Source organism: Asanoa ishikariensis (assembly GCF_900107455.1).
GTDB classification, from domain to species: domain Bacteria; phylum Actinomycetota; class Actinomycetes; order Mycobacteriales; family Micromonosporaceae; genus Asanoa; species Asanoa ishikariensis.
The window spans coordinates 227,921-285,591 of record NZ_FNQB01000006.1 but is presented as its reverse complement, the minus strand read 5'-3'; the positions used below and the strand labels follow the sequence as shown (position 1 = coordinate 285,591).

At 70.1% G+C, this 57,671-nt stretch carries 52 protein-coding genes, 1 tRNA gene and 1 pseudogene (2 of these 54 running past the window's edge); 40 read left to right on the top strand and 14 right to left on the bottom strand.

Annotated features, from left to right (window positions below):
- From clpB to BLV39_RS40730, 7 genes are all read left to right on the top strand, one after another.
- A protein-coding gene (gene clpB, locus BLV39_RS40760; RefSeq protein WP_090804584.1) for an ATP-dependent chaperone ClpB crosses the window boundary here: on the top strand, positions 1–1,542 show its 3' portion. 1,056 nt of this gene lie to the left of the window's left edge; the window shows 1,542 of its 2,598 coding nt (coding positions 1,057–2,598); its start codon lies off the left edge, out of view; it ends in the stop codon at positions 1,540–1,542.
- 84 nt (positions 1,543–1,626) lie between these two features.
- Positions 1,627–2,346 (top strand): hypothetical protein, encoded by a 720-nt coding sequence (locus BLV39_RS40755; protein WP_090804582.1) that lies wholly within the window; start codon positions 1,627–1,629, stop codon positions 2,344–2,346.
- 85 nt (positions 2,347–2,431) lie between these two features.
- Positions 2,432–3,094, top strand: a complete 663-nt coding sequence (locus tag BLV39_RS40750) for a hypothetical protein (RefSeq protein WP_090804580.1) — start codon at positions 2,432–2,434, stop codon at positions 3,092–3,094.
- Between the two features lie 10 nt (positions 3,095–3,104).
- The gene (locus BLV39_RS40745) at positions 3,105–3,872 is read left to right on the top strand and encodes an SDR family NAD(P)-dependent oxidoreductase (protein WP_090804578.1); all 768 of its coding nucleotides are present in this window, start codon (positions 3,105–3,107) and stop codon (positions 3,870–3,872) included.
- Positions 3,873–3,984: 112 nt separating this feature from the next.
- Entirely contained in the window at positions 3,985–4,524 is a 540-nt protein-coding gene (gene pyrE, locus BLV39_RS40740) for an orotate phosphoribosyltransferase (RefSeq protein ID WP_090804576.1), read from the top strand.
- 57 nt (positions 4,525–4,581) lie between these two features.
- Entirely contained in the window at positions 4,582–4,962 is a 381-nt protein-coding gene (locus BLV39_RS40735) for an ArsR/SmtB family transcription factor (RefSeq protein ID WP_089254755.1), read from the top strand.
- A 4-nt stretch (positions 4,963–4,966) separates the two neighbouring features.
- Positions 4,967–5,719 carry a class II aldolase/adducin family protein gene (locus BLV39_RS40730; protein ID WP_090804574.1) on the top strand — a complete coding sequence of 251 codons (753 nt, stop codon included), beginning with the start codon at positions 4,967–4,969 and terminating at the stop codon, positions 5,717–5,719.
- A 4-nt stretch (positions 5,720–5,723) separates the two neighbouring features.
- On the opposite strand, the gene BLV39_RS40725 is transcribed toward BLV39_RS40730, so the two are convergent.
- Both BLV39_RS40725 and BLV39_RS40720 read right to left on the bottom strand, forming a co-directional pair.
- Positions 5,724–6,515 carry a DedA family protein gene (locus BLV39_RS40725; protein ID WP_176985343.1) on the bottom strand — a complete coding sequence of 264 codons (792 nt, stop codon included), beginning with the start codon at positions 6,513–6,515 and terminating at the stop codon, positions 5,724–5,726.
- 61 nt (positions 6,516–6,576) lie between these two features.
- Positions 6,577–8,052 (bottom strand): hypothetical protein, encoded by a 1,476-nt coding sequence (locus BLV39_RS40720; RefSeq protein ID WP_143050123.1) that lies wholly within the window; start codon positions 8,050–8,052, stop codon positions 6,577–6,579.
- A gap of 208 nt (positions 8,053–8,260) precedes the next feature.
- Here BLV39_RS40720 and BLV39_RS44680 point away from each other — a divergent pair, with 208 nt between their 5' ends.
- A complete protein-coding gene (locus BLV39_RS44680) occupies positions 8,261–8,710 on the top strand; it encodes a SigE family RNA polymerase sigma factor (RefSeq protein ID WP_239083674.1) in 450 nt (149 codons plus the stop codon).
- The gene (locus BLV39_RS40710) at positions 8,707–9,747 is read left to right on the top strand and encodes an LCP family protein (protein ID WP_090804568.1); all 1,041 of its coding nucleotides are present in this window, start codon (positions 8,707–8,709) and stop codon (positions 9,745–9,747) included. The genes BLV39_RS44680 and BLV39_RS40710 overlap by 4 nt, the downstream gene beginning before the upstream one ends.
- Here BLV39_RS40710 and BLV39_RS40705 read toward each other — a convergent pair.
- On the bottom strand, positions 9,744–9,935 hold the full coding sequence (locus BLV39_RS40705) for a hypothetical protein (protein WP_090804566.1): 192 nt from the start codon (positions 9,933–9,935) through the stop codon (positions 9,744–9,746). The two genes, BLV39_RS40710 and BLV39_RS40705, sit on opposite strands and share 4 nt — an antisense overlap.
- Positions 9,936–10,098: 163 nt before the next feature.
- Here BLV39_RS40705 and fbaA point away from each other — a divergent pair, with 163 nt between their 5' ends.
- The 16 genes from fbaA (at position 10,099) to BLV39_RS40630 (ending at position 35,214) form a co-directional block, all read left to right on the top strand.
- Positions 10,099–11,124 (top strand): class II fructose-bisphosphate aldolase, encoded by a 1,026-nt coding sequence (fbaA, locus tag BLV39_RS40700; protein WP_090804565.1) that lies wholly within the window; start codon positions 10,099–10,101, stop codon positions 11,122–11,124.
- Between the two features lie 77 nt (positions 11,125–11,201).
- Positions 11,202–11,729, top strand: coding sequence for a hypothetical protein (locus tag BLV39_RS40695; RefSeq protein WP_090804564.1), 528 nt, complete (start codon positions 11,202–11,204; stop codon positions 11,727–11,729).
- A gap of 64 nt (positions 11,730–11,793) precedes the next feature.
- Positions 11,794–15,924: a BREX system serine/threonine kinase PglW gene (gene pglW, locus BLV39_RS40690; RefSeq protein ID WP_090804562.1), complete on the top strand. Its 4,131-nt coding sequence runs from the start codon at positions 11,794–11,796 to the stop codon at positions 15,922–15,924.
- Between the two features lie 62 nt (positions 15,925–15,986).
- On the top strand, positions 15,987–17,249 hold the full coding sequence (locus tag BLV39_RS40685) for an AAA family ATPase (RefSeq protein ID WP_090804560.1): 1,263 nt from the start codon (positions 15,987–15,989) through the stop codon (positions 17,247–17,249).
- A complete protein-coding gene (locus tag BLV39_RS40680) occupies positions 17,239–18,078 on the top strand; it encodes a hypothetical protein (RefSeq protein WP_090804559.1) in 840 nt (279 codons plus the stop codon). Before BLV39_RS40685 ends, BLV39_RS40680 begins: the two co-directional genes overlap by 11 nt.
- A gap of 13 nt (positions 18,079–18,091) precedes the next feature.
- Positions 18,092–19,726, top strand: a complete 1,635-nt coding sequence (locus BLV39_RS40675; RefSeq protein ID WP_090804557.1) for a DUF262 domain-containing protein — start codon at positions 18,092–18,094, stop codon at positions 19,724–19,726.
- A 25-nt stretch (positions 19,727–19,751) separates the two neighbouring features.
- Entirely contained in the window at positions 19,752–23,252 is a 3,501-nt protein-coding gene (gene pglX / locus BLV39_RS40670) for a BREX-2 system adenine-specific DNA-methyltransferase PglX (protein ID WP_090804714.1), read from the top strand.
- Entirely contained in the window at positions 23,249–23,458 is a 210-nt protein-coding gene (locus BLV39_RS40665) for a hypothetical protein (RefSeq protein ID WP_090804555.1), read from the top strand. Before pglX ends, BLV39_RS40665 begins: the two co-directional genes overlap by 4 nt.
- Positions 23,443–23,718: a hypothetical protein gene (locus BLV39_RS40660; protein WP_143050122.1), complete on the top strand. Its 276-nt coding sequence runs from the start codon at positions 23,443–23,445 to the stop codon at positions 23,716–23,718. Before BLV39_RS40665 ends, BLV39_RS40660 begins: the two co-directional genes overlap by 16 nt.
- Positions 23,719–24,044: 326 nt before the next feature.
- Positions 24,045–24,200 (top strand): hypothetical protein, encoded by a 156-nt coding sequence (locus BLV39_RS44675; protein WP_239083669.1) that lies wholly within the window; start codon positions 24,045–24,047, stop codon positions 24,198–24,200.
- Complete coding sequence (locus BLV39_RS45310; protein WP_373315313.1) at positions 24,151–24,267, top strand: SEC-C metal-binding domain-containing protein; 117 nt, start codon at positions 24,151–24,153, stop codon at positions 24,265–24,267. Before BLV39_RS44675 ends, BLV39_RS45310 begins: the two co-directional genes overlap by 50 nt.
- Before the next feature lie 123 nt (positions 24,268–24,390).
- Positions 24,391–28,089 carry a BREX-2 system ATPase PglY family protein gene (locus tag BLV39_RS40650; RefSeq protein WP_090804547.1) on the top strand — a complete coding sequence of 1,233 codons (3,699 nt, stop codon included), beginning with the start codon at positions 24,391–24,393 and terminating at the stop codon, positions 28,087–28,089.
- Between the two features lie 22 nt (positions 28,090–28,111).
- Complete coding sequence (pglZ, locus tag BLV39_RS40645; RefSeq protein WP_090804545.1) at positions 28,112–30,787, top strand: BREX-2 system phosphatase PglZ; 2,676 nt, start codon at positions 28,112–28,114, stop codon at positions 30,785–30,787.
- Complete coding sequence (gene brxD / locus BLV39_RS40640; protein WP_090804543.1) at positions 30,784–32,091, top strand: BREX system ATP-binding protein BrxD; 1,308 nt, start codon at positions 30,784–30,786, stop codon at positions 32,089–32,091. Before pglZ ends, brxD begins: the two co-directional genes overlap by 4 nt.
- Complete coding sequence (locus tag BLV39_RS40635) at positions 32,088–34,178, top strand: DEAD/DEAH box helicase (RefSeq protein ID WP_090804541.1); 2,091 nt, start codon at positions 32,088–32,090, stop codon at positions 34,176–34,178. The genes brxD and BLV39_RS40635 overlap by 4 nt, the downstream gene beginning before the upstream one ends.
- Before the next feature lie 19 nt (positions 34,179–34,197).
- On the top strand, positions 34,198–35,214 hold the full coding sequence (locus BLV39_RS40630) for an SEC-C domain-containing protein (protein ID WP_090804539.1): 1,017 nt from the start codon (positions 34,198–34,200) through the stop codon (positions 35,212–35,214).
- On the opposite strand, the gene BLV39_RS40625 is transcribed toward BLV39_RS40630, so the two are convergent.
- Entirely contained in the window at positions 35,211–36,392 is a 1,182-nt protein-coding gene (locus BLV39_RS40625; RefSeq protein WP_090804537.1) for an LOG family protein, read from the bottom strand. The genes BLV39_RS40630 and BLV39_RS40625 overlap by 4 nt on opposite strands.
- 175 nt (positions 36,393–36,567) lie before the next feature.
- On the opposite strand from BLV39_RS40625, the gene BLV39_RS40620 reads away from it, so the two are divergent.
- The gene (locus tag BLV39_RS40620) at positions 36,568–36,993 is read left to right on the top strand and encodes a DUF3151 domain-containing protein (protein ID WP_090804713.1); all 426 of its coding nucleotides are present in this window, start codon (positions 36,568–36,570) and stop codon (positions 36,991–36,993) included.
- Between the two features lie 3 nt (positions 36,994–36,996).
- On the opposite strand, the pseudogene BLV39_RS45305 reads toward BLV39_RS40620, so the two are convergent.
- Positions 36,997–37,938, bottom strand: a pseudogene (locus tag BLV39_RS45305) (MinD/ParA family ATP-binding protein); the annotation flags it as partial.
- A gap of 300 nt (positions 37,939–38,238) precedes the next feature.
- On the opposite strand from BLV39_RS45305, the gene BLV39_RS45300 reads away from it, so the two are divergent.
- On the top strand, positions 38,239–38,496 hold the full coding sequence (locus tag BLV39_RS45300; RefSeq protein ID WP_090804535.1) for a hypothetical protein: 258 nt from the start codon (positions 38,239–38,241) through the stop codon (positions 38,494–38,496).
- Between the two features lie 18 nt (positions 38,497–38,514).
- Positions 38,515–38,736: a hypothetical protein gene (locus BLV39_RS45295; protein WP_090804532.1), complete on the top strand. Its 222-nt coding sequence runs from the start codon at positions 38,515–38,517 to the stop codon at positions 38,734–38,736.
- Positions 38,737–39,834: 1,098 nt separating this feature from the next.
- On the opposite strand, the gene BLV39_RS40600 is transcribed toward BLV39_RS45295, so the two are convergent.
- Positions 39,835–40,764, bottom strand: coding sequence for a diacylglycerol kinase family protein (locus tag BLV39_RS40600; protein ID WP_090804530.1), 930 nt, complete (start codon positions 40,762–40,764; stop codon positions 39,835–39,837).
- Between the two features lie 117 nt (positions 40,765–40,881).
- Between BLV39_RS40600 and BLV39_RS40595 the strand changes: the two genes are divergently transcribed.
- From BLV39_RS40595 to BLV39_RS40580, 4 genes are all read left to right on the top strand, one after another.
- Positions 40,882–42,177 carry an adenylosuccinate synthase gene (locus tag BLV39_RS40595; protein ID WP_090804528.1) on the top strand — a complete coding sequence of 432 codons (1,296 nt, stop codon included), beginning with the start codon at positions 40,882–40,884 and terminating at the stop codon, positions 42,175–42,177.
- A gap of 11 nt (positions 42,178–42,188) precedes the next feature.
- Positions 42,189–43,433, top strand: a complete 1,245-nt coding sequence (gene purD / locus BLV39_RS40590; RefSeq protein ID WP_090804525.1) for a phosphoribosylamine--glycine ligase — start codon at positions 42,189–42,191, stop codon at positions 43,431–43,433.
- Positions 43,434–43,520: 87 nt separating this feature from the next.
- On the top strand, positions 43,521–44,108 hold the full coding sequence (locus tag BLV39_RS40585; protein ID WP_090804523.1) for a hypothetical protein: 588 nt from the start codon (positions 43,521–43,523) through the stop codon (positions 44,106–44,108).
- A 7-nt stretch (positions 44,109–44,115) separates the two neighbouring features.
- Complete coding sequence (locus BLV39_RS40580; RefSeq protein ID WP_090804521.1) at positions 44,116–44,925, top strand: Fpg/Nei family DNA glycosylase; 810 nt, start codon at positions 44,116–44,118, stop codon at positions 44,923–44,925.
- Positions 44,926–45,160: 235 nt separating this feature from the next.
- Here BLV39_RS40580 and BLV39_RS40570 read toward each other — a convergent pair whose 3' ends face one another.
- Both BLV39_RS40570 and BLV39_RS40565 read right to left on the bottom strand, forming a co-directional pair.
- Positions 45,161–46,366: an MATE family efflux transporter gene (locus BLV39_RS40570; protein ID WP_090804519.1), complete on the bottom strand. Its 1,206-nt coding sequence runs from the start codon at positions 46,364–46,366 to the stop codon at positions 45,161–45,163.
- Between the two features lie 79 nt (positions 46,367–46,445).
- On the bottom strand, positions 46,446–48,116 hold the full coding sequence (locus BLV39_RS40565; RefSeq protein ID WP_090804517.1) for a DUF885 domain-containing protein: 1,671 nt from the start codon (positions 48,114–48,116) through the stop codon (positions 46,446–46,448).
- Between the two features lie 123 nt (positions 48,117–48,239).
- Between BLV39_RS40565 and BLV39_RS40560 the strand changes: the two genes are divergently transcribed.
- Positions 48,240–49,214: a DMT family transporter gene (locus tag BLV39_RS40560; protein WP_090804515.1), complete on the top strand. Its 975-nt coding sequence runs from the start codon at positions 48,240–48,242 to the stop codon at positions 49,212–49,214.
- A gap of 3 nt (positions 49,215–49,217) precedes the next feature.
- Here the strand turns inward: BLV39_RS40560 and BLV39_RS40555 are convergent, their stop codons facing one another.
- Complete coding sequence (locus BLV39_RS40555) at positions 49,218–50,294, bottom strand: PHP domain-containing protein (protein WP_090804513.1); 1,077 nt, start codon at positions 50,292–50,294, stop codon at positions 49,218–49,220.
- A gap of 56 nt (positions 50,295–50,350) precedes the next feature.
- Here BLV39_RS40555 and mtnA point away from each other — a divergent pair, with 56 nt between their 5' ends.
- Complete coding sequence (gene mtnA, locus BLV39_RS40550; RefSeq protein WP_090804511.1) at positions 50,351–51,313, top strand: S-methyl-5-thioribose-1-phosphate isomerase; 963 nt, start codon at positions 50,351–50,353, stop codon at positions 51,311–51,313.
- Here the strand turns inward: mtnA and BLV39_RS40545 are convergent.
- Complete coding sequence (locus BLV39_RS40545) at positions 51,267–52,286, bottom strand: prephenate dehydrogenase/arogenate dehydrogenase family protein (RefSeq protein WP_090804509.1); 1,020 nt, start codon at positions 52,284–52,286, stop codon at positions 51,267–51,269. The genes mtnA and BLV39_RS40545 overlap by 47 nt on opposite strands.
- Before the next feature lie 110 nt (positions 52,287–52,396).
- On the opposite strand from BLV39_RS40545, the gene BLV39_RS40540 reads away from it, so the two are divergent.
- The 5 genes from BLV39_RS40540 to BLV39_RS40525 all read left to right on the top strand — a co-directional run bounded on the left by BLV39_RS40540 (position 52,397) and on the right by BLV39_RS40525 (position 55,346).
- Positions 52,397–53,545 carry a hypothetical protein gene (locus tag BLV39_RS40540; RefSeq protein WP_239083668.1) on the top strand — a complete coding sequence of 383 codons (1,149 nt, stop codon included), beginning with the start codon at positions 52,397–52,399 and terminating at the stop codon, positions 53,543–53,545.
- A 167-nt stretch (positions 53,546–53,712) separates the two neighbouring features.
- Positions 53,713–53,964 (top strand): hypothetical protein, encoded by a 252-nt coding sequence (locus BLV39_RS40535; protein ID WP_239083667.1) that lies wholly within the window; start codon positions 53,713–53,715, stop codon positions 53,962–53,964.
- 115 nt (positions 53,965–54,079) lie between these two features.
- Positions 54,080–54,247 (top strand): hypothetical protein, encoded by a 168-nt coding sequence (locus BLV39_RS43470; RefSeq protein ID WP_176985342.1) that lies wholly within the window; start codon positions 54,080–54,082, stop codon positions 54,245–54,247.
- Positions 54,248–54,369: 122 nt separating this feature from the next.
- Positions 54,370–54,879, top strand: coding sequence for a tRNA adenosine deaminase-associated protein (locus BLV39_RS40530; RefSeq protein WP_090804507.1), 510 nt, complete (start codon positions 54,370–54,372; stop codon positions 54,877–54,879).
- Positions 54,828–55,346, top strand: a complete 519-nt coding sequence (locus BLV39_RS40525) for a nucleoside deaminase (RefSeq protein ID WP_373315309.1) — start codon at positions 54,828–54,830, stop codon at positions 55,344–55,346. Before BLV39_RS40530 ends, BLV39_RS40525 begins: the two co-directional genes overlap by 52 nt.
- On the opposite strand, the gene BLV39_RS40520 is transcribed toward BLV39_RS40525, so the two are convergent.
- From BLV39_RS40520 to deoD, 3 genes are read right to left on the bottom strand one after another with little or no spacing between them, the layout of a single operon-like run.
- Positions 55,320–55,781 carry an acyl-CoA thioesterase gene (locus BLV39_RS40520; protein ID WP_090804505.1) on the bottom strand — a complete coding sequence of 154 codons (462 nt, stop codon included), beginning with the start codon at positions 55,779–55,781 and terminating at the stop codon, positions 55,320–55,322. The two genes, BLV39_RS40525 and BLV39_RS40520, sit on opposite strands and share 27 nt — an antisense overlap.
- Positions 55,778–56,416, bottom strand: a complete 639-nt coding sequence (locus BLV39_RS40515) for a TetR/AcrR family transcriptional regulator (protein WP_090804503.1) — start codon at positions 56,414–56,416, stop codon at positions 55,778–55,780. Before BLV39_RS40515 ends, BLV39_RS40520 begins: the two co-directional genes overlap by 4 nt.
- Positions 56,417–56,473: 57 nt before the next feature.
- Positions 56,474–57,181, bottom strand: a complete 708-nt coding sequence (gene deoD, locus BLV39_RS40510; RefSeq protein WP_090804501.1) for a purine-nucleoside phosphorylase — start codon at positions 57,179–57,181, stop codon at positions 56,474–56,476.
- A 93-nt stretch (positions 57,182–57,274) separates the two neighbouring features.
- Between deoD and BLV39_RS40505 the strand changes: the two genes are divergently transcribed.
- Positions 57,275–57,361, top strand: a tRNA-Ser gene (locus tag BLV39_RS40505).
- 42 nt (positions 57,362–57,403) lie between these two features.
- On the opposite strand, the gene BLV39_RS40500 is transcribed toward BLV39_RS40505, so the two are convergent.
- On the bottom strand, positions 57,404–57,671 hold the 3' portion of the coding sequence (locus BLV39_RS40500) for a VOC family protein (RefSeq protein ID WP_090804499.1). It continues 197 nt past the right edge of the window; 268 of the gene's 465 nt are visible here — the last part of the coding sequence; its start codon lies beyond the right edge, outside the window; it ends in the stop codon at positions 57,404–57,406.

Genomic DNA, 57,671 nt, shown 5'->3' with positions numbered 1-57,671 from the left:
CGCGGGCTCAAGGAGCGCTACGAGGTGCACCACGGCGTGCGGATCACCGACGCCGCACTGGTCAGCGCCGCCGCCCTGGCCGACCGCTACATCACCGACCGGTTCCTGCCCGACAAGGCGATCGACCTGGTCGACGAGGCCGGCTCTCGGCTGCGCATGGAGATCGACTCGCGGCCGGTCGAGGTCGACGAGGTCGAGCGGGCCGTGCGCCGGCTCGAGATCGAGGAGATGGCGCTGGCGAAGGAGCCCGACGTGGCCTCCGCCGAGCGCCTGGCGCGGCTGCGCAAGGAGCTGGCCGACAAGCGCGAGCAGTTGACCGCGCTGTCCGACCGGTGGCGCCTGGAGAAGGAGCACATCACCAAGATCTCCACTGCCAAGGAGGAGCTGGAGCGGCTGCGCGGCGACGAGAGCCACGCCGAGCGCGACGGCGACTTCGCCCGCGCCTCCGAGCTGCGTTACGGCCGCATCCCCGAGCTCGAGGCGGAGCTCACCGCCGCCGAGGCCGAGCTGGTCTCGTTGCAGGCCAGCGGCGCGATGCTGAAGGAAGAGGTCGGCGCCGACGACATCGCCACCGTCGTGGCGTCGTGGACCGGCATCCCCGCCGGTCGGCTGCTGGAGGGTGAGACCGTCAAGCTCCTCCGGATGGAGGAGTCGCTCTCGTCCCGGGTGGTCGGGCAGCCCGAAGCGGTCGGCGCGGTCGCCGACGCGGTCCGCCGGGCCCGGGCCGGCATCGCCGACCCTGACCGGCCGACCGGCAGCTTCCTGTTCCTCGGCCCGACCGGTGTCGGCAAGACCGAGTTGGCCAAGGCGCTCGCCGGGTTCCTGTTCGACGACGAGCGGGCGATGGTACGCATCGACATGAGCGAGTACGGCGAGAAGCACAGCGTCGCCCGGCTCGTCGGTGCGCCTCCCGGCTACATCGGCTACGAGGAGGGCGGGCAGCTCACCGAGGCGGTGCGCCGCCGGCCGTACTCGGTGATCCTGCTCGACGAGGTCGAGAAGGCCCATCCGGACGTGTTCGACGTGCTGCTCCAGGTGCTCGACGACGGCCGGCTGACCGACGGCCAGGGCCGCACGGTCGACTTCCGCAACGCGATCCTGATCCTCACGTCCAACCTGGGCTCGACGCTGATCGCCGACCCCACCCTGGGCGAGGAGCAGCGCCGCGAGGCCGTGCTCGCGGTGGTCCGCGCGCACTTCAAGCCGGAGTTCCTCAACCGGCTCGACGACATCGTGGTGTTCTCCGCGCTGTCCGGGCCGCAGTTGCGGGCGATCGTCGACATCCAGTTGGACCTGCTGCGCAAGCGGCTGGCCGAGCGGCGGCTCACCCTCGACGTCACCGAAGCCGGCAAGGTCTGGCTGGCCGAGCACGGCTACGACCCGATCTACGGTGCCCGCCCGCTGCGCCGGCTCGTGCAGTCGGCGATCGGCGACAGCCTGGCCAAGGCGCTGTTGGCCGGCGAGATCCGCGACGGTGACACCGTCTCGGTCGACCTCGCAGACACCAAGGACGGGCTGACCGTGATGGCTCTCGTCAACTGATCGATGGATGTCTCGGGGCGACAGACTGGCGCGCTACTAGTACCTTGATCTTCACTCATTGTGATGTTTCGAGGAAGGAGTGCCGTGTCGGAGCTCGCCCCCGGTTCGGACCGTGCCCGGCCGCCGGGCACTGTCCGGATTTCCAGCTATCTCCTTTACGCCGTAGCCGCCATCGAGGTCGTCAGTCTCCTCGTGACGCTCGCGACGCTCAGCAGCCTGCGCCAGGCGTTGACCGACGCGTACGCGGGCACGGAGCTCGCCGAGTCCGGTGACACCGTTGCCATCGTCGTGGCGGTCGGAGGCTCGATCTTCGCCCTGCTCGTCGCGATCGGCCTGGTCGTTCTCGGCTTCCTCAACCTGCGGGGCAAGAAAGCGGCCCGCATCGTCACCTGGGTCGTCGGTGGCCTGTTCCTTCTCTGCTGCGGCGCCGGCCAGGTGCTCAACTCCGTCGGCGGCTCGATGGGCGCGGACACCGGCGGCGCCAACGTCCCGGACCAGGCGGCCGTGCAGGCGAAGATCGACGCCGCCATGCCCGGCTGGTACAACCCGGTCAACGCGGTGCTCGGCATCATTCCGATCCTGTTGGTGCTGGTCGCGCTGATCCTGCTGGCGCTGCCCGCGTCCAACGAGTGGTTCAAGCCGCGGGCCGCGACCTGGGAGCCGCCGACACCCGGTTACCCGGTGATGCCGGGCTCGAGCTACCCCACCCCGCAGTTCCCGCAGCAGGCCGGCGAGCCGCCATTGCCGCCGGCCCCGCCGGTGGCGGGCAGCGAGCCGCCGGAAACGCCGGCTCCGCCGCGCTGACGCCACAGCCAGCACACTCGGGGCCTTCCGAGTAGGTTCGTCTACAACGGATCTACCGGAGGGCCCCGTGTCGTACCCAGCGCAAGTGCTCCCGCAACAGCCGGTCACCGATCCCCGCCGGCCGCCGGGCCCGGTGCGCATCTCGGCCGGTGTCCTGGTGCTGATGGCAGTCGGCGGCCTGGTCTACGGCGGCATCGGTCTCGTGCTCATGCCCGGCATCGTCGAGCGGTTCCAGGACAGCGCCGCCGGTGTCGGAGTCTCCGTCGACGACATCAACGGCGGCACGCAGCTCCTGCGCGGCGTGCCGATCGCGGCGGCCTTCGTCGGTGTGGTCTCGGCGGTGGTGCTGGCCGGGCTCGTGGTCGGCCTGCTGCGCGGCGTCCGCGCCGTCCGGGTCGCGACTCTGGTCGTGTCCGGCCTCGGCCTGCTCGGCGGCATCCTCACGGCCGTGTTCGGCTTCCTGCAGCGGGTCAACTCGTTCGCCGACGACACCTTGCTGTGGGCGCTCAACGACGCCCACCCGGGCTGGTGGCCCTGGACGAGCGCGGTCCTTTCGCTCCTTCAGGTGGTGGGCTACTTTGTGGTCACGTTGCTGCTGATCTCCCCACCGGCCAACGAGTACTTCCGGCGCGCGCCGTCGCTACCCCCAGGCCCCACCGGCGCGCCGCCGATCCCACCCCCGCCCCCGGTCGACCCGACGGACTGGCAACGCCCGGCTCCGCCGACGACCACCCCCGCCGCCATGTGAGGGACCCCCAGTGCCGACCGCACTCGTCACCGGCGCCACCGCGGGCATCGGTGCGGCGTTCGCCCGCCGCCTCGCCGCCGACGGCTACGACCTCGTGCTCGTCGCCCGCGATGCCGGCCGGCTCGCCGCCATCGCCGAGCAGACCGGCGGCACCGCCGAGGTGTTGCCGGCGGACCTCTCGACCGAGTCGGGTGTGACCGCGGTCGCGCAGCGATTGGCGGGCCATGTCGATTTATTGGTTAACAACGCCGGCTCGACCCTCAACCGGTCCTTTCTCAAGTCGACTGCCGCCGACGAGACATCGTTGCTGCGCCTCAACATCGACGCCGTAATGCGGCTCACCCATGCGGCTCTGCCGGCTATGACCAGCCGTGGCAATGGGTCTGTGATCAACGTCTCGTCAGCCTCGTCGTTCGCGCCGGTGATGCCCGGCTCGACCTATCCGGCTAGCAAGGCGTGGGTCACCCATTTCAGTGAGTCGATCGGTCACGCGGTCGCTGGGCTAGGCGTTCGCGTCATGGCGCTGTGCCCCGGATACACGCGCACCGAATTCCATGATCGCGCGGGCATCGACATGTCGAAAACCCCGTCCTGGTTGTGGCTGAAGGCGGACGATGTGGTCGCCGACGCGCTCCGCGACCTTGAGCGCGGGCGGCTGGTCAGCGTGCCCGACTGGAAGTACAAAGTGGCCGTGTTCGGCATGCGCCACGCGCCGCGCAGTGTCTTCGCCCGGGTCGCCCGGGACACCCGCGGCCGGATCGGCCGCGACAACCTGTGACGGTCGCCTCGGTTGGCCGGTCCCGCGCCACCGTTCGCTATCGGGCGAAATTTCCTGATCGCTGGTGGGGCGCCCAGCAGGTTCACAGAATCGACCAGTACGCTTCTCCCCCATGGGGGACCACGACGACCTGCGTAAATTCATCACTGAGCTAGCCGTTGTGCACGGCAAGGTGGTGCTTTCCTCGGGACGTGAAGCCGACTGGTATGTCGACCTTCGTCGCGTGGCCCTTCACTATGCGTCCGCACCGTTGGTCGGACGTGTGATGCTCGACCTGACTTCCGACTGGGACTTCGACGCGGTGGGTGGACTCACCCTCGGCGCCGACCCGGTGGCGACCGCCATGCTCCATGCGGCGGCGTCGACCGGGCGACCGCTCGACGCGTTCGTGGTCCGCAAGACGGCCAAGGCGCACGGTCTCCAGCGCCGGATCGAGGGTCCTGATGTTGTCGGACGACGGGTGCTGGTCGTGGAAGACGCCTCCACGACCGGGGGAAGCCCGTTGACCGCCGTCGAGGCGCTCCGGGAAGCCGGGGCTGAGGTGGTAGGCGTAGCGGTTATCGTCGATCGGGGAGCGAGCGACGCCATTGCGGCGGCGGGACTCCCTTACAAGGCGGCCTACTCGATGGCTGACCTCGGCCTAGTGGCGTAAAAGTTTGCCGATTCGGACCTGCTCATATGCAGGCGGGTCGATGCTGTAAGTGGAAGGATGGAATACGTGGGAACTGCGTTGGCTGAAATGACCATGCCTCAGATCTCGCCGCTCGCCGGCGAGCCAATCGAACGTGCAGATGCCGAGCGCCTCGCTGGGGTGCTCAAGGCTCTTGCCGACCCGGCCCGACTGCGGCTGCTTAGCCTCATCCAGTCGGCACCGGAAGGTGAGGCCTGCGTCTGCGACCTGACCGCTCCGCTCGGGCTCTCCCAGCCGACCGTGAGCCACCACCTGCGGATCCTGACCGAGGCTGGACTGCTCGAGCGGGAGAAGCGCGGCGTGTGGGCCTACTACCGGCTCGTGCCGTCGGCTATCGCGACGATCGCCGACCTGCTCACCCCGCCGCGTAAGCGCGCCACCAAGAAGGCCGCGCGCTGAAGCGGTGACATCAACTGGCCCGGCGTCGCCTCCCAGACTCGACGCCGGGTCCGAAGATGAGCCCGACCTACGCGACGAACTCGCGGAGGTCGGCGCCGCGGTAGTTCGTGCCGGCCTCGTGGTCGGCTCCGGCGGCAACCTGTCAGCCCGGCTCCCGGGCGCCGACACCTGTTGGGTGACCGGTGCCGGCACCTGGCTCGACCGGCTGTCCCGCCCGTCGTTCGTCCGCGTGCGGATCAGCGACGGCACGATCGCACCGTCCGGCGACGCTGACACTGAGCTGCCTGGCGCGATCGAACGGCCCGGCGACGGGCTGACCGCCGCCGTGCCCGCGATGCGCCGCACCGGCGTGCCGCCGAGCTCCGAGGCCGCGCTGCACCTCGCCATCTATCGCGTGCGCCCCGATGTGACCGCGATCATTCATCTGCATCCGCAGACGGCCCTGCTGTTGGACGCCCTGGGCGAACGCATCCGTCTGCTGACCACCGACCACGCCTTCTACGTGCGTCGGGTCGGTGTCGTGCCGTTCCATCCGCCCGGCACCAGCGAGCTGGCCGAGGCTGCCGCGCTGGCCGCGCGTGACGGCACCAACTGCTTCGTACTGAGCCGCCACGGCTGTTCGGTCCTGGCCGACAGCATCGAGCTCGCGCACAAGCGCGCCCACAACTTCGAAGAAGCGGCGCAGCTCACCTACCGTGCCCTGGCCCTGGGCCGCCTCACGGACCTGACCGACCAGCCGCCGCCGGCGGGCGCCTGAGCCCTCAGTTGGCCCGGTGCGAGCCGCGGTGCGAGCGGTGGTCGTCGTCGTCGCCCGTGATGGCGTCGGCGATGCCGGCGACCGGTGAGACGCCGATGACCGCCATCTCCTTGGCCCGCTTGCTGGCGCGCCGGTCGCGGACGACCTCGATGATGATCGGAAGAATCGAGATGAGCACGATCAGCGCGACGAACGGCAGGATGTAGCGGTCGATGTGGGTGCCGATGGCGTCGTAGATCTTGCCCGCCAACAGGTAGCCGATCAGGATGATGCCGTCGGTCCAGAGGATCGCGCCGACCACGTTCCACACGAAGAACTGCTTGGCGGGCATGCCGAGCACGCCGGCCACCGGGTTGAGGAACGTGCGGACGATCGGGATGAACCGGGCCAGGACCACCGCCTTGGCCGGGCCGAACTTCTGGAAGTAGTGCTCGGCCTTCTCCACGTACTCGCGCTTGAACAGCTTCGAGTCGGGCTTCTCGAACATCCGCGTGCCGTAGCGGGCGCCCAGGTAGTGGCCCAACTGCGCACCGGCGATCGCGCAGAGCGGCGCCCCGATCAGGAGGCCCGCCAGGGAGAGCTTGGTGCCGTCACCGAAGATCGCGTCGGCCACCGGGGTGGCTGCCACGCCGGCGAGGAACAGCAGCGAGTCGCCCGGGAAGAAGAAGCCGACCAGCAGGCCCGTCTCGGCGAACAGGATCGCCCAGACCCCGTACAGGCCGAAGGTGTGTACGAGATCCTTCGGGTCCAACGGGTTGAAGGCGAGGTTGTCGGCTAGGGCGCGGGTCGTCTCCACGGGCACAAAGGCTACCGGGCTGCGCAAGCCCAGGTGGGTAGGGCGGCAGAACCGGCTCGGTTCAGCCGGTGCGGGGTCGGGCCAGGACGATGGTGATCATGCCGACGACCACCAGCAACGCACCGAGCGCCGCGAGCGTGCCGGCCGGCGCGCCCGTGATCGGCAACGGGCCGTCGGCCGGGGGAACGGCGCGGTTGACCGTGATCGCGGCCCGGTCGTTGGTCGCGTCGGGGTCGTCGGCACCGATGAGCCGGACCGCCCCGTCGGCCGGGTTGGCGCGGTCGACGCGGAGCTCGAAGACGAACCCGACGGTGAAGGCGGGCTGGACGAGCGAGCCCGGGCGGCAGCGGTACGCCGTCGCACCAGCCAGTCCCGGCGCCTCCGGGTCGGTCAGCGGGGCGCAGTCGGGCGGCACCGCGGTCGCGGTCGTGCCCGGCGGGATCGTCACCTCGACCACGGCGACGTCGCCGCCGGAGCGCTCGGCGGTGGCCGGGCCGTCGTTGCGCACCCCGACCGTGACCGACCGCAGCTCACCGGCCGCGCCGCGGACCGCCGCGCCGACCGCCGCCAGATCGGCGTCGTTGCGGCCGGTCACCGTGACCGACAGGGTGCTGCGGTTGTTGCTGGGCTCGATGTCGGCCTGGTCCGCCGGCCGGAGCCCGAGCTCGCCGGTCAGGACGAGCTCGCCGTCGGTGCCCGGCTCGCCGCCGGAGTAGCCGTGCCCGGCCAGGAACGACTCGTAGTCGGCCGCCTCGGCGGCGGTCAGCCAGGTCGCCTCCGTCCGCTTCGTGCCGGGAGCGGCCGTGTCGGCGCCGAGCAGGAACGGCCAGACGGCGCTGTAGCTGGCGCCCGGCGTGAACGTGCCCTCGAACCAGCAGTTGCGGAGCCGGTCCAGGACGTACAGGCAGTTGTTGAACTTGCGGGTGGCGCGGAACGCATGGGTCTCGGTGAAGTAGACGCTCGGGCGCTCGACCGCGGTCGGGCCGGCGACCTCGACCGTCAGCGGCAGCGTGAACGGCTCGCCCGGCCGGCGGGTCAGCTCGGTCGACGGACCGGCCACGAGGTCGACGCCCGTGCCGACCTTCACCCACGAGGTGGCGGAGACGAACGGCAGCCCGGCGGCGCGCACCCCGAGTTGGAGCGGGCCGTCGCCGAGCCCGGCACCGTCGACGGCGCGGACCACCACGTCGAACTGGCCGGCGAGCGGCGCACTGCCGAGCCGGAGCTGGTCACGGGTGCAGGCCAGGATCGTCGGGTCCGTGAGCGAGCAGGAAGCGCCGGCCGGGGCGACCACCTCGACCAGGCCGGCCAGTGCGCTGAAGTCGTAGCTGACCACGACGTCGTCGAGCACCGCCGGGTCGGCGGAGATGAGGGTGACGCCGGCGAGGACTCCCGGGTGCCCGTCGGCGACGGTCACGTCGCGCATGCCGATCGCGACGGACTCGGGCGCCGCGAACGCGGGTGGTGGGGCGGCCAGCAGGGCGGCGCAGACGACGCCGCCGATGGCGGCGAGTTGGCGCAGGCCCGTCCACGGCATCCGGCACCCTCCCCGGGGATCGACGCGGACTCTAGTGAAGGGAGATCACGATCGCGATAGGACTGTCGGTAGTCTGGCCGAACGGCTGAATATCGGTGATCTTCGCAGCGCTTTCGGTGTCCGCGCGCGTCGTTCTGGCAGAGCCACCCCGGAGGTACCCGTGACGCCGCAGACGTACGAGGAGTTCGCCGACGCCAAACTCGGCGCCATGCTCCGGTACGCCGTGATGCTTTGTGGCGATCCGCACCTCGCACAGGATCTGGTGCAGGAGACGATGGTGCGGGTCCAGCTCAACTGGAAGAAGGTCGTGCGGGCGGACGTGCCCGACCGCTATGTCCGTCGCATGATCACCAACCAGTACCTGGACTGGCGGCGCGGCTCCTGGCTGCGCCGGGTGCTGCTGCGGGCCGAACCCGACGAGTCGGCGAGGGTCGTACCCGTCGACCATGCTCAGCTCAGCGCGGACCGCGACCAGATCTGGTCCTGGCTCGCCCGCTTGCCGAAGGCGCAACGCGCGGCCCTGGTGCTGCGTTACTACGAAGACCTGCCCGACGCCGAAATCGCCGAGGTGCTCGGCTGCGCTGTCGGCACGGTGCGATCGTCGATATCGCGGGCCCTCGCGACGCTGCGGGCCGAAATGGTGGAGACCTGTCCATGATCGAAGAGCAACTGCGCGATTCGTTCGAGCGGCACGAGAAACTCGCGCCGCCGTCGGCGCCGCTGCGCGAGGCCATCGATCGTGCCGTCGTGCGCCGCCGTCGGCACCGGTTCGGCCGGCGGCTGGCCGGCGCCGCGCTGGCGGTCACCGCCGCCCTGTCCGCGCCGTTCGTGCTGCGGGACACCGTCGAACCGCCGATCCTCGGTGAGCCGTTCCTGCCCGGCAGCGTGGCCGCGGTGGACCGGCCGCTCACGGTGGCCGTGCTCGGTGTCGACGACGACGGCGGCCGCAGCTATCGGGCCGACACCGTGCTGCTGGTGCACGTCCCGGCCGGTGGCCGCACCGCCTACCTGGTCTCGCTGCCGCGTGACCTGCTGGTGGAGATCCCGGACAAGGGTCGCGCGCGGCTCGGCGAGGCCTTCTACTTCGGCAGCCAGCGCCGCGGCCAGGAGCCGGATCTCGCGGCGGGAGCCGCGCTGACCGCCGACACGATCACGTCGACCACCGGGCTGCCCGTCGACGCGACGGTGACCGTGCGCTATTCGGGGCTGCGCGCGGTGACCGACGCCCTGGGCGGCGTCGAGATCTGCGTCGAGCGGCCGGTGACGTCGCGACGCGGCGACCGGGTCTACCCGGCCGGCTGCCAACGGCTCGACGGTCGCAGCATGCTCGATCTGCTCCGCCAACGTAGGTTGCCGCACGGCGTCTACGACCGCGACGCCAACGGCCGGGCGTTCGTACGCGGGCTGATCAGCAGTGAGGTTCGTGACCCGGTGCGGCTGGCCCGGGTGGTGCACGCCGCGGCGGAGGGCATCTCCGTGGCCGGCGTGGGCATCACCACACCGCAGTTGCTGCGGGTCGCCACCGGGATCGACACGGTCAGCTCGATCGACATCGGCTCGAACTTCCGGGGCGTGACGATCGACCGCGTCGAGTACGAGCGGCTCGACCCCGCGCTCAGCACGCCGGTCTTCGACGCGATCAAGCAAGACCGCCTGACCGGCTGGGTTCAAGCGAACCCGCAGGCCGTGCGCTAGCGGCGGTAGTCGTCGTCGGTGCCGACCGCCTGGGCCTGCTCGACGGCGTCGGCCTCGGGGACCTCGGGTCCGGTCCGGACCCGGTCGTCGCGCGGGTCGTCGGGCCGCGCCGGGGTGGCCTGCTCCCTGGCATCCGCCTCGGGGGCCTCCGGGTCGCGCTCGCCTGGCGGGTTCGTGTCCTGGGTCATCAGGGCCGCCTCCCTTCCCTTTCACCGTACGCCCGTCCTGTGGATCACACCGCTGGTCGTACGCCTGACCTGCCTGTCAGGGCGTTCTGCTGTTGCGGGATAATCCCAATGGAGGACAGCGCGGTCCGGCATCCGTGACCGGATTAGACAAGGAGCGGCAGACATGCCCATCGCTTCGCCCGAGGTGTACGCCGAAATGCTCGATCGCGCCAAGGCTGGCGCGTTCGCCTACCCCGCCATCAACGTGACCTCGTCGCAGTCGCTCAACGCGGCCCTGCGCGGGTTCGCCGAGGCGGAGAGCGACGGCATCATCCAGGTCTCGACGGGCGGTGCCGAATACCTCTCCGGTCCGACCGTCAAGAACATGGTGACCGGCGCGGTCGCGCTCGCCACCTACGCGCACGAGGTCGCCAAGAACTTCCCGGTGAACATCGCGCTGCACACCGACCACTGCCCCAAGGACAAGCTCGACGGGTACGTCCGGCCGCTGCTGGCCATCTCCAAGGAGCGGGTCGGCCGGGGCGAGGCCCCGCTGTTCCAGTCGCACATGTGGGACGGCTCCGCCGTGCCGCTCGACGAGAATCTCGACATCGCCGCCGAGCTCCTCGCGGAGGCGGCGGCCGCGCACGTCGTCCTGGAGATCGAGGTCGGCGTCGTCGGCGGCGAGGAAGACGGCGTCGAGAACGCGATCAACCACAAGCTCTACACCACCGTCGAAGACGGCCTGGCCATGGTCGACAAGCTCGGCCTCGGCGAGAAGGGCCGCTACATGGCGGCGCTAACCTTCGGCAACGTGCACGGCGTCTACAAGCCGGGCAACGTCAAGCTCCGCCCGGAGATCCTCAAGGAGATCCAGGACGCGGTCGGTGCCCGCGCCGGCAAGGACAAGCCGCTCGCGCTGGTCTTCCACGGCGGTTCCGGCTCGCTGCTCTCCGAGATCCGCGAGGCGCTCGACTACGGCGTGGTCAAGATGAACATCGACACCGACACGCAGTACGCGTTCACGCGCCCGGTGGTCGAGCACATGTTCAAGAACTACGACGGCGTGCTCAAGATCGACGGCGAGGTCGGCAACAAGAAGCTGTACGACCCGCGCGCCTGGGGCAAGTCGGCCGAGGCGGGCATGGCCCAGCGGATCTCTCAGGCCTGCGAGGACCTCCGCTCGACCGGCACGACCCTCTCGAAGTAACTCTTTCGGAGCCCGGTCCCTCGTTGGGGCCGGGCTTCGTTTTGCGGTCAAGTGACCGATTTCTGTACGATCGACCGATGTCTGTGGCATTGGCCATCGAGGGGTACGAGCCGCAGTGGCATCACACCGCCCGCACCCTCGCCGCCGTCCACCGGGCCCGGTTCACCAGGCTGATCGGCCGTCCGCTGGCCGGTGCCTGGGTGCTGTGGGACAGTGACCGACAGTCCCGGTTCGGCGAAGGCCCGGTGATCCTCGGCTTCGGCGACACCAACGTCGAGATCACCCACCGCAAGTTCGACGAGTGCGGCATCACCTGGGACCAGGTCGACATGTCAGCACCGCTCGACTGGCCCGGCCTGCGCCTCGACTGGCGCGCCGCCGCCCACCCCGCACTGGCCGCGGTCACCGGCCGCCTGCTGCGCGAGGTCAACGTGATCGAACGGATCCTGCCGTCCCAGTGGCGCCCCCGGCTCCTCGACGCGATCGAGCTCCGCTTCGAGGGCGCCCGGTTGGCCGTCTACAACGCGATGGACGAGAACGGCCTGTCCAGCCGCCCCGAGGTGACGTGGCCGATCGGCTTCTGGCGCCGGGTGCCGATCGCCTAGGCCCGCTTAGGCCGCGTCGGTAGGGTGCCCATGATGGAACGGCGAACGGTCGGAGGGTCGGCAGATGCGTGAGGACTCGCCGAGGTGGGAGCAGATCAACCCCAGCTCCTTCACGTGGGAGCGGGACGGTCTACGCGACCTGGCGAGTTATCTGCCCGACACAGACCCGTTCCACGTCTGGGCCAACGTCGAGTTCGTCGCCACCGACGGCTCGATCAACGAGGTGGACGCGCTGGTCCTTACCCCGAACGGGTTGTGGATCGTCGAGCTCAAGCACTGGCAGGGCGAGATCCGCGGGGACGGCTTTCAATGGGTACGGCGGGTCCCGGGTGGCCGACTGACCCCGGAAGACAACCCGTATGTGCTGACCAACCGCAAGGCCAAGCGACTCGCCAGCCTGATCCGCGGCTATGCCCGACGCGACGGGCGCCGGGCGGAGGCCCCGTTCGTCGGCGCCGCCGTCTTTCTTCATGCCCGCGACATGCGCGCCTCCCTCGATCCGGTCGGTGCGCAGCACGTATATGGCCGAGATGACACCGAATCCGGGCTGCCCAGTCTGAAGGAGCTGTTGCTGGCGCAGCCCCGATCCGCCGCACAGCGCGTTGACGAGTCGCGGGGTCGCGAGATCGTCGAGCTGGTGCGCGGCACCCGTCTGCGACCGTCGGTCGCCGACCGGAAAGTGGGTCAGCTCCTGCTGCACCCGCGCCCGTTCGCCGAAGGGCTGGGCTGGCAGGACTTCCTCGCCGGCCACACCATGAACAGCGACATCGTCCGTCGCGTCAGGTTCTATCTGACCAGCCGCGCGGATGAAGAGGACGTCCCAGCCATCCGCAAGGCGGCCGAGCGCGAGTTCCGGTTGCTGCAGAGCATCCAGCACACCGGCATCGCACAGGCCCACGACCTGGTGGACCACGGTTGGGGGCCGGCCGTCGTCTTCCATCACGAGCCGGGCTGGGTGCGGCTCGACCAGTGGCTGGCCGCGCGTGGCGACCGGTTGACTGTCGCGCAGCGGCTGCTGGTCGTGCAGGAGCTCGTCGAGATCATGGCGTACGCGCATTCTCGGCACCTGGCACACCGCGCGTTATCGCCGCATGCCGTCTACGTCCGTGACCCGGACGGGCCGAAACCGTCGCTCGTGATCACCGACTGGCAGACCGGTGGACTGTTGCCCGGCGCCACGAGGTTGACAACCGGCGGGCCCTCGACCGACCCCGCGAGCCTTGAACTGTTCTTCGATGACGAGATTCGCCGCTACCAGGCTCCCGAAGCGACCACCGCGACGCGGCCGTTCGGCCAGGATCTCGACCTTTTCGCGCTGGGCGCGCTCACGTACCGCATCTTCAGCGGAGCCGATCCGGCGGGTACGCCGGAGGAACTGGCCACCGCGGTACGCGACAGTGGGCTGCACCTCGACGCGGTCGCTGACGGCATGCCGTACAACCTGGTGGAGCTGGTCTACGACGCGACCCGGGGCGACCCGCTGCATCGACTCAAGGGCGGGTTGCCGGAGTTTCGGGAACGCGTCGGCCGGGTCTGGGACGAGCTGACCGCCGCCGAGGTCGAGCCGGAGGGAGTGGTCGACCCGCTGACGGCCCATCGCGGCGACCGTCTCGACGGCGGTCTCGTCGTTGTCGAACGGCTGGGCACAGGGTCGACGGCGGTGGCGCTTTCGGTGACCCGTGACGAGGGCACTGAGCCGCTCGTGCTGAAGGTCGCCCGGGACGAGCAGTTCGCGGAACGGTTCGCCGCGGAAGCGCGCACCCTTGGCGGGCTGAAGCACCCCCTTGTCGCCTCTCTGGTGGAGGGACCGGTCGTCGTCGGTCAGCGCACAGCGCTGTTGCTGGACAGCGCCGGCAGCCGCACCCTGGCCGAAGAGTTGCGCGGCGGACGCCTGCCGCTCGATTCCCTCGAACGTTACGGGCGCGATCTGCTCGACATCGTCAACTACCTCGACGCTCAGGGGGTGTGGCACCGCGACATCAAGCCGGCGAACCTGGCGATCCGCCCGCGACGCAAGGACAAGCAACCGCATCTGTGCGTCTTCGACTTCTCGCTTGCGGCGACCCCAGTCGACCAGCTCCAGGCCGGCACGGCCGGATACGTCGACCCGTTCCTCGGCCCTCCTCGTCGACTGCGGTTCGATGCCGCTGCCGAACGCTTCGCTGCTGCCGTGGTCCTCTACGAGATGGCCACCGGGACGTTGCCGAAGTGGGGCGATGACGCCAACCCGGCGGCGGTGAGCGACGAGGTCAATATCAACCCCGCCGCCTTCGACGCCGAGGTCGGCGAGCGGCTGGCCGGCTTCTTCCGCAAGGCGCTGGCACGCGACTCGGTGGCCCGGTTCGACACGGTCGACGACATGACCGACGCGTGGCGGGCAATCTTCCAGCAGGTGCCGAAGGCGACGAGCCCGGAGTCGGTGCCCGACCAGGTGGGGGTTCCGGGGCGCGACGACGCCCTCGAGGCCGACCTGACCGCCCGGGCGCGCTCGGCCCTGGAGCGTCTCGGCGTCCATACGATCGGCGACCTACTCGACACGCCGCCGTCCCGCCTGACCAGAGCGCAAGGCGTGCCCGACGCCACGCGTAAGGAGATCCTCGCCTACGCCCGCGCTGTCAAACGTCGACTCGCGGCGGTCAGGGACGACAGCGGCCCACCGCGCGATCCCGAAACAGTCGCGCGCGGCATCGAAGCGGTCTCGGCCACCCTGCTGCCGTCGCGCAGGTCGAAGCATCTCGACACGGTCGCCATCCTGCTCGGCCAGCGGCCGGGCCCCGACGGGTCGTTCCGACGGTGGCCGACGCAGAAAGAGGCCGCGGAGGCGACCGGCAGCACGCAACCGCAGATTTCCGTGGTCCTGCGTGGACAGGTCCGGATGTGGCTTGCCAACGCCGCACTGGACGCGGTGCGAGACGAGATCGTGGCGCTGCTCGACGCCCGGGGTCGGGTGATGGCGGCGGACGAGATCGCTGAGGCGCTGATCAGCACCCGGGGCTCGTACACCGCTGATCCCAAACGGCTCGCACAGGCACTTGGGGTCGTTCGCGCCGCGGTCGAGGCGGAACTGTCGACCGGGGGCGACGCCCGGGTCGCCATCCAGAGGCTGCGTGGCTGCGACACGGTCCTGGTCGGTCGTGAACCCACAGATCCGGCTGCCGCGACGACCGCCGCTGACCTCCTCGGATACGTGGTGCGGCTCGGCACACGAGCGCGTGATCTCGCCGGCGCGGATCCGCTGCCGCTGCGGCAGCGAGCGGTCGAAGAGCTGCGCCGCGTGACACCGCCTGCGGGTGTGCCCGCGTTGGAGGAGCGGCGCCTCCTGCAACTCGCGGCGGCCGGGAGTGGCGGCAAGGTGGACGTCAACGCCCTGGGCCAGCTCTACCCCATCGGCATGGCCGCGGTGCGCGCGTTGCGCCTGACCAGCGGCAGCCTGGTCGGTCAGACGCTCACGGTCGACCAGGTTCGCGACCGGGTACGCGCGCGCTTCCCGCTCGCCGAGGAGCTGCCTCTGCGGCCGGCCTTGACCAAGTTGATCGACGCAGCCGACGTGCCACTGATCTGGCACGAACCACATCGGGCCTATGTGTCCCGCGACCTGCCCGCCGCGCCGACGGGCACCATGTTGCCCAGCAGCCACGCACCGCTTCTCGGCCGGGATGCGGCCGACGAGATCCAGGCCAAGCTGGCCGGCGTGATCGCACGGCGGGGGTTCATCGTCGTGCTGGCACCGTTCCGGCGGTTGCGGGTGGCCCGGGCCGAACTGCTGGCCCGGCTCGGCGTCACCGAGGTCGACGTCACGGACATCATGCTCGAACGGCTGCGGGTGCTCGGATTCCCCTGGGAGGCGATGCTGGCCGCCGACACCGGTGTGCCGACCGACGTCGACTTCCGGACCCTGGTCGATCTGGTCCACCAGCATGTCGGGCCGGCGGTCGACGCGGCGATGGCAGCGGCACCGGGGCCGGTGCTGCTGACGGAGGCGGCGCCGCTGGCCCGCTACGGCGAGCTGCGGATCATCCAGGAGCTGGCGGATCCGACCCGGCAGCGCCCGGCGGCACGGCTCCTGCTCGTGCCGGCGAGGCGGCCTGAGCCGGCCATGCTCGATGACGTGCAGTTGCCGCTGACCTCGCCGTCGAGTCAGGCGGTCTGGCTGGCGGAGGCCTGGTTGAGCCGGAAGGCCGCAGTGTCCGGCTGAGCTTTGTCCACAGACGGTTTTAGGGGCTGACCGGAGCGTCACCACTGTGATGGACTTGGCCAATGCCGTTACGGAAGCTGACCTTCGCCAACTACCGCTGCTTCCGCGATCCACAAGAGATCGAGTTCGCGCCCGTCACGGTGGTGCTCGGGAAGAACAACTCGGGCAAGAGCGTGCTCACGCGGCTCCCGGTGGTGATCTCAACCGGTTTCGACACGGACTCGACTGCGCCGTTCGACCTCGAGCGTCTCGGCCCGGACGCTGTCGACAGCTTCCGTGACCTGATCTTCGACCAGACGGTGCACGGAAGCATCGAGATCGGCATCGAGGTCGATGGCACGTCGCCCTTCTCCCTGCGAGCCACAGTCCAGTACGTGGACGAATCGCGCTCGGCCTTCGTGTCTGACTTGGAGATCGTGACGCCTGCCACGCGCCTCGCCGCGTCCTGGGACCCTGACGTGGCCGACGACACGACTGTCTACAGGGTGCATCAGCCGGGGGTCGACGGCACGGTTGCCGGCCTTGCACTCCGCGGCCTAGTGCCCCAACTCGACGGCGTACCCGACCAGGAATCGTGGGCGGACGTTCTCTACGATCACGGGCTTCGCTTCGGCCCCGTGCGCTACCTCGGCCCGTTCCGGGACAAGCCGGCGCGCCAGCACCGGCTCCCACTCGGCGCCCCGCGCGGAGTCGGCGAGCGCGGTGAGGGCACCTTCGGCGTGCTCGCCGACGACCAGGCACGCGGTCGCGGCGCGCTGCTTGACATCGTCAATGCGGACCTCGCGTCCATCTTCCCGGAGTGGCGGCTTCAGGAGGTCGAGGCCGGCCCACTGTGGTCGACGGTGCTGACCCGGCAAGGCAGCAAGGTGTTGGTCAATCTCGCTGATGCCGGCACGGGGTTGGCCCAGGTGCTCCCGATCATCGTGCAGTGCGGGTTGGATCGATTGAGCGGCTCGAGCGGCGCGCCCCCGCTGCAGATCATCGAAGAACCCGAGATGCACCTTCACCCGTCCGCTCACGCGGACCTCGCGGACCTCTACCTGCGGACGGCCGAGCAAACCGGCACGCAGTTCCTGATCGAAACACACAGCGAGACGCTGCTGCTGCGGCTGCGCCGCCGGATCGCCGAGGGGAAGTGTCCACCCGAGACGGTCGCGGTCTACGTCGTCGAGCAGATCAACGGGGTTTCGACGGCGCGCCGGGTGACCATCGACGAGCTGGGCAATCTCGATGAAGCGTGGCCGGAGGGATATTTCTCCCAGGACTATCACGAGGTGCGCGGGCTGGTGGCGGCACAGATCGGGCGGGCTGAGCATGCAGCTTGACACCGACGAGGAGATCTTCGTCTCCGGCGACCGGCAGGCGGTGCTGGAGTTACTGACAATGGTGATCAAGGGACGGCACGAATGGCGGCCACAGACGAAGGCCGCTTTCCGCGCCTACCAGTTCGCCGAGGAGCATGTTCCGCACTACAAGGACTTCGTCGAGAAGGCCATGCTGGCCTCGGTGGACCGCTCACCGCTGGTGCCCGCGCAGCGGCGGGTATGTGTCGATGACCTCCGTGCCGTCGTCGACGACCTCGCTCGGTCCGCCGTGCTGATCGTCGAAGACGAGATCAATGAGGGATGGTTCATCCGTGCGCTGGCTGGAGCCTTCGCGGATGACCGGATCATCACGGCCCTCGACAACACTTGGCTCGTGTTGGCGCACGCCGGCGGCAAGGATCGGATGCACAGGTTCGTCGCGGCGCGGCGGGAGCAATTCACCATTGTGGTTCGGGTGGCCGCGCTGCTGGACAGCGACCAGACCAAGCGAAGTCACCGCACCCGGAACCATACCTATGTGAGGTGGATCAAAGAGATCGACGGCGTGACCGAGGTCCACATGTGGACCGGTCGGGAGATGGAAAACTACGTGCCCTTCCGGCTCTGGGAGGAGTGCCACCCGCACGCCGTCGACCGGGTCGACGCCATGCGGGTCATGTCGCTCGAGGAGCGGCTCTACCTGGATGTCAAGGCGCACATCGGTGGCGGCATCAAGAGTGACGCCATCCCGCCGCACATTGTGTTGAGCGAAGATGACTTTCACGGTCTCGGGGCCGAGGTGGTCGTCGAGCTGCGGGAGTTGTTGGCAATGATCCACCGGATCTTGTAGGAGACTGGCGCGCATGCGTGAGCAGCCGGAAATCCGGCCGGACCCGACCGTCCAGCTGATGGACGAGATCCTCGACGACATGGTCCGCGGGCGGGTGCGGGTGCCCGTGTTCCAGCGGCCGTTCGTGTGGCTGCCCGACCAGATGCTTGCCCTGTTCGACAGCATCGAGCGTGGCTACCCGATCGGTAGCTTGCTGCTCTGGCAGACCGACGACGACGTCGAAACCCTCCCGGAGATCGGTGGGATCACCCTGCCCCCGCGAGAGCCCGGCACGACGGTGTCCCTTGTGCTTGACGGTCACCAACGGCTCTCCACGCTCTTCGGCGTGCTGCGTCGCGCCGACGCGCTGCAAGAGCCAGGCGACTGGAAGTGGCGGATCCATCGCGACCTGCGTGCACCACGTGGCGACGACCGATACCGGCACCACAAGTCGGAGAAGGCCGTGCCTGAGCACTACCTGCCGCTCCGCGCGGTTACCCGCACCATGGACTTCCTGAGGTTTTCACGCATCCTGGAGCAGCAGGTCAAAGATGTCTCCCGGGTCGAGGATCTCCTTCGCGAGGCCGAAGGTGTGGCACAGCGGATCAAGAGCTACAAGATGACCGTGATCAGGCTCCAGGGTGCGAGCCTGGCGCAGGCGGTGGAGGTCTACACCCGGCTCAACCGCACCGGCACGCGGATGGACGCCGACCAGATGATCTCCGCGCTCACCCACCGGCCAACCCGGGCGCCGCTCGCCGCGCAGATCGACGACATCATCGACGCAGCCGCCGCGTCCGGTTTCGGTGAGGTGCAGCGGCAGGCGGTGTTCCGGTCGGTGCTCGCCATCTCGGGCGAGTCCGACGTGATGTCACCGCGCTGGGAAGTCGTCGCGCAGCGCATGCAGAACCGGCTGCACGACGCGATACCACAGACCGCGATCGCGATCGGCCGGGCAGTGGAGTTCCTGCAGGGTGTCATCGGGGTCCCGGTCGCACGGCTGCTGCCGTACGCGCATCAGCTCCTGCTGTTGGCCATCTTCTTCCACCATCGCCCGCAGCCGACTGCGGAGCAGGAGTTCCACCTTCGCCGTTGGTTCTGGGTCACGTCCTGGACCGGCGCCTTCGGCGGCATCACCTCGACCCGGCTGCGCAACGCGATCAGCGAGATGGCGGCATTCGCCGATGGCGCTTGGCCGATTGCAGTCGACGTGGAGGAGGTGCAGCCGATGCCGGAGACGTTCAACATGAACAGCGCCCGCACCCGGGCGTACGTGATCTGGGAGTGCACCGAACTGCCGCACCGACTCAATGCCTTGGGCGAACCGTTCGATCTCAAGTCGGCGCTGGCCGACGCTCACGGTTACCGACCGATCGTGAACGGCGACCGCCGGCCCGCCAACCGGCTGTTGATGCCGACGCCGCCGGGTGTGTCGATATGGCGAGCACTTGAGGAGCTGGACCAGCTTGCCTGGCTCAGCCACGAAGAGGTGTTGAGAAGCCACGCCATCACCGCGCGATCTTGGCGGCGCTTCCGGGAAGGACTGCCTGGCGTGCTCGTCGACGACCGGCACGCCTACTTGGAGAGCCGGCTGCGAGCGTTTGCCGACGGGCTCGGGGTGCCGCTGGGCAGGTCCCTCGAAGGCGACTCCGACGACGATACGGATTGACGCACTCCGACCGTAGGATTTGGCCGTGATTGACGAGAAGGCGCTCCAAGGCCAGGTCCGCCGCCTGGTCGACGACCTGCGCGTGGTGGTCGCCGACCGCGCCGCCTTGCGGGCCGAGCTCCGCCAGGAATACGAGAACGCTCGCGCCGACGAGCGGGTCGGCGTCGCCTTCGAGGTGTGGCTCGACGACGTCCTCGACCAGGCCGCGGTCGCTTGGGTGCTGGGGTGCCTGTTCGTGCGGTTCTGCGAGGACAACGCGCTGGTCGAGGGACTCTGGATCGGCGGGCCCGAGCCACACGCGAGCGTCGAGCGGGCGCTGCAACACCGGCAGGAGTACCTGATCGCCAACCCGCGCGAGAACGACCGGGAGTGGCTGCGCGAGGCGTTCCGCTATCTGGCCGGGTTGCGCGCCACCGCACAGATCTTCGACCACCACAACCAACTGTGGCGCTTCGACATCTCCGGCCCAGCAGCCGAAGAACTGCGCGACTTCTTTCACCGCGGCGCCGGCTTCGTCTCGCTCCGACGCGACGACCTCGACACCCGGTGGTTGGGTGACGTTTACGAGCGCATCTCCGCCCACGCGCGCAAGACCTACGCGTTGCTCCAGACTCCTGATTTCGTCGAGGAGTTCATCCTCGACCGAACCTTGGAGCCCTCCGTAGCCGAACACGGCCTTGCCAGGACCAAGGTGATTGACCCGACATGCGGTTCCGGCCACTTCCTACTGGGCGCTTTCCACCGCCTTGTCGCCAAGTGGTGTGAAAGTGAGCCGGCAACGGACATCAATATTATTATCGAGCGGGTACACGCGCAAATAACAGGCGTCGATATCAACCGCTTCGCGGTGGCAATCGCTCGTTTCCGCATGCTTGTCGCGGGGATGAAGTTGCGAGGAACATCTACATTAGAACGGCTCCCTGGGTGGAATATTCGCGTTGCAACTGGGGACTCTCTTCTTGATTGGGGCGCTTATCGATCTCGCGCGCAGAGCGACCTCATCGCCTTGATGGAGGGTAACAGCGTCTTCGCATACGAGAGCGAAGATGACGTCCTTCTCAAGGAGTACCTGAGGCCGGGGTCTTATACTGTCGTTATTGGTAACCCGCCTTACATCGTGGTTAGTGATCCGGCTCGTAATCACCTTTATCGCGCGATTTACACCGCATGCCATCGCCAGTATGCGTTAACGGTTCCCTTTGCGCAGCGCTTCTTTGAGCTGGCCGCTCGAGGTGACGAAGCGGGTCGCGAGGCGGGCCACGTCGGCCAGATCACAAGTAACGCGTTCATGCGGCGTGAATTCGGTACCAAGCTCATCGAAGATTTTTTCGCAAACGACGTTGAGCTGACTGAAATCATCGATACATCGGGCGCGTACATTCCGGGGCACGGAACGCCGACTGTCATTCTGATAGGCCGCAACCGGAGGCCGAGTAATCGCTATAGCGCCGGCGTGCGCGCGGTTCTCGCTGTTCGAGGCGAGCCAGAGGTCCCAATCCCCGCGTCGGCTGGAATTGTTTGGAACGAGATTGCCGAGAACGTCGACACGCCTGGATATGAATCGGCATGGATTAGTGTTGCACAACTGCCTCGTTCGCGATTTTCAAAACATCCGTGGAGTCTTTCGGGGGGCGGATCCGGTGCTCTCGTCGACTCGTTGGAAGGCGGCCGTGCGAGACTCGGCTCGCTGATAGAAAGTGTAGGCTACACCGGCCAGACAAATGCCGATTCGGCCATGATCGCGAGCCGTCGAGCAATGAGGAGGTTCGGCGTCGAAGAAGCTTCGTATCGACGCGTCGTTTCCGGCGAAGAGGTAAGAGATTTCAGTATTGGAGAAGGTGAGTATGCGCTATTTCTGTATGATGGTGCGGGCCTCATTGATATAGATTCACTACCCGGAGCCGCTCGAAGAATGTGGCCGCTGCGAACGACCCTCTTCGCGCGACGAACATTTGCGAAGACGTCGTATAAAGAAGAGGGCCGTAGTTATTGGGAATGGCATCAGGTAGCGCTCGCTCGGTTGAGGACCCTCATGGCAATTAGTTGGGGTGAGGTGTCAACACATAACCATTTCGCTTTGGACAGAGATGGAAAGATCTTCAAACAAACAGCTCCGTGCATCAAGTTGCCCGCTGACGCGACAGAGGAGGACCACCTTCGGCTGCTCGGCGTCCTCAATAGCTCAACTGCCTGCTTCTGGCTTAAGCAAGTCAGCCACAACAAGGGCAGCCAGGGTGTAAATGAAGGATTTAAGAGCCAGGAATGGGAGCGCTTTTATCAATTCAACGCAACAAAACTGGAAGGTTTTCCGCTTCCTCCGACCTATCCGACGGATCGAGCGCGAGAGATTGATAATCTTGCGCGCCGGCTTCTTTCGATCACTCCGGGCGGGGAAGGTGAAAAGCGAACTCCCGTTCGTCAGCTGATGACTGAAGCAGAACAAGAGCACCGAGCGATTCAGGCGCGGATGATCGCACTACAGGAGGAGTTAGACTGGGAGGTATACAGACTCTATGGGTTAATCGACGAGGATCTGACATGTACGAATCCGCCGCCGTTGGGCCTGGGTGAGCGATCGTTTGAGATTGTGCTGGCCGCCGCCGGCGAACAGCCCGAATGGTTTACCCGCCACGGGTCGACACGGATCACGAAGCCCAAGGACAACTGGCCCGCCGAATACCGCGTACTTGTCGAAAAGCGGGTCGCGACCATCGTGGAGAACCGGCACATCGCCCTGTTAGAGCGGCCGGAGTGTAAGCGGCGCTGGACCGGCGATGGCTGGGCGAAAATTCGGTCCGCCGCATTGCACAACTGGTTGCTTGACCGCTTGGAGTCACCGGATCTCTGGGACGGCACACCAACTCCGCTGTCGGTCGCGCAGCTCGCTGAGCGGCTCGGTGCCGACCTCGACGTACGGGAGGTACTCGACCAACTCGTCGGGCACGATAGCTATGACGTGACGAAGGCACTCGCCGGGATCCTCGCCGAAGAGCACGTGCCATTCCTTCCAGCACACCGCTATAAGCCAGCCGGTTTGCGTAAGCGGGCGCTCTGGGAGCGGACCTGGGCGTTGCAGCGTCGGGAAGACGCTGGCGAGAAGGTCGAGATCGAGGTGCCGCCGAAGTACTCGTCGGCTGACTTCGCGCGTCCTTCTTACTGGCGGGCGCGGGGCAAGTTGGACGTACCCAAGGAGCGGTTCATCTCCTACCCGCGGCTCGGTCGCGACGCCGACAGCACGGAGTTGCTCGGCTGGGCTGGTTGGGATCATCTGACCCAGGCTCAAGCTTTGGCCACCGTCTACATGGACCGGCGCACGCAGGCCGCGTGGACAGCCGACAAGCTTCTTCCGGCTTTGGCCGGCATCGCCGAGTTGGAGCCCTGGCTGCACCAGTGGTACGCCGAGGACCGTCCGGGTTATCCAGGATCGCCGGCGGAGTTCTTCACCGACTTCATCAACGGCGAGTTGGCCCGTCTGGGGGCTGACCGTTCCGCGCTGACCTTACTGCGAGGAGTCCCCGAAGCATGACCACCGGTGTCGCCCTGACCTCCGACGATCTGGACCGGATCGCGCAACACGCATTCGACAGCGGCGATCGCGCCGCCGGTGCGGCCGAGTTGGTCGCCGCAGTCGACGCCGGCCGGATCGATGATTCGTTGGAGGCGCAGGTCGTGTTGGGCGGCTCCCGCGGGCCGAGGACCTGGTCGGAAGTCTGGCGTTGGCCGACCGGGTGATCGCCCTGCACCAAGCAGCGGGTTCCTCGTCCGGGTTTCCTCGCATGTTCAGGGCGCGACTCCTGTTCTTCCTTGACCGGCCCGACGAGGCAATGGCCGAGCTCAACCCGCTTCGACCCCTGTTGACCGCTGATCCGGGCGCCGCGCACGAGATCACCGAAGCGCTGATGGCCGGTGGCCGCGGCAAGATCGCCAACGAGTTGGCTTACCGCGGTCACACACGAGGCGCGCGATGCCCTCGCTCGGATCACGTCCTTTGAAGACGGCGGCAGTCACGCCACGCAGTTGCTTTACGCCCTTGTCACTGAGCGGCACAGCGTCCGGCACGAGCTGGGTTTGCCGCATGACTCTCTCGACGAGATGGCCGAGAGTCTCGAGGGGACGGTCGACGTACACGAGCAGGATCAGTTGCTGCAGCTCGTCAGCGGACCCGTTCTGTTCTTCCCGCGCGACGAGTTCGAAGTGCTGGGCGCGCAGGGCGACCCCGCTCGGTTCCGCTGCCGGAGCCGACTGGGACGAGCACCGTGCCGACATCGAACGGACCCTCGACGGACGGTCAAGGGCTGGGGTCGGCACAATTCGCTTGGTGTCAGGCGCTGTCGGAGAACTGGCCGCATTGATCAAATCGCGCGCTGTCGAGGATCCGCTGAGCGATGACGTCCTCGAGATCTACGCGGCCGATCTCGACCGGCGTGGCCGCACCCGAGCGTGGCCGCACCCGAGCGTGGCCGCCGGCCCGTAACCAGGAGCGCTGGTGCGGGTCGGGAGCCAAATACAAGACGTGCTGCCTGCCGAGGTCGCGCGCCTGACCGCCGCCCGGAACGTACGGCCACCTCATGGTCACCTGACGTGGTGATGGCCGCGCCGTACCCAGGCCATAGGATCGATGGCCGGTGGCTGCTGCCGCCGATCGCGGGCGGAAGGGAGCGGTGATGACGCTGCTGCGGGATTTGATCGAGATTCCGACCTCGGTGAGCGAGGGCGATTTCGTGGTCCGGGCCGCGGGCGGGGCCGATCTCGGGCGCTACGTCGTCACCGACGAGTTGCGCGACAACTTCTCCGATGCCCTGCGCCGGATCGGGCACGCCGTCAGCACCGGCACCTCGCAGGCGGTCTTTCTGCACGGGTCGTTCGGCTCCGGAAAGTCGCACTTCATGGCCGTGCTTCGCGAGATCCTGCGGCACAACCCGGCGGCCCGCGAGGTGCGCAACCTGTCCGAGGCGGTGATCGCCGCCGACCCGTGGCTGCGCGAGCGCACACTGCTGACGCTCACCTTCCACATGCTCGGTGCACGGTCCGTGGAGCAGGCGATCTTCCAGGGCTATCTCGACCAGGTCGCGGCGCTGCACCCCGCCATGCCGCCGGCGGCGCTGCATCGATCCGACGCTCTGTTGTCCGACGCGGCCGGCATCCGCGACCGGATGGGTGACGATCCGTTCTTTGCCGCGCTGGGCGAGGCCGGTGGCTCCGCGGGCGCCGGCACTGGCCTGGCCGCCCACGTGGCGCGGGCCGCCGGCTGGACGGCCGACACCTATGCGTTGGCGGCGGCCGCGCCGCCCGGCACGCCGCAGCGCGACAACCTGGTGAGCGCCTTGACCGCGACGTTCTTCAGCGGCGCGGTGCGCAGCGGCGAGTTCCTCGACCTCGACACCGGGCTTGCCGTGCTCACCCGGCATGCCAATGAGGTGCTCGGTTACGACGGCATCGTCTTGTTCCTCGATGAGCTGATCCTCTGGCTCTCCACCCAGATCAGCGACCACACCTTCGTCAACACCGAGGGCGCCAAGCTCAACAAGCTGGTCGAGTCGGCCGACGCGACCCGTCCGCTGCCGATCGTCTCGTTCGTCGCCCGCCAGCGAAACCTCGAGGACTTCCTCGGCCCGCATGTCGGCGGCACCGAGAAGGAGGCGTTGGCGCATGTGATGCGCAGCGTGCAGGGCCGACTCGGTGAGATCGTGCTCGCCGACACCAACCTGCCCGAGATCACCGAGAAGCGCCTGCTCAAACCACGTAACGACGCGGGTCGCGCGACCATCGACAACGCGTTCGCGGCGGTCAAGGGCAACCGCGAGGTGTGGGACACGCTGCTGCTCGGTGCCCAGTACGGCGACGCCGGCATCGGTTCCGACGCGAGCGCCTTCCGGCGCCTATACCCCTTCTCGCCCGCGCTGGTGGCGACGCTGGTCGCACTTTCGCAGACGCTCCAGCGCGAACGCACGGCCCTGCGGGTGATGACCGAGCTGCTCGTCGAGCGCCGCGACACGCTCCAGGTCAATGACCTGATCGGGGTGTCCGCACTGTTCGATCCGCTGGTGTTGCACGGCGACCTGCCCGACCGGCCGAAGCTGCGGCAGCTGTTCCAGGCCGCACGTGCCCTTTACAGCCGCAAGCTTCGGCCGATCCTGCTCGGTCAGGCCGGCATCACCGAGGCCGAGGCGGCTGGCAACGCTCAGTTCCAGCTCGACGACAAGCTCATCAAGACGGTGCTGCTCGGCGCGCTCGTGCCGGAGGTTCCGGCGCTGCACAACCTGACCGCGGCCAAGTTGCATGCGCTCAACTTCGGCACCATCACTTCGCCGATCCCCGGCTACGAGAACCAGATCGTGCTCAACCGGCTGCGGCGTATCCGCGACGACTCCGGCGAGATCGTGCTGACCGAGGCGCCTGACCCCGTGGTCAGCGCCAAGCTGCACGCGGTCGACTTCGACAAGCTGCTCGACCTCGTGCCCGATCGCGAGGCGGCGACCACGGGGGTGCGGCAGCAGATCCTGCGCGAGATGGTCGCTCTCGACATGGGTCTGGCCGGCGCCGAGGGTCAGCTCGGTGAGATCCTCCACCAGCGCGAGTGGCGGGGGCGACGGCATCTCGTGCAGGTGAAGTTCGGCAACGTGCGCGACACCGACACGATGCCGGTCGCCGCCCTGCTCGCCACCGGCGACGCGTGGCGCGTCGTGATCGACTACCCGTTCGACCCGCAGGGCTTCCAACGCAGCGCCGACCGTTCGCGCATCGAGTCGTTGGGCGAAGACAGCCGCACCGTGTTCTGGCTGCCGTTCTATTTCAGCGACGAGATGATGGGCCGGGTCACCCAACTGGCGAAGATCAACACATTGCTCGGTGGCGACAAGCTCGATCAACTCGCTGCCGACTGGTCCGCCGCCGACCGCCACGAAGGCCGCGTCTATCTCGGGCACCGGCAGGCCAGCCTGCGCGAGACCTTGCGAAGCGCGTTGCGTCAGGCCTATGGCGTCGCTGCTGCGCAGCCAGCCGACGTTCAGGACGACTCGGTCGGCGTTCTGCAGACGATCGCCAACGGGCTCCGAGTCGGTGATCCGCGCGGTGGCACCTTGGGAGAGGCGTTTCACAACCTGACCGGTGAGCTGTTGGCATGGTCCTATCCCGGGGCGCCGGCGATGCCCGAGGACGAGAAGCCGGTGGCCCGGGCGGAGCTGGCCAAGATCCTGGAATACGCGCGCCGCGCCGCGGCCGACCCCACTCGCGGCGTCACGGTGGCGCAGGCCGACCAGCGCAGCGTCAAGCGAGTCTGCAATCACCTGCGCCTGGGGGAACTGGTCGACCACCGATATGTCCTCACCATGAACACCTCCCGGTGGAGCGGTCACTTCCTGCAGCGTGCGGCCGAGGACGGCTACACCGAGCGCTTCCCGATCCACCTTCTGCGCTCGTACATCGACGTGCCCAAGCCGTTTGGTTTCGATTCCGATCTGCAGAACCTGATCATCGCCATCTTCGGGCTCGAGCAGCAGCTCGCCTGGTATGAGCACGGTGGCAAGATCGACGTGGCGGCGCTGACCGAGGTACGTGACCACTACGAGCTGCGGCACCCCCCGATGCCCACCGAGGCAGCCTGGGGCGCGGCCGTGAAGCGTGGCCAGGATCTCTTCGGGCTCGCGTTGCCGCGTTGGCGCACTCCCGCCAACCTCGGTGAGTTCGCCAAGGGGCTGCGGAGTGCGGCGGCTGCTCGGCGGCTCGGTGCCGTCGACCTCGTCCGTGAACTCGTCACGCACGCCGACCTGCTGGGCATCGACGTCCACGCGCCGAACGGGCGGTTGGCTACCGCGCGGCAGGTGGAGCGCCTTCTCACCGAACTCGGCACCGAAGACGACGACGTGGTGGTCGTCGAGACGGTCGCGGCCGCCGAGCTTGCGGTCGACGACGCCGCGGCCGGCCAGGTCGCGAGCCAGGCAGCGGCGCTGGCCCGCGAACTCGGCAGCAACGGTTTGAAGCTGCTCGACGCGGTCGCCATGCTGACCACCACCGACGAGCGGGCCGCCGGCACGATCCGACGGCTGCGCGACGTCGCCGCGCATGAGCACCACGGTGCCGACCTTGCCACCGCATTGCGCGCCGCGATCGAGGAGGCGACGGCTCTGCTCGCCGGTTCCGGCGGGACAACAGGGACGCCGGCGTCTCCGACGGGTCCACCGCCACCCGGTCCTCGGCCGGCGGTGAAGAACCCTCCAGGCGGCCAGAACCCTCATCCCGTGCTGCCAGCCCCCACGCCGCGGCAGCGCCTGGTCGATGCCGCTTCGTGGGCGACGGTCGCCGACGAGATAGGCAAGGAGGTCGCGACGGGACGCCGGGTGACCGTGTGGTGGACCGTCGAATGAGCACCACCATGGGGAAGCCGGCATGACGACGACCACCGCAGCCCACCCCGAGGCGGTACGCCGCAAGATCGAGTCGTGGCTCGCAGAGCAAGGCGACGACACCGTCGCGATGGCGCTGCGCGGCCGTCCGGAGTGGTTTGGCGAACCAGCGCTGACGGTCAACGGCACTACCGTGCGCGTGGTGCCCTGCCCGACACCGCTCGTGGCGCGTGCCGCGATCCATGATCTCCCCGCCGGCGAGCGACTGGTGCTCCTGACCGAGCTCGACGACGCGGAACTTGGCGACGGTGTGCTCGCCCATCTGAGCAAGCACACGGTCCGCCCGATCGATCCGTGGGACCTCGTCCGCCAGGCGTTCGGGGTGGCCTTCCTCGACCCGACGTTGGTCATCCACGGGTCTTGGGTGCCACGTGGCATCGCGTGCGCGGCGCGCCGCGACGGTTGGCCGGTTCCGGCTGGCTCGGTCCTCACGCGTGAGCACGTCCTGCGGCATGTCAGTGCCGAGTTGCTCGGCGTGGATGCCGGTGCACTGGACGCCTCGGGTCTGCTGCAGTGGACCACTGATGCCACCGCGCAAATGGCATTCCTGCAGTTGCCGGCCGACGTCGTCGAGGGGGTGAGCGGCTATCTGACAGAGACCGTCGGGGCCGCCGGCCAACCGGTGATGGCTGTCGTGCGGGCCGGCCACGGCGTCGACACCGTCGCGCTCGGACTGCTGGCCGGCATCCTCTGGACCGCGGACCAACGCACGGCGGTAGCGGCCGCGGCCGCGCGCGCCCGCCTCGAACCACGGTTCGGGGGAATGCGGCTCACCGCGCGTCAGGCCGAGGCGCTCAACGCGGCCGCGGAGTCCTGGATATACCGGATGTTCGACGGCGAGGACGAGGGCCGGCACGCCGCGCTGCGAGTGCTCCATCGCGCCGAGGAGATCGCGCGCGAGATCGACATGACCACGCTACTCAGTTCCTCCACCCTGCTGCCGAGCGGTTTCGCCCAGCGGCTGCGCCAGTTCGCCGACGTCGTGCGGGTGGCCCTGCCGGCGGGCGGTGCCGCCTCCGCCGCGCCCGCTGCGGCGGTGCGGCGGGTGCAGGACGCGTTCGCCGCGGTCGAAGCGCATCGTGGGGCCGAAGCGCATCGCGTCGAGGTCGCCCGGATGGCGACCCGCCTGCTCCGTTGGCTCGCCAGCCCCGATGGTCCACCCCCGGCGACCATCGACGGGGCCGTCCGGCGCCACGTCGGCGACGACGGCTGGGTCGACCGGGCCCGCCTTGACGTGTTCGTCGGCGACCGTGACCCAGCCGTCGCTGAGGCCTACCGGCTGCTGCACAACGCGGTGGACGCCCGTCGCGCGCGGCACGACGAGCAGTTCGCCGCCCAGCTCGCGGCGGCCACCGCGGCGGAACGCGAGCCCGGCGGCATGCTTCGCGTCGAAGATGTGCTGGCCCGCGTTGTCGAGCCGATCCTCGGGACCGGCCGCCGCGTGTTGCTCCTGGTGCTCGACGGCATGGGTGTCGCGGGCGCGACCGAGCTCGCCGAGTCGCTCTCGAGTGCCTGGGTGGAACTGACTCCCGACGGCGGCCACCGCGCGGGCGTCTTGGCCGCGTTGCCGACCGTAACCGAGGTGAGCAGGTGCTCGCTGTTCAGCGGAGCCATCGCGGTCGGCCAGCAGCAGGCGGAACGGACGGCCTTCGCGCGCCGGTTCCCGCACGGCCTTCTGCTGCACAAGGGTGGCTTGCGCGCCGGTGCGGGCGCGACTCTCGATGGTGACGTGCTGGCGGCGCTCGCCGATGATGCGGTGCCGCTGGTGGCATCGGTGATCAACACCGTCGACGACGCTCTCGACCGGAGCACCCCCGACACCGTCGTGTGGAGCAAGGACACTGTCGCCTCCGTCCGGGACCTCCTCGCGGCGGCCGGCGACCGGGTCGTCGTGATCACCTCCGATCACGGCCACGTGATCGACCGAGGTCCCGACTCGCGGGTCGTGCCCAGTCCGTCGAGCGAGAACCGCTGGCGGGCAGTCGGGGGGCCGCTCGGTCCGGGCGAGGTGGCAATAACCGGCAGCCGGGTCGCCCCGGACGGTGCGGCGGTCCTCCTCTGGCGGGAGGAACTGAGGTACGGGCCGCGCAAGGCTGGTTATCACGGTGGTGCGGCGCCGGCTGAGGCGGTCATCCCGCTGTTGGTCTTCGTGGCCGGCGAGACGTCCGTGCCTGGGTGGGAACCCGGACCGGTCGCCAGCCCCGCCTGGTGGCGGGAGCGGCTGGCCATACCCGGCGCCGATGTTCCGCCGGCCGGCCGGGCGGGCCGCCCACCCCGAGCTCAGCCGACTCAATCTGAGCAGCTCTTCGATTTGGTGACAGCCACACCGCAGGCAGCACCCCGCCAACGACGGGATCTGGCCGACGCGTTGTTGGCCAGCGACCGGTATGCCACCCGGCGGGACCCCCGAGTGCCGATAACAGATGAGCGCGTCGCCGCGATCGTCCGTGCCCTCGTCGACGGCGGCGGCCGGGCCACCCTGGACACCCTCGCGGCGCGGGCCGGGGTGCCGGCGCACCGGATCACCGGCACCATCACCGCGCTGCGCAGGCTGCTCCAGGTCGAGGGCTACCCCGTTCTCACGATCGATCCCGACCGGCACACCGTCCATCTCAACCAGGCTCTGCTCACCGAGCAGTTCGAGCTGGAGCCGAGGTGATCACCGACATCTCGCAGCGTCGTCGCCGCGTCGTCGTCGACGCCCTGCGACGCGGAGCCGTGCCGGCCAACGGCCTCGACGTGCTGGCGGTCGGGCTGGAACGCTTCGCGCCGGCGCTCGATGACGACCTCGACCAGGTGGCTGGCGGGTCCGGCGCGTTCAAGGCGATACGTGGCGAGTACGGCGCTGGCAAGACCTTCCTGACCCGCTGGCTGGCTGAGCGTGCGAAGCAGCGCGGATTCGCGTCCGCCGAGGTGCAGATCTCGGAATTGGAGACCCCTCTGCACCGGATGGAGAAGGTCTACCGGCGGCTGGTCGAGCACCTCGGCACCGAGCAGTTTCCGCCGAGTGCGCTGCGACCCGTACTCGACAACTGGATCTTCGCTCTTGAGGAAGACGTCCTGGGGGCCGGCACGACCGCCGAGGACGACGCCGCCGGCCTCGAACGAGCCGTCACGGAGCTGCTCGAACAGCGGCTTCGCGAGGTCTCCCGGCATACCCCGGCCTTCGCGGCCGCGTTACGCGGATATCGTGCGGCGACCGCGGCCGGTGATGCCGCTGCTGCCGACGCTGTCGCGGCCTGGCTGGCGGGCCAGCCACACGTCGCGGCGTCGGCACGCCGGATCGCCGGGGTCAAGGGGGACCTGGACCACTTCGCCGCGCTGAGCTTTCTCCAGGGTTTGCTGGTGGTGTTGCGCGACAGCGGCCACCGCGGCCTCCTGCTGGTGCTCGACGAGGTCGAGACACTCCAACGGGTCCGCTCGGACGCCCGGGACAAAGCCCTCAACGCGCTGCGCCAGCTCATCGACGACGTCTCCGCGGGCCGCTTCCCCGGCCTCTACCTGGTGATCACCGGCACACCGGCCTTCTTCGACGGCAACCAGGGCGTCCAGCGACTGCCGCCGCTCGCGCAGCGGCTGGCAACCGACTTCACCGGGGACCCACGATGGGACAACCCGCGCGCCACCCAGCTTCGGCTGCCGGGCTTCACCATTGAAGCGCTCGTCGACCTGGGGTGCCGAGCGCGCGAGGTGTACGCGAGCCCGCGGGTGACCGAGATCGTCGACGACGCGGTGTTGGGGCGGCTGGCCCGCTCCGTGACCGGACGTCTGGGTGGCCAGGTCGGCATCGCACCGAGGATCTACCTGAAGAAGCTGGTCGCCGAGGTGTTCGACCGTGTCGACCAGTTCCCGGACTGGCACCCCGAGACGCACTACACGCCCACGTTGCGCGACGACGAGCTGACCGAGGTCGAACGCAACGCTGCCGCGTCCGCCGACGACGTTGAGCTGCCGGAGCAGTGAATCTGCACCCAGTGGTCACCCACCACCTGGTCAACACCCTCGGCTGGGCGGACCTTCGCCCCCTCCAACGCGCGGCTGTCGCTCCACTGCTCGCGGGTTCTGACGCGGTGTTGGTCGCACCCACGGCCGGCGGAAAAACAGAAGCCGCGGTGCTACCGCTGCTGACGAGGATCGCCGAACACGGCTGGGCCGGAACATCAGTGCTCTACCTCGCGCCCCTCAAGGCCCTGCTCAACAACCTTCTTCCCCGGGTACGTCGGTACGCCGACTGGCTGGGCTATGACGCGGCGCTGTGGCACGGCGATGTCACCGCAGCCCGTCGGCGGGCAATCCTCGCGGGCGCCCCCGAACTGTTGTTGACCACTCCGGAGTCGTTGGAGGCGATGCTGGTCAGTGCCAACGTCGACCACCGCCGACTCTTCGCGGGCCTGCGGGCTGTGGTCGTCGACGAGGTGCACGCGTTCGCCGGTGACGACCGCGGCTGGCACCTGTTGGCCATCCTTGAGCGGCTGACCAACGTCGCCGGCCGACCCTTGCAACGGGTCGGCCTGTCGGCGACCGTGGGGAACCCGGACGTGCTTCTCACGTGGCTTCAGGGCTCGGGAAAACGGCCCGGGGTGGTCATATCGCCCGACCAGGTGGGATCCGGCGTGCGATGGCGCGCCTCCCCTCCGCCTGGCGACATCGAGCTCGATCATGTGGGCACGCTCGCCAACGCGGCCACGGTGATCGCCTCCCTGCACACCGGAGAGAAGCGGCTTGTCTTCTGCGAGTCGCGGCAGACCGTCGAGGAGCTCGGGCAGTTGCTCCGCGGGAAGGGCGTAACCACGTTTCTCTCGCACGCGTCACTGTCGGTGGAATCCCGCCGGCAGGCCGAGGAGGCGTTCGCCGAGGCGCGCGACTGTGTCATCGTCGCCACGAGCACGCTCGAACTCGGCATCGACGTCGGCGACCTCGATCGGGTCATCCAGATTGACGCTCCGCGTACGGTCGCGTCGTTCCTGCAGCGGCTCGGCCGCACCGGGCGGCGACTGGGCAATGCGCGCAACTGCCTGCTTCTCACTCTCGACGGAGAGGCGCTGACCGCTGCTGCGGCCCTGCTGACACTCTGGGCGAAGGGCTGGGTGGAGGCCGTGTCGGCGCCTCCCGAGCCACGGCACATCATCGCCCAACAGATACTCGCCCTCTGCCTCCAGGAAGCGCGAGTGGGCGACGCGCTGTGGCCCGCGGCGTGGAACCAGCTATCGCCCTTCACCGGCCCGGCTGCTGGGCCGATCGTCGAGCACCTCACGGAGCAGGGATTTCTGGAACGGGACGGCGGGATGCTGTTCGTCGGAGCACGGGCCGAGGAAATCTTCGGACGCCGCCATTTCGCGGAGCTGACCGCGGTGTTCACCGGCCCGCCGGAGTTCGTGGTGCTGTTGGGGCGAGGCGAGCTCGGCCAGGTCGACGCACGCCTGCTTGCCGGTCAGGCGCACGGTGAGCGCCGGCTTTTGCTTGGCGGGAGGAGCTGGCGGGTTACGCACATCGACTGGAGCCGCAGACGATGCTTCGTCGAGCCAGCCGCTGGTGGTGGGCGGGCGCGCTGGCACAGCGGGGGCTTGGCAGGACTCAGCTATCCACTCGCGCAGGCGATGCGGCAGGTCCTACTCGGCGTGGATCCCCCGATCAAGCTGACCAAGCGGGCGATCGCCGAACTTGAGCGGGTGCGTGCCGAGAAGGCTGACCTGGCGTGGTCAGCTGGCAGCGTCATCGGTCCTCCGCGCGGCGGGGTCCGGCGGTGGTGGACTTGGGCGGGCGTCCGGGCCAACGCCACGCTGGCCGCTACGTTCGGGAGCGTTGCCGATGGCTTCGACGACACCTCCGTCCGCTTGCGTGCCGAACTGACTCCAGCCGACTGGGCGGATGCCCGGACCCGCGCAGAGAACGACCTCCGCCTTCCCTCGGTGGACGAGCGTGCGCTGGCTGGCCTGAAATTCGCTGCCGCCCTTCCACCAGCGCTGGCAGTGGCCACGCTTGCCGCCCGGCTGGGTGACCAAGAGGGCGCGGCGGCGGTGCTCCTTGAACCGATCCGTCTGGTCGTTTGACCGACGGTTAGAGTGCCCCGTGACCATCGCCTCCCTGCTGAGCAGTGACGACCTCGCCCAGATCGCCGAAAGCGCCACCGAGCGCGGTGCGCCGGCGGCCGGCGCCGCCGAGTTGGCGGCCGTCGTCGACGAGGGTCGGCTGGCCGACCCGGCTGATGTCCCGATCGCCCTCGGCATGGCGTCTGACCTGCTGTTCGAGGCCGAGGACATGGCCGGCAGCCTCGCGCTCATCGAGCGGGCCATCGCCGCGCACGACGAGCCGGGCCCGTCCCTCGACTTCGCGCGCATGTTTCGGGCGCAGTTGCTGTTCGTGCTCGACCGCCCCGACGAGGCGATGGCCGAGCTGACGCCGTTGCGACCGCTGTTGACGCAAGACCCCGACGCGGCCACCGCGATCGCCGAAGCGTTGATGGCCGGCGACCGTGGCGAGACGGCCCACGAATGGCTGACCGCGGCAGTGCACGAGGCGCGCGCGAGCGTGCCCGAGCAGGAGCCGCTCGACGAGGCCGGCGCACTCGCGACCGAGATCGTCTACCGCCTCGTGACCGAGCGGCACAACGTCCGGCACGAGTTGGAGCTGCCGCACGACGAGCTCGACGAGATGGCCGAGGAGCTAGAGGCGGCGGAGGAAGCGGAGCAGCGCGCCGAGCTCACCGCGGCCCTGAGCGGTCCGGTCCTGTTCTTCCCAGGCGCCGAGTTCGAACGGTTGGCGCAGATCCTTCCCGAAGTGGCGAGCGCCTGCGGGCCGACCTGGGACGACCACCGGGCCGACATCGAGCGGATCTTCGCGTTCTGCGCGGAGTCCGGGATGACCGGCGAGACGCGGCTCGTGCGTGGCACCGCGGACGAGCTGGCGGCGTGGCTGGCGGACCGCGAGAGCGACGATCCCGAGGACGAGGTCTTCGACGAGTACGCAGAGCAGATCGACGAGCCCGGCCGGGTCGTGCCCTGGCCGCCGGCGCGCAACGACGCCTGCTGGTGCGGCTCCGGTGGCAAGTACAAGAAGTGCTGCCTGCCGCGCTCTCGCCAGGACTAGCTTTCGGTCAGGACCCGGACCGCTTCCCGGACGTCGTCCGTGACGTGGATGGTCGTGGAGAGGTCGCCGAAGCGGGACAGCGCCATCAGTGGGCGCAGCAGGGTCTCGATCGGCAGCGTCTTCGTCCAGTATTCGGAGTCGAGGAAGACGTACGCGCCGCTCGCTCCGTCGGTGCCGTAGAAGGTCTTGGTCGCGGCCTGGAAGACCTCCTGCACGGTGCCGGCCCGGCCCGGCGCGAAGACGATGCCGCCGCGGGCCAGCCGCAGGATCATGTCCTCGCGGATCGCGTTGGAGAAATACTTCGCGATCCGGCCCGCGAACAGGTTGGCCGGCTCGTGGCCGTACAGCCAGGTGGGAATGGCCAGGCCGCCCTGCCGCGGCCAGTCGTCGCCGGCCGGCGCGAACCGCTCACGGACCTTCAGCGCCACTGCGGTGAACGGTTCGTGGTCGAGGAAGTCCGGTGCGGCCGCCAACTCGTCGATCGCGTTGGTCAGGTCTTCGGCCGGCCGGCTCGACAGGTACGAGCCCAGGTTCGCGGCCTCCATCACCCCGGGGCCGCCGCCGGTCACGATGAGCTGGCCGGCCCGGGTGAGCTCCCAGCCGAGGGTGGCGGCGAGCCGGTACGCGGCCGAGCCGCGTGCCACCGCGTGCCCACCCATCACGCCGACCACCGTGTCGGCACCGTGCTCGGCGATCCAGGTCCGCGTCACGTCGGCCAGGCCGTTGTCGATCGCGTGGTCGTGCAGCCGCTGCGCCAGTGCCTCGCGGACCTCCGGCGTCGCGCCGCCGGCCGCGCGGAAATGGTCGTAGACCACCGTGTCGTACATGCCGGCGAACCCACCGTTGTCGAACCCGGCCGACAGGTCGGCGGGGGTGTAGAGCCGCGCCGGGTGGCTCGGGTAGGGCAGCTTCGGAAAGCCGGGTATGACGTGCGCCCCGCGCAGGACCAACGCCGCCTCGATCTCCGGCGTCTCGAACTGGCAGCCGACGAACAGCGCGTCCGTCAGGTCGACGTCGGCCAGCTCCGGGATCGGGTCGACGTCGAGGCGCAGGCCCTGGACCGTCAGACCGGCGAGGCTGCCGCGGCGGAGGTGGTGGTCGAGCTCGGCCCGCGACTCGATCTCGTCAGGCGTCGAGTCGGGCAGGGCGACGATGTCGGCGGGGGGTGGAGTCGGCACGCACCACAACGTACGCGAGAGCCCGGCAGTGCCGGGCTCTCGCACCGGGGTCCTGGGGAGGCTCCGTATTTCTATTTGTAGTCCTGACTGCCGGTACACACTTCCGCCGCACGCGTGACGAAAGCCTCAGCCGTTCAGCCAACGTCGGCCCTCGGTCACACGGTTGAATGTGCTGATGCAGAACCTGATGCCCGAGCCGCCGGCGACCCGGATCCCGGTCGACGAGGCGGCGGCCGCCGCCCTGGAAGCGGCCGCGAAGGACGGCAGCGAAGCCGCCTACGAGCAGGCCGCTGCCGCACACCCGACTTCGAGTGCGGCCTGGGCCGAGCTGGCCCAGCGGGCACTCGACGAGGGCCGCGCGGTCACCGCGTACGCCTACGCCCGCACCGGCTACCACCGGGGCCTGGACCAGCTCCGGCGCAGCGGCTGGAAGGGCCACGGGCCGGTGCCGTGGTCGCACGAGGGCAACCGCGGCTTCCTGCACAGCCTCTACGTGCTCTCCCGGGCCGCCGACGTGATCGGCGAGTCGGACGAGGCCGCCCGGTGCGCCCAGTTTGTCCGCGACTGCGACCCCGCGGCCGCCGACGCCCTCAGCGGCTGAGATCTACAGGCCCTCCGCCACCGCAGCCGCGATCCGCAACCAAGCGTCGCGGGTCTCTCGGCTGAGGCCGGCGTACCGGAGCGGCTCGCCGGTGTCGATCAGGCGCTCGTAGGGCGCGAGCAGGACGGCTCGCGTGCGCGCGGCGAAGTGGCTCTCGATCGGCGGCAGGTCGATCTCGCGCCGGGACGGCGGCATCGACACCACGGTGACCGCCTGCCGGACGAGCCGGTGCCGGCCGGTCTGCTCGAGGTGGTCGAGCATCCGGGCGGCGGTCTCGGCGGAGTCGTTGCGGGCCGACATCGTCACCACGAGCTGGTCGGTCGCGTCGATCGCGGCCTGCCAGTTCTGCGCACGCACGTTGTTGCCGGTGTCGACGAAGATCAACTTGTAGAACCGGCTGACCACGTCGCGGATGTGCGCGAACGCGGCCGCCGTCAGCATCTCGCCGGCGGTCGCTGACTCGTCCGAGGCGAGCACGTCGAACATGCCCTCGCCCTGCGCCCGCACGTACTGCGAGAGGTCGCCGACCCGGCCCTGCGCCCCGCGGAACTGCGCCAGGTCGCGCAGCAGGTCGCGCACCGTGCGGTTGTGGAAGTCCTGCTGGGCGCGCATGCCCAGGGTGCCCTGGGTCTCGTTGTTGTCCCAGGCCAGCACGTACCCGCCGCGCTTCTGCCCAAAGGTCATCGCGAGCAGCAGGATCGCAACGGTCTTGCCCGCACCGCCCTTCGGGTTGACAACGGTGACCTGCCGCAGCCCGCCGAAGTTGCGCCGAATCGTGTCGATGCCCTGACGGCGCTCCCGCTCGTGGGTGCCGGGCGGCAGCTTCACCAGGCCCATCGAGGTGCGGTTGACCACGGCGCGCACCCCGGAGGTGGCGATCGGGTCGGGCGCCCGCAAAGCCCGGCGACGGGCGAAGTCGTCCGCGGTCGGCACGGCACCGTCGGGCGCCCGGTCGGCGCGGGGATTGGCAGTCGCGGGCGCCGCCGACGGCGTAGGCATCCGGTAGACGCCCTGTTGCGGCACCTCGACGACCCCAGGAGCGATTTCACCGGGTCCGAGGTCGCCGGCCATCGAGAGCACGTGCGGCGGCACCGAGGCATTCGGCGAACGCGGCGCCCCAGGGTGTTGCGGGGGAGCGCCCAAGTGTTGCGGCAACCCGGTGTGCTGCTGGATTGGCTCGTCGTCGTACTGCCGTAAGCCGCTGTACTGCTCGACCGGCGCGTCGTTGTATTGCGGCAAAACGCCGTGCTGATCTTCTGGCTCGTCGTCGTGTTGCCGCAAGGCGCCGTACTGCTCGACTGGCTCGTCGTCGTATTGCGGCAACCCGCTGGGCTGATCTTCTGGCTCGTCGTCGTGTTCCGGCGACCCGCCGGGTTGCTCTGCTTGCCCGTCTTCGCGTTGCGGCAGCGCGCGGGGTTGCTCCGGGGGTGCGCCACTGTGTTGCGGCAACCCGCCGCGTTGCTCTGCTTGCCCGTCTTCGCGGGGCGGCAACCCGTGGGGTAGCTCCCGAGGTCCGCCGCTGTGTTGCGGCAACCCGCTCGGTTGCTCTTCCCGGCCGCCGCCAGGTTGCGGCGGCTCGGAGAAGTGTTCGCCGGGCGGACCTGGGTGTTGCGGCAACTCGCCGAGGTGTTGCGGCAACGCGCTGGCGTGCTGGTCCCGCGGGCCGTCGTGCTGCGGCAACGCGCTGGCGTGCCCTTCCCGCGCGCCGTCGTGTTGCGGCAATCCCCGGGGGGCGTCCGCTGAGTCCCCGGCGGGTTGCGACGACGCGGCGGGGTGGGCCGGTGGGCTGCCCTGGTGTTGCGGCAACGCGCTTCCGTGCGTGGGCGATGGGCTGGTGGGCGCTGGAGCCGGCAGACCGGCCAGCGGCGTCGGCGGACGCTGCGGAGGTTGGGACCAAGGGGTGCCAGCCACCCGGCCATCACCGTTGCGCTGGAGGGGCACGGCGGCGCTTTGAGGCGCCTGCCCGGGCGGCGCCGGCGGCGTCGCAGGGGGGCGCCCCGGCATCGCCGGCGGGCGCGGTGCGGGCGGGTTCGGGCCGGCGCCCGGGTAGTCCGACGGGTGCGGCGGTGCCGGCGGCTGCGGCCGGTAAATCGGCCCGGCGTGCGGGGGCGCCGGCGGTTGTGGGTGATGGGGCGGCCCGGTGTGCGGGGGCGCCGGCGGTTGTGGGTGATGGGGCGGCCCGGTGTGCGGGGGCGCCGGCGGTTGTGGGTGGTGGGGCGGCCCGGCGTGCGGCGGCGCCGGCGGTTGTGGCTGATGGACCGGCCCGGCGTGCGGGGGCGCCGGCGGTTGCGGGCGATGGACCGGCCCGCCGTGCGGCGGCGCCGGCGGTTGTGGGTAATAGACCGGCCCGCCGTGCGGCGGCACCGGCGGCTGTGGGTAGTTGCCAGGACCGGAGCGGGGCGGGTGTGCGTTGCGGCCGGGCCCGGGCTGCTGCGGCAGCGCCGGCGCGGGCATGGGCATGCCGGGCCGGTTGATCGGCGGCGGCGCGGGCGGTGCCGGCACCCGGATCGGCGGCGGTGGCGGAGGCACCGGCGGACCGCCGTGCACCGGGCCACCGTGCCCCGAACCACCGTGCCCCGAACCGCCGTGCACCGAACCGCCTTGCCCCGGACCGCCGTGCACGGGACCGGGACCGGGCTCGGCCGGATCCTGGTCGGCAGACCCGGCGTCGGGCTCGGCCGGCGGCCATGGCTGCTCGGCGCCCGGCCACTGCGCCGCGCCGTTGCCACTGGGCCGGTAGACCCGGTCCGAATCGTCAACCACGCCGGTCACCTCCACAACAGCGGTCACACCAGCACCAAGAGTAAGGGGCGTTCGCGTGTGTGGCCGACCGCCGGGAGATCAGTGGGTGTAAACGGCCCAGGCGCCGGGTTCGATCCACCAGGATCGTTTGCGGGTCAGCTTGCCGGCCACGCCGTCGTCGACGAACGGCACCTCTTCGTCGCGCGGCAGCACGGCGACGGCGCGGCCGCGGGCGCGGCGTACCTCCACCCGCACCTTGGCCTTGCCGAACAGCGACCGGGAGACCACCGGGACGGCTACCGCGACCTCGATCTGCCCGGACGTCGGGTCGGCGCCGGCCAGCAGCGGCAACCCGTCGAGCTCGGCGTACCCGCCGGCGTTGCCCACCGCGCACGCCAGCACCTGGTCCTCGCCATCGGTGAGCACGGCGTCGTCGACCTCGACCCGGCCGCGCCAGGTGGGCTGTCCCTCGCCGCGGCCGCCGACCAGGGCGCCGTCGAGGGTGACCGAGCCGGCATCGGTACGCAGCAGGTCCAGCCGCCGTACCGTGCCGCCGAGGGCGACCGCCGCGACCTCGGCCGGGTCGCGCGGGAGGCCTAGCTGGGTGACGAGGTCGCGGGAGGCCGGGCCCATCGGGAGCACGGCCAGGGCCGGCAGGTCCGGCACGGTCCGGTTTCCGGCGAGGTCCGCGGGCCGGCGGCTGGGCGGTGGCGCGTACCGGCGGACCAGCCGCCGCACCACGTGCCGCAACTGGCCGTCCGTCGCGGTCGCCACCACCAGCCGGGTCTTGCTGTCGCTGTCGGGCCAGGTCAGACCGTCTTCGCGGGCGGGACCGTCGAAGCGCGCCAGCGCGGCGTCGATGTCCTGGTCAGAGTGGGCGGTGACGGTCTCGACCCGGGCACCGGCGGCGGCGAGCGCGTCCAGACACGCCCGAACCGGCGCCCGCAGGGTGTCCGTCGAACAGGCGTCCGCTCCGCAACACGCCTCACCCGCGCCCTCGGCAAGCGTCAGCAGCACCACGTCGTACACGGTCGGTCTCCTCGCGCCCCAAGCAGGCATCTGTTCGTTTGTTGTTAGCCTGACACTTCGGGCTCGCCAAGCGGTCGCCACCCTGGCACCCGAGCCCCGTGGAGGCGGTCGAAAAAGATGCCAGCGATAGTGCTTCTCGGCGCGCAGTGGGGCGACGAGGGCAAAGGCAAGGTTACCGACCTGCTTGGCGGGCAGGTCGACTACGTGGTCCGTTACTCGGGCGGCAACAACGCCGGGCACACGGTGATCACTCCGGACGGGCAGAAGTACGCGCTGCACCTGATGCCGTCCGGTGCGCTCTCGCCCAACGCCGTGATCGTCATCGGCAACGGCGTGGTGATCGACCCCAAGGTGCTGCTCGCCGAGATCGACGGGCTCGCGGAGCGCGGCGTCGACGTGTCCCGCCTGCGGATCTCCGGTGACGCGCATCTGATCATGCCGCACCACCGCGCGCTCGACCGCGTCGTCGAGCGCTACCTGGGTTCGGGGCGGATCGGCACGACGGGTCGGGGGATCGGTCCGGCGTACGGCGACAAGGTCGCGCGGATGGGCATCCGCGTGCAGGACCTGCTCGACCCGGGCATCCTGCGCAAGAAGGTCGAGTTGGCCCTGCGGGAGAAGAACCAGACCCTGTTCAAGGTCTACAACCGCAAGGCGATCGACACGGATTCGGTGGTCGAGGAATACCTGGCGTACGCCGAGCGGCTGCGCCCGTACATCGCGGAGACCCGCGAGATCCTCTGGTCGGCGCTGGATCGCGGCGAGATCGTGCTGATGGAGGGCGCCCAGGCCACCATGCTCGACATGGACCACGGCACCTATCCGTTCGTGACGTCGTCCAACCCGACGGCCGGCGGCGCCTGCGTCGGCGCCGGCATCCCGCCGATGGCGGTCACCCAGGTGATTGGCGTCGCCAAGGCGTACACCACCCGGGTCGGATCGGGTCCCTTCCCGACCGAGTTGTTCGACGAGAACGGAGCCCACCTGCGCAAGGTCGGCGCCGAGTACGGCACGACGACCGGTCGCGAGCGGCGCTGCGGTTGGTTCGACGCGGTGGTCGCGCGCTACGCGGTGCGGCTCAACGGCATCACCGACATGGTGATCACCAAGCTCGACGTGCTCACCGGCCTGGAGAAGGTGCCGATCTGCGTCGGGTACGAGATCAACGGCACGATCCACTCGGACATGCCCATGTCGCAGACCGACTACCACCACGCGGTGCCGGTCTACGAGGAGCACGACGGCTGGTGGGAGGACATCTCCAAGGCCCGCACCTTCGCCGAACTGCCCGCCGCGGCCCGTTCCTACGTGGAGCGGATCGAGGAGCTGTGCGGCACCCGGGTGTCGGTCATCGGAGTGGGCCCGGGCCGTGAGGAGAACGTCGTACGCCACGAGCTTCTCCGCACCCCTTAGGATCCGACATCGTGCGCATTCTTCTCATTGGTAACGGCGGGCGTGAGCATGCCCTCGCCATCGGTCTTGCGGCTTCGCCGGGTGTCACGCTGATCGCGGCACCCGGCAACCCGGGCATCGCCCAGGTCGCCGAGCTGTTTCCGGTCGACCAGATGAACCCGGACGCGGTCGCCGCGCTGGCGGTCGAGGTCGGCGCCGACCTGGTCGTGGTCGGTCCGGAGGCGCCGTTGGTCGCCGGGGTCGCCGACGCGGTGCGGGCCAAGGGCATCGCCTGCTTCGGCCCGACCGCGGCGGCCGCCGAGATCGAGGGCTCGAAGACCTTCGCCAACGAGGTCATGGACGCCGCCGGGGTGCCGACCGCCGCGTCGGTGTCCACCAGCGACCTGTCCGTCGTCGCTTCGGCGCTCGATCGGTTCGGCACGCCGTACGTGGTGAAGAACGACGGGCTCGCGGCCGGCAAGGGCGTCCTGGTCACCGACGACCGGGACGCCGCGCTGGCGCACGCGGCCGACTGCGGTCGCGTGGTGGTCGAGGAGTACCTCGCCGGGCCCGAGGTCTCGCTGTTCGTGGTGTGTGACGGCGAGACCGCCGTTCCGCTGCTGCCGGCGCAGGACTTCAAGCGGATCGGCGAGGGTGACACCGGGCTCAACACCGGCGGGATGGGTGCGTACGCCCCGCTGCCGTGGGCGCCGTCGTCGCTCGTGCCGGACGTGCTCGAGCAGGTCGTCCACCCGACGTTGGCGGAGCTGCGCCGGCGTGGTCGGCCGTTCGCCGGGCTGCTCTACGTCGGACTGGCGTTGACCAGCGGCGGGCCGAAGGTGATCGAGTTCAACGCCCGCTTCGGCGACCCGGAGTCGCAGGTCGTGCTCGCCCTGCTGGAGACGCCGCTGGCCGACCTGCTTCGGGCGGCGGCCACCGGGACGCTCGCCGCGTTGCCTCCGTTGCGTTGGCGGCCGGGTGCCGCGGTGACGGTGGTCATCGCGTCGGCCGGTTACCCGGAGTCCGCCCGTACCGGTGACGTGATCTCTGGCGCTGAAGGTCCTGGCTTCGTCCACGCGGGCACGGCGCGCTCCTCCTCGGGTGCGCTTGTTTCCGCAGGTGGTCGGGTGCTTTCGGCGACCGCTACCGGCCCGGACCTGGCCGCCGCCCGGGACGCGGCTTACGCGCTGGTCGACCAGGTGACGCTGGCGGACGCGGTGGTTCGGCGGGACATCGCGCTCGCCGCGGTGCAGGGGCGGATCCAGGTTCCGCGGTAGTCGGATCGGGTGGCGTCGGGAACGCGACGGTGAAGCGGCACGAAAGCGGGATTCGCCCGGCTCGATCGGTTCCTACCGTGTTAAGCCATGAGGACCTTCCGCACCCCACTCGTGCTGCTCACCGCCGTTGCGGCAACGCTGTTGACCGGGTGCGGTGAGAAACCCGGCAACAACCTCGGAGCCGAGACGCCCACCGGCGCGTCGTACGTGATCGGCGAGGACACCCCCACCGACGCCGACCTGACCCCTAGCCCTTCGGCGACGGCCATCGAGCCGGCCGGCGGCGAGAACGGCGGCTCGAACGGCGGCGAGCAGCGCAAGGATCCGTGGATCCAGTACTTCCGGATCTCGCAGAAGCCGCATTGCCCGTCCGGTCAGTGGCCCAACGGCCGCGAGGTCACCGTCGAGTGGAAGGTGACCGGCACCGACAAGGTCACCATCTCGGTCGACGGCCCGGGCGTCTACGACACGTTCGACGCCTCGGGGTCGCAGTCGTTCTCGTTCTCCTGCGGCGACTGGGGTCCGGGGGAGACCGCCAAGCACACATATCTGCTGATGACCGTCGGCGGAGGCCCCGTGGCGAAGAAGACGATCACGGCGACGGCTACGGTCAGCGGCGGGACCACAGGCTCCCCGTCTCCTGCGGCTGAGCAGGCGGCGCCCGACGCACCCTGAGGTTCGGATGCCGGAAGGTCACACGATCCATCGGTTGGCGGCCCGGCATCGCTCGTTGTTCGTCGGGCACAAGGTCGAGCTCACCAGCCCGCAGGGCCGCTTCGCTTCCGGGGCCGCGCTGCTGTCGGGGAGGCTGCTGACCTCGACCGAGGCGCACGGGAAGCATCTGCTGCACCACTACGACTCCGGGTCGACGGTGCACGTGCATCTCGGGCTCTACGGCACGGTGACCGACGGGGCCGGGTTGGCCCCGGAGCCGCCGGTCGGGCAGGTGCGGATGCGGATGGTCGGCGGTGGGCACTGGCTCGACCTGCGCGGGCCGACGGACTGCTCGGTGTTGACCCCGCCGGAGGTCGCGGCGTTGCGGTCGCGGCTCGGTGCGGACCCGTTGCGTTCCGACGCCGATCCGGCCGCTGCCCTCGCACGCATCGGGCGCAGCTCCTCGGCCGTCGCGGGGCTGCTGCTCGACCAGTCGCTTTTGGCGGGGGTCGGGTTGGTGTACGCCAGCGAGGTGCTGTTCCGGGCCGGCATCGGGCCGACCCGGCCTGGCCGGTCGCTGTCCTCCGCTGTGCTGTCCTCGCTCTGGACCGACCTGTGCGGGTTGATGGCAGAGGGGGTCTCGCGGGGGCGGATCGACACTGTGCACAGCGCGCACCTGCCCGAGGCGATGGGTCGGGCGCCGCGGGTGGACCGGCACGGTGGTGAGGTCTACGTCTACCGCCGCACCGGTCAACCGTGCCTGATCTGCGGCACCGCGATCGCGCGGGCCGGGTTGGCGGGGCGCAACTCCTACTGGTGCCCGACGTGTCAGGCCTGAGCGTCCAGTAGGCCTACGCAGGGCCCAGAACGGCTCCGCGTAGACGAGGGTGCCGGTCATCCATTCCTCGTACGCGCCGAGTTTGACGACCTGGAACGCCTCGTCCGGGATGCGCAGGCTCGGCTTGCGGAAGCGCGGTTGTCATCGCGTCATTTTGTTGAGCACGTTGCCGGCCGCGCACAGGGTTATCGCCAGGGCGGCGGCGTGGGGGGCGCGCCACGTGACAGCGCGGCGGTCACCGCTTCATTCTGTCGACCGCGTTGCCGGCCGCGCACAGGGTTATCGCCAGGGCTGCCGCGCCGAGGGCGCTCCACATGACGCCGGCGAGGGTGTGCGGCGCGATGAACTCGGCGACCACGACCAGCGTGGCGCAGGCCGCCCAGACGGGGGCCGAGGCCCATCTGGTCGCGGTGGCGACGCGGTCGTTGACCAGCACGAAGACCAGCGCGTAGAGGGCGCCGGTCGCGGCGAAGACCGGTGCGTAGCGGCCCAGGTGGGTGTAGTCGGCGCCGCCGGCCAACCCGAAGGCGAAGCCGCCGGCCACCGCGGAAGCGGCGATCAGGATGGCGCCGCTGGCACCGACCAGCAGGAGCGCGGTGCGCAGCGCGCGGCGGTTGCCCTGAGCGAGGCGGGGCAGGGCCAGCACGGTGACCACCTGCGGTGCCCAGAGCGCACCCTTGGTCAACACCGTGCCGACCGAGTACGCGCCGGAGGCGTCCGGGGTCAGCAGGTGCCGGGCGAGCAGGAGGTCGGCGTACGAGGCGACCAGCATGGCCAGCGTCGCCGAACAGGCGGTGAGCACCTCGCGGGCGCGGATGGCGTCGGCGACGTGCGGCTGGTCGGTCTTGCCGAGGATGGCCAGGGCCGGCGGGATCAGCCAGGCTCCCACGGCGCCGGCGACGAGTGACGCGGTGAGACCCGCGCCGGCGACCAGGCCGCCGATCAGGCCCGCGTAGCGACCGATCGCGAGGATCGCCATGCCGGCGGCCAGCCGGAGGAAGCGCTGGTCACCCTGGAGTTCGCCGAGCCAACGGCCCGCGAGCACGGTCGGCACCGTGGCCAGCGCCGCCAGCAGGGTGTAGCTGGCCGGCAGGTCGAACAGCCGCACCAGCACCGGGGCGAGGACCAGGAGCGTGCCGGCGCAGACGAGGGAGGTCAGCAGGCTGATCCGAGCGGTCTGGCCGGCGCCGTTGCGCGCCCGGTGCACGGCGATCGCGATCTGGAGACCGAGCCCGGGCACGGAGGCGATGGCGGTCAGGCCGAGCATGGTGGCCAGGGCACTGAGGTCGGCGCTGCTGAGTTGGCGGGCGCCGATGACGGGCACGAGGTAGCCCAGCGCGTTGGTCAGGGCGCCGGCGATCGCGACGGCGGCGCCGGCGGTCGCGATGCGCCGGCCGGTGGCGTTCGTCGGAGTGGCTGGTGGGCGGGTCAATGCGGACATGACGCCGTGCAGCCTATGGCCTGTCGGGCCCTGAGCGCACGGGAGCGGCCGCACCGCGACCACTCCCGTGCGGCTGCGGTCAGAGGCGCGCCAGCGCGGCCTTGAGCGGGTCGAGGCCGACGGAGCCTAGGTCGAGGGCCTGGCGGTGGAACTCTTTGAGGTTGAAGTCGGCGCCCTTGCGAGCCTTGGCGTCGTCGCGAGCCTGGAGCCAGATGCGCTCGCCGACCTTGTAGGACGGGGCCTGGCCCGGCCAGCCGAGGTAGCGGTTGAGCTCGAAGCGGAGCACGTCGTCCTGCACGCGGCAGTGGGCCCGCATGAACTCCCAGCCCAGCTCCGGGGTCCAGCGCTCGCCGGGGTGGAAGCCGAACGGGTTGTCGCGCGGGATCTCGAGCTCGAGGTGCATGCCGATGTCGACGATGACGCGGGCGGCGCGGAAGGCCTGCGCGTCGAGCATGCCCAGGCGGTCGCCCGGGTCGGACAGGTAGCCGAGGTCGTCCATCAGGCGCTCGGCGTAGAGCGCCCAGCCCTCGCCGTGGCCGGAGACCCACAGCAGCAGGCGCTGGTAGCGGTTGAGCAGCTCGGTGCGCACCGCGGTCTGCGCGACCTGGAGGTGGTGGCCCGGGACGCCCTCGTGGTAGACGGTCGTGACCTCTTTCCACGTGGAGAAATCGGTCTGGCCGCCCGGCACGGCCCACCACATGCGGCCAGGGCGGCTGAAGTCTTCGCTCGGGCCGGTGTAGTAGATGCCGCCGTCGCTGGTCGGCGCCAGCATGCACTCGATGCGGCGGACCTGCTCCGGGATGTCGAAGTGGGTGCCGTGCAGCTCGGCGATCGCCTTGTCGGCCAGGCTCTGCATCCAGTCGCGGAAGGCCTCCTTGCCATGGATGCGCCGGGCCGGGTCGGCGTCGAGTGCGCGCACCGCGTCGTCGATCGTCGCGCCGGAGCCGACGATCTGGGCGGCCACCTTGCGCATCTCGCCCTCCAGGCGAGCCAGCTCCTCGAAGCCCCAGGCGTAGGTCTCGTCGAGGTCGACCTGGGCACCGAGGAAGTATTGCGAGGCGAGCTGGTAGCGCTCACGACCGGCGGCCTGCTTGTCGCGGCCGAGCGGGGCGAGCTCGTCGCGCAGGAACACGCCGAACGCCTGGGTCGCCGCGGTGGAGGCGGCCGCGCCCTGGCTCAGCGTGGAGCGCAGCGCGCCGTCGGCGTCGAGCCGGTCGGCGAGGGCGTGGAAGAAGTTGTCGCGCGCCGGGTCGGTCCAGATGTCGCACTGCTTGGCGACCTCGATCATCTGGTGGCGGGAGCTGACGTGGCCCTGTGCGGCGGCCTCGCGCAGCGTCACCTGTAGCTGCTCGACCGCGCGCGGGAAGGCGTTGAGCCGCGCCGCGATGTTGCCGACCGCGTCGGCGCCCTCGGTGGGCATGAGGTCGAACGCACCACGCAGCCCGTGCAGGGCGCTGGAGATGACGTTGATCTCGCTGGTGACCTCTCCGGCGTCGTAGCGCGCCAGCTCCAGGCCGAGCCGTTCCTGCATCGCCTCTTTGGCGACCCGCTCGGACTCGGTGCCGGGCTCGATGGTCACCAGGTCGCTCAGCGTGCGCCTGGTCAGGTCGGCGCCGGCCGCGAAGCCGTCGGGCGACAGGTCTTCGAATTTGTCGTCGAAGCCCTTGATGCCGACAAAGGTGGCGCCGGCTGGGTTGAGCGGCGCCCACTCATCGACGTAACGGTTAGCGAGGTCATCGATTCGTCCCACGCGTTCGACCCTACGGCACCGGTCAGACGATTTTCGGCGTGCGGGCGGCCGGTAGGGACGAGTCGAGGGACAGGTCCGAAAAGCGCGCGATTCTTGTCGTACCCATAGGGCAGAGTGTCATGGGTGAACACCGCGACCACTCCTGACAAGGCCGACCCCCGCGGCTGGCTTCCGGGTTTCCTGCTCCTCGGCGTGATCTGGGGATCGAGTTTCCTGTTCATCAAGGTCGGGGTGGCCGAGCTACATCCGCTCTACGTGACGCTCGGCCGGGTGCTCGCCGGCGTACTGACCCTGCTCGTCGTGATTGCCGCGACCCGCGACCGGTTGCCCCGCGACCTGCGTCTGTGGGGGCACCTGACGGTCACGGGAGTGGTGGGCACGGCGATGCCGTTCACCCTCTTCGGCTACGGCGAGGAGCGCGTCTCGTCGTCCCTCGCCGGCATCTGGAACGCCACGACCGCCCTGCTCGTGCTGCCGCTCGCGGTCTACCTGTTCCGCACCGAGCGGATGACCGTCAACCGGGCGGTCGGGCTTGTGATCGGGTTCCTGGGTGTGCTGGTCGTGCTCGGCGTCTGGGAGGGTCTGGGCGGCGCGCAGTTCACCGGCCAGCTCATGTGCATCGCCGCGGCGGCCTGCTACGCGGTGGCGATCCCCTACACGAAGCGGTTCATCAGTGACAGCGGCGAGTCCGGGCTCGCGCTGGCGGCCGGGCAACTGATCACGGCGACAGTCGCGCTGGCCATCGTCGCGCCGTTGACGGTCGGTGCACCGACCCCGCTCGGCGACCTGTCGGGCAAGGCGATCGCCAGCATCCTGGCGCTCGGCGCGGTCGGCACGGGCCTCGCCTTCGTGCTCAACATGCGCAACATCCAAATCGTCGGCGCGACCACCGCGTCGATGGTCACCTACCTGATCCCGATCTTCGCGGTCGTGCTCGGCGTGCTGGCCCTCGACGAGCACATCACCTGGCACCAGCCGGTCGGCGCGCTGATCGTGCTGGTCGGCGTCGCGGTCGCGCAGGGCCTGATCGCCAGCCGCAAGCGACCCCGGCCCGCCGCGGTCGCTCCGGAAGCCGAGCTAGCCGCCGAGCGCGCCTAGGGCCTAGCGCTCGTGGCCGGCGGCCCAGTCCACGAGTTGGGTGGCTGGCCAGGTGTTGACCACGCGGTCGGCCGGCACGCCGCACAGGGCGGCGCGTTCGCAGCCGAAGCGTTGCCAGTCGAGTTGTCCTGGCGCGTGCGCGTCGGTGCTGATGGTGAAGACGCAGCCTGCTTCGAGCGCCTGCCGCATCAGGCGCTTGGGCGGGTCCTGCCGCTCGGGGCGCGAGTTGATCTCGACGGCCTTGCCGTGCTCGGCACACGCCGCGAAAACGGCCGCCGCGTCGAAGTCCGACGGCGGGCGCAGCCGCTTGCGGTGGCCGCGGTCGCCGGGACCCTCGGCACCCGCGGGCCGGTTGGCGACCATCCGGCCGGTGCAGTGGCCGAGCACGTCCAGGTGCGGGTTCTCGACGGCGCGGAGCATCCGGCGGGTCATCTTGGCGCTCTCGTCACGCAGCCCGCTGTGCAGCGAGCCGACGACCACGTCGAGCCGGGCGAGCAACTCGTCCTCCTGGTCGAGCGAGCCGTCGGCGAGGATGTCGACCTCGATGCCGGTGAGGATCCGGAAGCCCTCCGGCAACGCCTCGTTGACCGCGGCCACGTAGTCGAGCTGTCGCTTCAGCCGATCGGCCGTCAGACCCCGCGCCACCTTCAGCGAGGGGGAGTGGTCGGTCAGCACGACGTACTCGTGACCTAGCTCGACCGCCGCGAGCGCCATCTCCTCGATCGGCGAGCCGCCGTCGGACCAGTCGGAGTGGGTATGGCAGTCGCCGCGCAGCGCCGAGCGCAACGCCGCGGCCGCGTCGTCGAGATCGACACCCTCGGTCGCGTTGAGGCGGCGCAGGTAGACCGGCTCCTCGCCGGCCAGCGACTCGATGACGCAACGGGCGGTCACGTCGCCGACGCCGGACAGTTCGGTGAGCGTGCCGGCCGCGGCGCGCTGGGCGACCTCGCCGGCCGGCAGCCCGCTGAGTGTCTTGGCCGCCGAGCGGAACGCGCGTACGCGATAGGTCGCCTCGTTGGCCCGTTCGAGCAGGAACGCGATGCGCCGGAGATCGGCGACAGGGTCACGCGCGGTCGTCACGCTCCGAACCTACTGGGCAAAGCGCCCCGGCACCGACCCCGGTTAGCGTTGGCGTCATGCGAACGATCGACTGGGTGGACGGGGCCATCGAGCTCATCGACCAGACCAAACTGCCTGGCCGGCTGGAGGTACGGCGGATCGGGACCGTCGAGGAACTGGTCGACGCGATCCACTCGCTCGCGGTCCGCGGCGCACCGGCGCTGGGGGTGGCCGGCGGCTACGGCGTGGCGCTGGCGGCCAAGCAACACGGTGGCGACGCGGACGCGCTCGCGGCCGCCGTGCGCCTGGTGACGACGGCGCGGCCGACGGCAGTCAACCTGGCCCGCGGGGCGCGACGGGCGGCGGCGCGGCTGCCGCAGGGCTTCGACGCGGTGCTCGCCGAGGCCGACGCGTTGCGCGACGAGGAGATCGCGGCGTCGGCGGCGATGGCGACCCGCGGCGCGGACCTGTTGACCGAGCTCTGCGGCGCGGCACCAAAGGTGTTGACCCACTGCAACACCGGTGCCCTCGCGGCGGTCGTCGGCGGCACGGCCCTGGGCGTCGTGGCCGAGTTGCACCGCCGGGGCGGGCTCGGTCCCGTGATCGCCAGCGAGACGCGGCCCCTGCTGCAAGGGGCCAGGTTGACCGCGTGGGAGCTCGACCAGCTCGGCATCGACTTCCGGGTCGCGGTCGACGGCGCAGGGCCGTTCCTGATGGCGCGTGGCCAGGTGGACGTCGTGGTGCTGGGCGCCGACCGGATCTGCGGCAACGGTGACACCGTCAACAAGGTCGGCACCTACGCGCACGCGTTGGGCGCCCGGCGGGCCGGCATTCCGTTCGTGGTGGTCGCGCCGGAGTCGACCGTCGACGTGGACACCCCGACCGGCGCCGACGTGGAGATCGAGGACCGCGACGGCGCCGAGGTGATCACTGGCGTGCCGGCGGTGAACCCGGCGTTCGACGTGACGCCGTGCGACCTGGTGACCGCGATCGTCACAGATCGTCGAGTAATCCGCCTGGACCGCGGGGAGCGGGTCTGACCACGCTGACCGTCGACCGGTCGGCGGCGACAGCCCGCACCCAGCCGCCGGCCCGGCCGAGCCGCAGGAGGGCGTCGGGGCGGGCGGGGATGTCCAACGGCGCGGCCAGCGGCGGAGGCCAGCCGGCGCGCATCGCGTGACCCGGCGCGAGCCAGGGCAACAGCGCGGTGATCGGGTCGGGCGCGTCCAACGCGGCCCGCGCTTCCTGCAGCGCGGCGATGATGCCGTCCAACGTCGGCGCGACCGCGGGGGCGTTGCCACCGCACATCGCGGCGATCAGCTCCGGCCGGGTTGCCGCAACGCGGGTGCCGTCGCGGAACGACCCCGCGGCCAGGGCGCCGGCGAGCGGGTCGGCCGCGCTGGCGGCGAGGGCGGTGGCCAGCAGATGGGGTACGTGGCTGATGGCGGCCACGGCCCGGTCGTGCTCCTCGGCCGTGGTCGGCACCACCCGGGCACCGAGCCCGATGACGAGCTCGGCCAGGTCCAGCCAGTCGCCCAGTGACGTTTGGCCGGGCTCGAAGCAGAGCACCCAGGCGCAGTCCTGGAAGAGGTCGGCGTCGGCCGCGCCGAACCCGGAGCTCTCCTTGCCGGCCATCGGATGGCCGCCGACGAAGCCCGACAGCCGCTGGTGTCGCGCCTGCAGCCGCTGCTCCACCAGCATCCGCACGGGGGTCTTGACCGAGGTGACGTCGGTGACCAGCCCGGTGTAGCCCGTGGCGGCGATCTCGTCGAACACCCGGGGCAACGCTGGCAACGGCACGGCGACGAGCACCAGGTCGGCAGCCGCGACGGTGTCCCGGATCGTCCCCGTGACCTGCCAGCGGGCGTTCTGCGGTGCCCGCGCCGCGGCGGTGCGGGCGGTTGCCCGGGTGGCCGGGTCGGCGTCGTATCCGAGCACGCGATGCCCGTGAGCGGCCAGCGCGCGCAGCGCCGACCCGCCGATGAGACCCAACCCGATCACCGCGATGTCCACGCGAGCGACTTTCGCACACCTCGACCCGGTGCGGCGCGTGATGCCGGCGGGGCGACGCCGTTCGCGTTTCGCGCGCCGTTTACACCGAATCGCCCATATACGGTGTCCGCGTGACATTTAGGGGCAAACTTGCCGGTCTCATAGCTTCCGTCGCGGCCACCGCGGCTTTGTTGTCGCCGGGTTCGCCCGCGCTGGCCGCCATCGTCAAGGCGACGCCGGATCCCTTGCCGACGTTCAACGGGACGGTGCTGGCCACGGCGTACGCCGGGGACACCCTCTACGTGGGCGGCGACTTCACCAGCGTGACGGCCGGCGGCCGAACGGTCACGCGGAACCGGCTGGCGGCGGTCAACGCCCGCACGGGTGCGCTGCTCGGTTGGGCCCCCGCCGCGGACAGCACGGTCCGGGCGATCGCCGTGTCGGGTCGCGCCGTGTTCGTCGGCGGCGCGTTCACCTCGATCAGCGGCACCGGCCGGGACGGCCTGGCACGCCTCGACGCCGGCAACGGCGCGGTGCACAACTCCTTCAAGCAGTCGCTGACCGGCATGCCGTACTCGCTCGCCGTCGGCAACGGCCGCCTCTACGCCGGTGGCACGATGACCAGCCTCAACGGCCAGGCGATCCACCGCCTCGCCGCGTTCGACCCCAACACGGGCGCACCGATCGCGGGTTGGCGTCCGCGGGCCGACGACACCGTCGAGTCGGTCGTCGTGTCTGGTCGGCGGATCTACGTCGGCGGCCAGTTCGGCTCGATCGGCGGTGGGTCCGGCACGCGGCACCTCGCCGCGCTGACCACCTCCGGCGCGGTCGACACCGGCTTCACCTCGCGGGCCAGCGAGGTCGTGCACGCGGTCGCGGTCGGTGCCTCGGGCATCTACGCCGCGATGGGCGGGCCCGGCGGCCGGCTCGGTGCGTTCACCACCTCGGGTGCCGGACGCTGGACCCTGACCATGGACGGAGACGCCCAGGCGGTCGCGGTGCTCGACAAGGTCGTCTACATCGGCGGCCACTACGACAACGTGTGCAAGTCGGCCCGTACCGGCGACAAGGGCTCGTGCACCGACGGCAACACCCGCCGCATCAAGTTGGCCGCGGCGAACGAGGCCGGCGGCGCGCTGCTGCCCTGGGCCGCCGACGGCAACGGGTCGAGCGGGGTGCACACGATGGCCGCCAGTAACAGCCTGCACAAGGTGGTCGCCGGTGGGGCGTTCACCACGATCCGCGGCGCCTCCCGGGCCCGGCTCGCGCAGTTCGGCTGAGGGCCCGACGGCGCTCGGTAGGGTGGGTACGGGTTCGAGAGGGGGTTCCGATGACGCAACAGGCGATGCCGCCCGCGGGCGCTCCGCGTACACCGCCATCGGGTTTGTTCCCCTCGACGCGAACCCGTCCCACCTATCGCGAACCGCATGCCGTGCGGGGTGGCGCCGTGGCCGCCGGTGCGGGCGCGGGCGCGGTCTGGTTGCTGGCCTTCGGCGTGGTCGACTCGACCGTCAACGGCTACGTCTACTGGACCCTGCTCGCCGGCGGGATCGGCTGGCTGGTGGCGTTGGTGCTGGCCAAGGTCGGTGACCGTGGTGTGGCCGCGGGTATCGCGGCCGCCACCGCGCTCGGCTGGAGCATCGCGGCGGTGGTCGTCGGTGTGACCTGGCTGACCCGCGGCGACTGGCCATTGTGGTGACCTGCCGTGTTCGCACCGCGACCCGTGGTGGCCGAAAAGCCGCGCTGCGTAGGGGATTGCGTGCACAGTGCGACCGGCCTTGACTAACCGCTCGAGCATCGGAGACGCTGCCGCCATGGCTTGGAAAGTGCAGCGGCTGGACCCTGAGCGCAGCCGCCGCCGGATGCAGCTACTGGCTGAGCTCGCAGGAGCGAAGTCGGTGCGCGAGCGCAGCCAGCCTCGACGGGCTCAGGGTGACCGGCTGCGCGAGTTGATCGCCTCCCGGCGCCGGCTGGCGAGCTGACCAGTACCTCCTTCGGGGCGTTGGCCGGGCTAGCGCCGGTCCGACCGACTACCGTCACGTCGTAATGGAATGCCGGTGCACGGCGGGGCCGCGCGCCACCGGGGTAATTGGGGGCATACGCCGTGTCGTACTTCGCTGGAGCCGCGGTCCGCGGTTCGGCCGGCTGGACCGCTGCCGAGGTCAACCTGAACGGCGTCGGCGACATCGAAGAGGTCGCCGACCGACTTCGTGACGTCGACCTGGACGCGGCCATCTCGCTGCTGTTCGTCGAGTCCGACGACACCTATCTGGTCGTCATGCGCCTCGACGAGGGCGAAGACCTGCGGATCTTCGGCTCCGACTCGGCCTTCGCCGAGGAGTCACGACTGGGATACCTGCTCGTCGGAGACCTCAAGGCGCCGGCGATCGAGATCGACGACGTGGTCGAGCAGACCGCCGACCCCGACAAGCCCGCCGCGGATCCCGACGCCGACCCCGTCGGTGAGGCCGACCTGCTGGCCGACCTGGGTGTGTCGGCCCGTCGGCTGCTGGAGCTGTGCACCCGCGAGGGGCTCCTCCCCGCCGACGTCACCGCCGAGGTCTGCCAGACGGTCGGCTGCGGCGACGAGGTCGAGGAGCTGCGGGAGGCGTGACGGCGCCACGGCGCGACCGCCACGAGGAGTGGATGCGGCGGGCGCTGGCGGTCGCGGCCGAGGCCGCGGTGACCGACGCCGCCGACGTCCCGGTCGGCGCGGTGCTGCTCGACGCGGCTGGCAAGGAAATCGCGGTGGGGCACAACGAGCGGGAACTGACCGGCGACCCGACGGCACACGCGGAGATCGTCGCCATGCGGCGCGCGGCGGCGGCCCTCGGCGGGTGGCGGTTGGACGGGTGCACGCTGGTCGTCACGCTCGAGCCGTGCACGATGTGCGCGGGCGCACTGGTGCTGGCGCGGGTGTCCACCGTCGTGTTCGGTGCCTGGGAGCCGAAGACCGGCGCGGTCGGCTCGCTGTGGGACGTCGTGCGGGACCGGCGGTTGACGCACCGGCCGGAGGTCTACGGCGGGGTGCTCGCGACCGAGGCCGCCGACCTCTTACGCCGCTTCTTCCGACCTGGCTGAGGGCTTGAGCAACGGTGCCGCAACGGCCCGGGCGGCCGGCGTCCACGGGGTCGGGCGCATCGTCGCCGGATCGAGGCGCACGATCGAGCGCCGTCCCTCGGCGTGCACAATCGCGCCGTCCACCGAGGTGACCCGGAAGCCGTAGACGCCGCTGGACGTGCCGAACGCGTCGAGCCAGAAGTGGATCAGAACGTCGCCGGTGCCGCGGATGGGCGCCTTGTACTGGATCGCGAACTCGGCGACCGCGTGGAACACGTCCGGTGCGGTCGGCCGTCCGTCGACAATGCCGAAACCGCGTTCTTCCCAGTACGCCGTCAGGGCGCGCTCCAGGAGCAGCGCGTACCGCGAGTTGTGCACGATCCCCATGGAGTCGAGGTCGTCGTAGTGGATGCGGACCCGCTCGGCGTGCCCGTACTCGATGGTGGTGGTGGTCATGCCGGGTCCTCCGGTAGCAGGTCGGGATCGGTGGCGAGGGTGCGCAGGCGGTCGTGGGCCGCGCGGCGCGCATATCGGTAGGCGATCTCGGGGGAGAGCAGCCGGGACTGCATGACCGCGGTCAACGCGAATGACTCGAGCTCGTACGCCAGTTGCCGGGTGTCGGTTTCGGCGCGCAGGTCCCCCTCGCGGACGGCGAGTTGGGCGAGGTTGTCGACGAAGTCGGACCAGAGAGCGAACGTGGTCGCGAGGCGGTCGCGGACCACGCCGGGCCGCACGCTGAACTCGAACTGCACCTTGGCGAAGAAGCAGCCACCCGGAAGCAGATCGGTCTCGTAGAACGCGATCCGCCGGTCGTGCAGGGCCCAGAGCCGGCGAACGCCGCGCGGCGCGGTCAACGCCGGGCGGATCACCTGCTCGAGGAACTGCTCCTGGGCCCGTTCGACGGTGGCGAGCTGGAGCTCTTCCTTGGAGCGCCAGTGTGCGAACAGGCCCGACTTGCTCACGCCCAGGTCGGTGGCGAGCTGGCCGAGGGAGAGCCCGTCCAGCCCGTCGGCGGTGGCCCGGGCGACCGCGCGGTCGAGCACGGCCGCTCGGGTGCGGTCGCCGCGGGCGATCCGGCCGTCGATGGTCACTCGATCACCGTACTCGGGTAACCGACCGACCGGTCGTACATTTAGTTGTGGCTCACGTCACGCGATCGCGGTGTCCAAGGCGATCTCCACCATCTGGCCGAAGGTCTGCTCGCGCTCCTGCGACGTGGTCTTCTCGCCGCGCTTGATGTGGTCGGAGACCGTGAGCAGGGTCAACGCGCGGGCCTTGAAGCGGGCGGCGATCGTGTAGAGCGCCGCGGACTCCATCTCGACCGCGAGCACGCCGTAGTCGGCGAGGGAGTCGTAGAGGTCCGGGCGGTCGGTGTAGAACGCGTCGGCGGCCAGGATCGGACCGACCGTCATCGGGATGCCGCGCTGCTCGGCCTTCTCGACCGCGGTGCGCAGGAGGCCGAAGTCGGCGACCGGGGCGTAGTCGATCAGTCCGTCGAACCGGGCCCGGTTCATGTTGGAGTCGGTCGACGCCCCGCTGGCCGCGATGACGTCCCGGAGCTGGAGCTCCTCGGCGAGGGCGCCACAGGAGCCCACGCGGATCAGCGTCTTGACCCCGTAGTCGTTGATCAGCTCGTGCGTGTAGATCGACGCGGACGGCATGCCCATGCCGGAGCCCTGCACCGAGACCTCTACGCCGTGCCAGCGGCCGGTGTAGCCGAGCATGCCGCGCACCTGGGTGTAGCACTTGGCGTCGTCGAGGTACGTCTCGGCGATCCACTTCGCCCGGAGCGGGTCGCCGGGCATGAGGACGCGTTCCGCGATGTCGCCGGGCTCCGCCCCGATGTGAATACTCATGCGGGCGATCCTGCCAGGTCGGGTTTGTGCTGGCCGGCGGGGAGGGCGGTGCCGCCGAGCCGGGCGCTCCCGGGGTCGGGTAATCTTCTCGGCGGTGGCGTGTCCGAGTGGCCTAAGGAGCACGCCTCGAAAGCGTGTGAGGGTTTACGCCCTCCGCGGGTTCAAATCCCGCCGCCACCGCCGTTGACGCCGGGTCCCTCGTGGGCCCGGCGTCGCTTTCTCTCAGTCGGCGCTGGCCAGTGGCGCGGACAGTTCGATCATGTTGCCCCACGGGTCGCCGATCAGGGCCAGCCGGCTGTTGATCTCTTTGAGGTCGAAGGGCCGGCCGAAGATGGTGACGCCGCGGCGGTCGAGCTCGGCCAACACCTCGTCGACGTCGTCGACCCGCAGGCAGAAGTGGTGGTAGCCCGGACGTTCGAGGCTGTCGATCACGTTGGTGTAGTAGGTGCCCGGATCGGGGTTGCCGCCGCCGAAGAGCTCGACGCGGAAG

Excerpts from the sequence above, each read along its gene's own strand:
- BLV39_RS40595 (WP_090804528.1), top strand. The coding sequence starts at position 40,882 with ATGCCAGCGATAGTGCTTCTCGGCGCGCAGTGGGGCGACGAGGGCAAA.
- BLV39_RS40585 (WP_090804523.1), top strand. The coding sequence starts at position 43,521 with ATGAGGACCTTCCGCACCCCACTCGTGCTGCTCACCGCCGTTGCGGCA.
- deoD (WP_090804501.1), bottom strand. The coding sequence starts at position 57,181 with ATGAGTATTCACATCGGGGCGGAGCCCGGCGACATCGCGGAACGCGTC.
- pglW (WP_090804562.1), top strand. The coding sequence starts at position 11,794 with ATGCGTGAGGACTCGCCGAGGTGGGAGCAGATCAACCCCAGCTCCTTC.
- BLV39_RS40520 (WP_090804505.1), bottom strand. The coding sequence starts at position 55,781 with ATGACCACCACCACCATCGAGTACGGGCACGCCGAGCGGGTCCGCATC.
- BLV39_RS40620 (WP_090804713.1), top strand. The coding sequence starts at position 36,568 with ATGCAGAACCTGATGCCCGAGCCGCCGGCGACCCGGATCCCGGTCGAC.
- BLV39_RS40695 (WP_090804564.1), top strand. The coding sequence starts at position 11,202 with ATGTCTGTGGCATTGGCCATCGAGGGGTACGAGCCGCAGTGGCATCAC.
- fbaA (WP_090804565.1), top strand. The coding sequence starts at position 10,099 with ATGCCCATCGCTTCGCCCGAGGTGTACGCCGAAATGCTCGATCGCGCC.
- BLV39_RS40650 (WP_090804547.1), top strand. The coding sequence starts at position 24,391 with ATGACGCTGCTGCGGGATTTGATCGAGATTCCGACCTCGGTGAGCGAG.
- pyrE (WP_090804576.1), top strand. The coding sequence starts at position 3,985 with ATGGGGGACCACGACGACCTGCGTAAATTCATCACTGAGCTAGCCGTT.
- BLV39_RS40675 (WP_090804557.1), top strand. The coding sequence starts at position 18,092 with ATGCGTGAGCAGCCGGAAATCCGGCCGGACCCGACCGTCCAGCTGATG.
- BLV39_RS40570 (WP_090804519.1), bottom strand. The coding sequence starts at position 46,366 with ATGTCCGCATTGACCCGCCCACCAGCCACTCCGACGAACGCCACCGGC.
- BLV39_RS40665 (WP_090804555.1), top strand. The coding sequence starts at position 23,249 with ATGACCACCGGTGTCGCCCTGACCTCCGACGATCTGGACCGGATCGCG.
- BLV39_RS40685 (WP_090804560.1), top strand. The coding sequence starts at position 15,987 with ATGCCGTTACGGAAGCTGACCTTCGCCAACTACCGCTGCTTCCGCGAT.
- BLV39_RS43470 (WP_176985342.1), top strand. The coding sequence starts at position 54,080 with ATGGCTTGGAAAGTGCAGCGGCTGGACCCTGAGCGCAGCCGCCGCCGG.
- BLV39_RS40705 (WP_090804566.1), bottom strand. The coding sequence starts at position 9,935 with ATGACCCAGGACACGAACCCGCCAGGCGAGCGCGACCCGGAGGCCCCC.
- BLV39_RS40720 (WP_143050123.1), bottom strand. The coding sequence starts at position 8,052 with ATGCCGTGGACGGGCCTGCGCCAACTCGCCGCCATCGGCGGCGTCGTC.
- BLV39_RS40710 (WP_090804568.1), top strand. The coding sequence starts at position 8,707 with ATGATCGAAGAGCAACTGCGCGATTCGTTCGAGCGGCACGAGAAACTC.
- mtnA (WP_090804511.1), top strand. The coding sequence starts at position 50,351 with ATGCGAACGATCGACTGGGTGGACGGGGCCATCGAGCTCATCGACCAG.
- BLV39_RS40580 (WP_090804521.1), top strand. The coding sequence starts at position 44,116 with ATGCCGGAAGGTCACACGATCCATCGGTTGGCGGCCCGGCATCGCTCG.
- BLV39_RS44680 (WP_239083674.1), top strand. The coding sequence starts at position 8,261 with ATGCTCCGGTACGCCGTGATGCTTTGTGGCGATCCGCACCTCGCACAG.
- BLV39_RS40680 (WP_090804559.1), top strand. The coding sequence starts at position 17,239 with ATGCAGCTTGACACCGACGAGGAGATCTTCGTCTCCGGCGACCGGCAG.
- pglZ (WP_090804545.1), top strand. The coding sequence starts at position 28,112 with ATGACGACGACCACCGCAGCCCACCCCGAGGCGGTACGCCGCAAGATC.
- BLV39_RS40735 (WP_089254755.1), top strand. The coding sequence starts at position 4,582 with ATGGAATACGTGGGAACTGCGTTGGCTGAAATGACCATGCCTCAGATC.